Source organism: Clostridium merdae, from assembly GCF_900176635.1.
Lineage (GTDB): Bacteria > Bacillota > Clostridia > Oscillospirales > Acutalibacteraceae > Faecalispora > Faecalispora merdae.
Window position 1 is genome coordinate 288,358 of sequence record NZ_FXLN01000003.1, and the last position, 57,671, is coordinate 346,028.

The 57,671-nt window shown below is 45.1% G+C and carries 51 protein-coding genes and 1 tRNA gene (2 of these 52 only partly in view); 20 read left to right on the plus strand and 32 right to left on the minus strand.

Annotation, left to right across the window (positions count from 1 at the left end; genetic code table 11):
- The 3 genes from CAN90_RS03155 to CAN90_RS03165 all read right to left on the minus strand — a co-directional run.
- Window positions 1–634: the 5' portion of an EFR1 family ferrodoxin gene (locus CAN90_RS03155; RefSeq protein ID WP_085832383.1), read on the minus strand. Its footprint begins 182 nt before the window's first position; the window shows 634 of its 816 coding nt (coding positions 1–634); its start codon is at window positions 632–634; its stop codon lies beyond the left edge, outside the window.
- 161 nt (window positions 635–795) lie between these two features.
- Window positions 796–1,497 (minus strand): YjjG family noncanonical pyrimidine nucleotidase, encoded by a 702-nt coding sequence (locus CAN90_RS03160; RefSeq protein ID WP_085832384.1) that lies wholly within the window; start codon window positions 1,495–1,497, stop codon window positions 796–798.
- Between the two features lie 344 nt (window positions 1,498–1,841).
- Window positions 1,842–2,837, minus strand: a complete 996-nt coding sequence (locus tag CAN90_RS03165; protein WP_085832385.1) for a YhdH/YhfP family quinone oxidoreductase — start codon at window positions 2,835–2,837, stop codon at window positions 1,842–1,844.
- A gap of 136 nt (window positions 2,838–2,973) precedes the next feature.
- Here CAN90_RS03165 and CAN90_RS03170 point away from each other — a divergent pair, with 136 nt between their 5' ends.
- Window positions 2,974–3,390 carry a MarR family winged helix-turn-helix transcriptional regulator gene (locus CAN90_RS03170; protein WP_085832386.1) on the plus strand — a complete coding sequence of 139 codons (417 nt, stop codon included), beginning with the start codon at window positions 2,974–2,976 and terminating at the stop codon, window positions 3,388–3,390.
- Window positions 3,391–3,445: 55 nt separating this feature from the next.
- On the opposite strand, the gene CAN90_RS03175 is transcribed toward CAN90_RS03170, so the two are convergent.
- The 3 genes from CAN90_RS03175 to CAN90_RS03185 all read right to left on the minus strand — a co-directional run bounded on the left by CAN90_RS03175 (window position 3,446) and on the right by CAN90_RS03185 (window position 7,944).
- Window positions 3,446–4,048, minus strand: coding sequence for a class I SAM-dependent methyltransferase (locus CAN90_RS03175; RefSeq protein WP_085832387.1), 603 nt, complete (start codon window positions 4,046–4,048; stop codon window positions 3,446–3,448).
- 28 nt (window positions 4,049–4,076) lie between these two features.
- Window positions 4,077–5,441, minus strand: coding sequence for a 23S rRNA (uracil(1939)-C(5))-methyltransferase RlmD (rlmD, locus tag CAN90_RS03180; protein WP_085832388.1), 1,365 nt, complete (start codon window positions 5,439–5,441; stop codon window positions 4,077–4,079).
- A 697-nt stretch (window positions 5,442–6,138) separates the two neighbouring features.
- Window positions 6,139–7,944, minus strand: a complete 1,806-nt coding sequence (locus CAN90_RS03185) for an ATP-binding protein (protein WP_085832389.1) — start codon at window positions 7,942–7,944, stop codon at window positions 6,139–6,141.
- A gap of 164 nt (window positions 7,945–8,108) precedes the next feature.
- Between CAN90_RS03185 and CAN90_RS03190 the strand changes: the two genes are divergently transcribed.
- The gene (locus tag CAN90_RS03190) at window positions 8,109–8,642 is read left to right on the plus strand and encodes a transcription repressor NadR (protein ID WP_085832390.1); all 534 of its coding nucleotides are present in this window, start codon (window positions 8,109–8,111) and stop codon (window positions 8,640–8,642) included.
- A gap of 131 nt (window positions 8,643–8,773) precedes the next feature.
- On the plus strand, window positions 8,774–9,364 hold the full coding sequence (locus CAN90_RS03195; protein WP_085832391.1) for a hypothetical protein: 591 nt from the start codon (window positions 8,774–8,776) through the stop codon (window positions 9,362–9,364).
- Between the two features lie 235 nt (window positions 9,365–9,599).
- Here the strand turns inward: CAN90_RS03195 and CAN90_RS03200 are convergent, their stop codons facing one another.
- The 9 genes from CAN90_RS03200 to CAN90_RS03240 form a co-directional block, all read right to left on the minus strand.
- On the minus strand, window positions 9,600–10,298 hold the full coding sequence (locus CAN90_RS03200) for a response regulator transcription factor (protein WP_085832392.1): 699 nt from the start codon (window positions 10,296–10,298) through the stop codon (window positions 9,600–9,602).
- A 100-nt stretch (window positions 10,299–10,398) separates the two neighbouring features.
- Window positions 10,399–11,061 (minus strand): phosphate signaling complex protein PhoU, encoded by a 663-nt coding sequence (phoU, locus tag CAN90_RS03205; RefSeq protein WP_085832393.1) that lies wholly within the window; start codon window positions 11,059–11,061, stop codon window positions 10,399–10,401.
- A 70-nt stretch (window positions 11,062–11,131) separates the two neighbouring features.
- A complete protein-coding gene (gene pstB / locus CAN90_RS03210) occupies window positions 11,132–11,887 on the minus strand; it encodes a phosphate ABC transporter ATP-binding protein PstB (protein ID WP_278335036.1) in 756 nt (251 codons plus the stop codon).
- 2 nt (window positions 11,888–11,889) lie between these two features.
- Window positions 11,890–12,822 carry a phosphate ABC transporter permease PstA gene (gene pstA / locus CAN90_RS03215; RefSeq protein ID WP_085832395.1) on the minus strand — a complete coding sequence of 311 codons (933 nt, stop codon included), beginning with the start codon at window positions 12,820–12,822 and terminating at the stop codon, window positions 11,890–11,892.
- Window positions 12,812–14,167, minus strand: a complete 1,356-nt coding sequence (pstC, locus tag CAN90_RS03220; protein WP_085832396.1) for a phosphate ABC transporter permease subunit PstC — start codon at window positions 14,165–14,167, stop codon at window positions 12,812–12,814. Before pstC ends, pstA begins: the two co-directional genes overlap by 11 nt.
- A 75-nt stretch (window positions 14,168–14,242) precedes the next feature.
- Window positions 14,243–15,115 (minus strand): phosphate ABC transporter substrate-binding protein, encoded by an 873-nt coding sequence (locus CAN90_RS03225; protein WP_085832397.1) that lies wholly within the window; start codon window positions 15,113–15,115, stop codon window positions 14,243–14,245.
- Window positions 15,116–15,433: 318 nt separating this feature from the next.
- Window positions 15,434–15,739 carry a DUF2087 domain-containing protein gene (locus CAN90_RS03230; protein WP_085832398.1) on the minus strand — a complete coding sequence of 102 codons (306 nt, stop codon included), beginning with the start codon at window positions 15,737–15,739 and terminating at the stop codon, window positions 15,434–15,436.
- Window positions 15,726–16,079, minus strand: a complete 354-nt coding sequence (locus tag CAN90_RS03235; RefSeq protein ID WP_085832399.1) for a GIY-YIG nuclease family protein — start codon at window positions 16,077–16,079, stop codon at window positions 15,726–15,728. The genes CAN90_RS03230 and CAN90_RS03235 overlap by 14 nt, the downstream gene beginning before the upstream one ends.
- Before the next feature lie 200 nt (window positions 16,080–16,279).
- A complete protein-coding gene (locus tag CAN90_RS03240; protein ID WP_085832400.1) occupies window positions 16,280–16,867 on the minus strand; it encodes a nitroreductase family protein in 588 nt (195 codons plus the stop codon).
- 229 nt (window positions 16,868–17,096) lie between these two features.
- Here CAN90_RS03240 and CAN90_RS03245 point away from each other — a divergent pair, with 229 nt between their 5' ends.
- Window positions 17,097–18,683, plus strand: coding sequence for a peptide chain release factor 3 (locus CAN90_RS03245; protein WP_085832401.1), 1,587 nt, complete (start codon window positions 17,097–17,099; stop codon window positions 18,681–18,683).
- A gap of 102 nt (window positions 18,684–18,785) precedes the next feature.
- Here CAN90_RS03245 and CAN90_RS03250 read toward each other — a convergent pair whose 3' ends face one another.
- The 3 genes from CAN90_RS03250 to CAN90_RS03260 form a co-directional block, all read right to left on the minus strand.
- Window positions 18,786–20,147, minus strand: coding sequence for an MATE family efflux transporter (locus CAN90_RS03250; protein ID WP_085832402.1), 1,362 nt, complete (start codon window positions 20,145–20,147; stop codon window positions 18,786–18,788).
- Window positions 20,148–20,172: 25 nt separating this feature from the next.
- Entirely contained in the window at window positions 20,173–22,119 is a 1,947-nt protein-coding gene (locus tag CAN90_RS03255; RefSeq protein ID WP_085832403.1) for a 2-dehydropantoate 2-reductase, read from the minus strand.
- 290 nt (window positions 22,120–22,409) lie between these two features.
- Window positions 22,410–23,678, minus strand: a complete 1,269-nt coding sequence (locus CAN90_RS03260; protein WP_085832404.1) for a methyl-accepting chemotaxis protein — start codon at window positions 23,676–23,678, stop codon at window positions 22,410–22,412.
- Window positions 23,679–24,031: 353 nt separating this feature from the next.
- Here CAN90_RS03260 and CAN90_RS03265 point away from each other — a divergent pair.
- Window positions 24,032–24,107 (plus strand) — tRNA-Pro (locus tag CAN90_RS03265).
- Window positions 24,108–24,486: 379 nt separating this feature from the next.
- Here the strand turns inward: CAN90_RS03265 and CAN90_RS03270 are convergent.
- The gene (locus tag CAN90_RS03270; RefSeq protein ID WP_085832405.1) at window positions 24,487–26,271 is read right to left on the minus strand and encodes a sigma-54-dependent transcriptional regulator; all 1,785 of its coding nucleotides are present in this window, start codon (window positions 26,269–26,271) and stop codon (window positions 24,487–24,489) included.
- 250 nt (window positions 26,272–26,521) lie between these two features.
- Between CAN90_RS03270 and CAN90_RS03275 the strand changes: the two genes are divergently transcribed.
- The 7 genes from CAN90_RS03275 (at window position 26,522) to CAN90_RS03305 (ending at window position 34,171) form a co-directional block, all read left to right on the plus strand.
- On the plus strand, window positions 26,522–27,781 hold the full coding sequence (locus tag CAN90_RS03275; RefSeq protein ID WP_085832406.1) for a four-carbon acid sugar kinase family protein: 1,260 nt from the start codon (window positions 26,522–26,524) through the stop codon (window positions 27,779–27,781).
- 13 nt (window positions 27,782–27,794) lie between these two features.
- Window positions 27,795–28,958, plus strand: a complete 1,164-nt coding sequence (locus CAN90_RS03280; protein WP_085832407.1) for a sialidase family protein — start codon at window positions 27,795–27,797, stop codon at window positions 28,956–28,958.
- A 51-nt stretch (window positions 28,959–29,009) separates the two neighbouring features.
- Entirely contained in the window at window positions 29,010–30,173 is a 1,164-nt protein-coding gene (locus CAN90_RS03285) for an iron-containing alcohol dehydrogenase (protein ID WP_085832408.1), read from the plus strand.
- A gap of 22 nt (window positions 30,174–30,195) precedes the next feature.
- Window positions 30,196–31,104, plus strand: a complete 909-nt coding sequence (dapA, locus tag CAN90_RS03290) for a 4-hydroxy-tetrahydrodipicolinate synthase (RefSeq protein WP_085832409.1) — start codon at window positions 30,196–30,198, stop codon at window positions 31,102–31,104.
- A 15-nt stretch (window positions 31,105–31,119) separates the two neighbouring features.
- Window positions 31,120–32,211 (plus strand): 4-hydroxythreonine-4-phosphate dehydrogenase PdxA, encoded by a 1,092-nt coding sequence (gene pdxA / locus CAN90_RS03295; RefSeq protein WP_085832410.1) that lies wholly within the window; start codon window positions 31,120–31,122, stop codon window positions 32,209–32,211.
- Between the two features lie 158 nt (window positions 32,212–32,369).
- Window positions 32,370–33,650, plus strand: coding sequence for an SLC13 family permease (locus CAN90_RS03300; RefSeq protein WP_085832411.1), 1,281 nt, complete (start codon window positions 32,370–32,372; stop codon window positions 33,648–33,650).
- Between the two features lie 173 nt (window positions 33,651–33,823).
- Window positions 33,824–34,171: a VOC family protein gene (locus CAN90_RS03305; RefSeq protein ID WP_085832412.1), complete on the plus strand. Its 348-nt coding sequence runs from the start codon at window positions 33,824–33,826 to the stop codon at window positions 34,169–34,171.
- A gap of 181 nt (window positions 34,172–34,352) precedes the next feature.
- Here the strand turns inward: CAN90_RS03305 and CAN90_RS03310 are convergent, their stop codons facing one another.
- The 7 genes from CAN90_RS03310 to CAN90_RS03340 form a co-directional block, all read right to left on the minus strand.
- The gene (locus CAN90_RS03310; protein WP_143750789.1) at window positions 34,353–34,871 is read right to left on the minus strand and encodes a hypothetical protein; all 519 of its coding nucleotides are present in this window, start codon (window positions 34,869–34,871) and stop codon (window positions 34,353–34,355) included.
- 460 nt (window positions 34,872–35,331) lie between these two features.
- Window positions 35,332–37,107: an oleate hydratase gene (locus CAN90_RS03315; RefSeq protein WP_085832413.1), complete on the minus strand. Its 1,776-nt coding sequence runs from the start codon at window positions 37,105–37,107 to the stop codon at window positions 35,332–35,334.
- 153 nt (window positions 37,108–37,260) lie between these two features.
- Entirely contained in the window at window positions 37,261–37,815 is a 555-nt protein-coding gene (locus CAN90_RS03320) for a TetR/AcrR family transcriptional regulator (protein ID WP_085832414.1), read from the minus strand.
- A 368-nt stretch (window positions 37,816–38,183) separates the two neighbouring features.
- Window positions 38,184–40,871, minus strand: coding sequence for an aconitate hydratase AcnA (acnA, locus tag CAN90_RS03325; RefSeq protein ID WP_085832415.1), 2,688 nt, complete (start codon window positions 40,869–40,871; stop codon window positions 38,184–38,186).
- Between the two features lie 101 nt (window positions 40,872–40,972).
- Window positions 40,973–41,734, minus strand: coding sequence for an amidohydrolase family protein (locus tag CAN90_RS03330; RefSeq protein ID WP_085832416.1), 762 nt, complete (start codon window positions 41,732–41,734; stop codon window positions 40,973–40,975).
- Window positions 41,735–41,744: 10 nt separating this feature from the next.
- Entirely contained in the window at window positions 41,745–43,046 is a 1,302-nt protein-coding gene (locus tag CAN90_RS03335) for an SLC13 family permease (RefSeq protein WP_085832417.1), read from the minus strand.
- Window positions 43,047–43,358: 312 nt separating this feature from the next.
- On the minus strand, window positions 43,359–44,078 hold the full coding sequence (locus tag CAN90_RS03340; protein WP_143750790.1) for a GntR family transcriptional regulator: 720 nt from the start codon (window positions 44,076–44,078) through the stop codon (window positions 43,359–43,361).
- A gap of 235 nt (window positions 44,079–44,313) precedes the next feature.
- Between CAN90_RS03340 and CAN90_RS03345 the strand changes: the two genes are divergently transcribed.
- The 8 genes from CAN90_RS03345 to CAN90_RS03380 all read left to right on the plus strand — a co-directional run bounded on the left by CAN90_RS03345 (window position 44,314) and on the right by CAN90_RS03380 (window position 52,584).
- Complete coding sequence (locus tag CAN90_RS03345; protein ID WP_085832419.1) at window positions 44,314–45,297, plus strand: DUF2971 domain-containing protein; 984 nt, start codon at window positions 44,314–44,316, stop codon at window positions 45,295–45,297.
- A 65-nt stretch (window positions 45,298–45,362) separates the two neighbouring features.
- Window positions 45,363–45,887, plus strand: coding sequence for a methylated-DNA--[protein]-cysteine S-methyltransferase (locus CAN90_RS03350; protein ID WP_085832420.1), 525 nt, complete (start codon window positions 45,363–45,365; stop codon window positions 45,885–45,887).
- Window positions 45,888–46,325: 438 nt separating this feature from the next.
- Window positions 46,326–47,081 carry a nucleotide-binding protein gene (locus CAN90_RS03355; protein ID WP_085832421.1) on the plus strand — a complete coding sequence of 252 codons (756 nt, stop codon included), beginning with the start codon at window positions 46,326–46,328 and terminating at the stop codon, window positions 47,079–47,081.
- Window positions 47,074–48,336: a nitrogenase component 1 gene (locus CAN90_RS03360; RefSeq protein ID WP_085832422.1), complete on the plus strand. Its 1,263-nt coding sequence runs from the start codon at window positions 47,074–47,076 to the stop codon at window positions 48,334–48,336. The genes CAN90_RS03355 and CAN90_RS03360 overlap by 8 nt, the downstream gene beginning before the upstream one ends.
- A 5-nt stretch (window positions 48,337–48,341) precedes the next feature.
- Window positions 48,342–49,493 carry a nitrogenase component 1 gene (locus CAN90_RS03365; protein ID WP_085832423.1) on the plus strand — a complete coding sequence of 384 codons (1,152 nt, stop codon included), beginning with the start codon at window positions 48,342–48,344 and terminating at the stop codon, window positions 49,491–49,493.
- A 123-nt stretch (window positions 49,494–49,616) separates the two neighbouring features.
- A complete protein-coding gene (locus CAN90_RS03370; protein ID WP_085832424.1) occupies window positions 49,617–50,777 on the plus strand; it encodes an ABC transporter substrate-binding protein in 1,161 nt (386 codons plus the stop codon).
- A gap of 17 nt (window positions 50,778–50,794) precedes the next feature.
- Window positions 50,795–51,784, plus strand: a complete 990-nt coding sequence (locus tag CAN90_RS03375) for a FecCD family ABC transporter permease (protein WP_242953562.1) — start codon at window positions 50,795–50,797, stop codon at window positions 51,782–51,784.
- Window positions 51,781–52,584: an ABC transporter ATP-binding protein gene (locus tag CAN90_RS03380; RefSeq protein WP_085832426.1), complete on the plus strand. Its 804-nt coding sequence runs from the start codon at window positions 51,781–51,783 to the stop codon at window positions 52,582–52,584. The genes CAN90_RS03375 and CAN90_RS03380 overlap by 4 nt, the downstream gene beginning before the upstream one ends.
- 111 nt (window positions 52,585–52,695) lie before the next feature.
- On the opposite strand, the gene CAN90_RS03385 is transcribed toward CAN90_RS03380, so the two are convergent.
- The 6 genes from CAN90_RS03385 to CAN90_RS03410 form a co-directional block, all read right to left on the minus strand.
- Complete coding sequence (locus CAN90_RS03385; protein WP_187138290.1) at window positions 52,696–54,018, minus strand: pyrimidine-nucleoside phosphorylase; 1,323 nt, start codon at window positions 54,016–54,018, stop codon at window positions 52,696–52,698.
- A gap of 102 nt (window positions 54,019–54,120) precedes the next feature.
- Window positions 54,121–54,714, minus strand: coding sequence for a cytidine deaminase (locus CAN90_RS03390; RefSeq protein WP_159450356.1), 594 nt, complete (start codon window positions 54,712–54,714; stop codon window positions 54,121–54,123).
- Entirely contained in the window at window positions 54,620–55,288 is a 669-nt protein-coding gene (gene deoC / locus CAN90_RS03395; RefSeq protein ID WP_085832428.1) for a deoxyribose-phosphate aldolase, read from the minus strand. Before deoC ends, CAN90_RS03390 begins: the two co-directional genes overlap by 95 nt.
- A gap of 15 nt (window positions 55,289–55,303) precedes the next feature.
- The gene (locus tag CAN90_RS03400; protein WP_085832429.1) at window positions 55,304–56,230 is read right to left on the minus strand and encodes an ABC transporter permease; all 927 of its coding nucleotides are present in this window, start codon (window positions 56,228–56,230) and stop codon (window positions 55,304–55,306) included.
- Entirely contained in the window at window positions 56,220–57,347 is a 1,128-nt protein-coding gene (locus CAN90_RS03405; RefSeq protein ID WP_085832430.1) for an ABC transporter permease, read from the minus strand. The genes CAN90_RS03400 and CAN90_RS03405 overlap by 11 nt, the downstream gene beginning before the upstream one ends.
- Window positions 57,331–57,671, minus strand: the 3' end of a protein-coding gene (locus CAN90_RS03410; RefSeq protein ID WP_085832431.1) for an ABC transporter ATP-binding protein. Its footprint extends 1,201 nt past the window's final position; the window shows 341 of its 1,542 coding nt (coding positions 1,202–1,542); the start codon falls outside the window, past its right edge — the gene reads right to left on this strand; its stop codon occupies window positions 57,331–57,333. Before CAN90_RS03410 ends, CAN90_RS03405 begins: the two co-directional genes overlap by 17 nt.

Genomic DNA, 57,671 nt, shown 5'->3' on the forward strand with positions numbered 1-57,671 from the left:
ACCTATTACATGTTTTTGCCTGTACGCTCAACAACTGATAATTATTTTGAATCACCTTTTGAGTCTTTTTCCGTATTAAGATTCCGGGTAACAAGTATGGCCCAATCCCTTTGATATGTTTTTTCGAGGACAGTAATCGGTTTATCATTATTTTCAGCTCATCTTCAGCACGCGCTTTTCTGATTCTCAATTTTTTGCTGCTCACTAATTGTGATTTATGCCTATATGTAGATATATTATTGCATACTCTGATATTCACATAAGCCATAAGTTTAAAGCAGTCTTTATCAAATAGCTTCTTTGCTTCGAAAGGCCCATATGCATTTACATATCCAAATGTATTGATGAAATAAAACGGTTTTGAATAAACTTTCTCGGTTTTTAAACTATCTGTCAGAAATCGAATGAAAGCTTTCATTATGGAAGGAATATCAGCTCCATATATGGGATTAGCAAAACCGATGCAGGTGGATTCTTTAACGATTTTAATTAAATTTTCGCTTTTGCATCTTTTAAAATCATCAATCGAATAAAGTTCGGCCTGATGACCGCTTTGAATGACTGTACTTTTAAATTGCTCAACCACCCATTTTGTATTTCCTGTTCCACTAAAATAAAAAGTAGTAAATAGCATGATTATGCCTCCTGACAGGAAATTGACCATTATACATCATTAGTACCGCAGTACTATTAAAGTCATAGCAAGCAGACCGTTTGTTTCTTTTATATATTCACAAATATAAGTACACTTTCCAAAAGAACTAAAATTGGAGAGTTGGGGTGTGAAACTGTACTTCAATTTTCGGGATTTAAGGGTATGCAAATGTCATATAATTCTGCTAAATTTGTGATTGTGTATGTACTCTGAATTTCTGCAGATTCTTTCTGTGACTTTATGTTAACCCAACAGGTATCAATTCCTGAAAGAATTCCACCTTTTATATCGGTATTTAATGAATCCCCGATAATAAGTGCCTCGTTTATATTGAAATCTTTAATATTATTTATTACATAATTGAAAAATTCTTTTGATGGCTTTTGAAATCCGACGCTTTGAGAATCAAAAACATCTTCAAAAAATTCATATAAGCCTGACTGCTTCAATCGCTTTATCTGAGTGTTTGTTATTCCATTCGTTACAACATACAGTCTATGGGTTGCAGACAAGCTCTGGCACAATTCTAAAGCCCCTTCTATAAGCTGACTTCCATCACCCAAGAGTTCTCTATACTGATTTTCCCATGCAATTCCATCCACAACTTTTCCAAGTCTTAACATAGTTTCTGAAAATCTTGAATTCAGCACATCATCTAATACAATATCTCCTTTCTCATAATCAGCCCATAGTTGTTTATTGACGGAATTATATACTCCAAACAACTCATCCGAAAAAGTATATCCGTTTTTTTCAAACAATTTGTTTAACGAATCTGCTTCATTCGCTCCGAAATCTAACAAAGTATCATCTAAATCAAATAGAAGTATTTTATAACCCATTTTTCCTCCGAAATTAAATATATCTTTTGCTCTTTGTCTTATATTTTAGCATAAAAAAGGCGTGTAGAACAATTTTTCTACACGCTTTCATCTTTTATTTTAATCTTAATACTTTATTTCTAATCGAGCAGGAAAACACTACTGCATGCCTTGAACAGTCAAAAATGATGTCGCGATGGCCCATTGGTACCTTGTTGGAGAGTTATTTTCTCAAAACGGATTACTAATACCCTATTGTATTGAATCTTGAACACTACGCTTAGAAAATCAAAAGAAAAGGAAAGAGTTTTGAAATTGTTCATTCACACAACTATACTGCAGAATCAAATTCATTAAAGGTTTTATTATCCCATTTTCAAAATATGTCGTCCTGTGTGAGAACCAGCCTTAATGTTTTCAAAAACTTCGCTTAGTTCTTCCATAACAACATCTTTAACAAGGGCTTGGCTCATAATGTGCCATTCACCAGCAAAACGCGACCAAATTGCATCACGCTTTTCAATTGGGAAGTTTACAGAGTCAACACCGAGAATGCTAACACCTCTAAGGATAAACGGCATGACAGTACTGTTAAACTTAATTCCGCCTGCGTTGCCGCACATGCTCATGCTTCCACCATAATAAATCTGTGGTAGTAAACCTGAGGCTACTTCCCCGCCTACAACATCAAGAACGTAATGGAATTTTTGTTTGTCGAGTACCTTTTGTTTTTCCGGTAACACATCACGAGCCAGTAGTACATCCGTGGCACCAATGGAAAGAAGCTTCTCTATTTCACTTTCTTCTCTAGCGAGCGCATAAATATTCTTATAGCCACTTTCCTTAAGGAGCTGTATTGCAACACTTCCCACACCACCTGAAGCACCTGTAACAAGGATATGCTGATCTCTATTCGGTGACATACCCTTTGATTCAAGTGTCATAATTGAAAGAGCTGCCGTAAAACCAGCAGTGCCAATTACCATCGCATCATGTAGTGATAGTCCTTCCGGTAGTGCAACGACCCATTCCGCAGGAACCCTAGCATACTCTGCATAGCCGCCTGTATGCGTCATACCTGTCTGAAAACCAGTTACAAGAACATTCTGCCCTTTTTTGAATTTACTGTTGTCCGATGAAACCACTGTACCACTTAAATCAATACCGGGAATCATTGGATAGTTGTTAATGACGCCGCCTTTTGTTTGTACAGCCAGCATATCCTTATAATTAACCGATGAATATGCTACTTTAATGAGCACATCTCCTTCAGAAAGCATTTCAGTATTAATTTGTTCAATGGAATGTGAAACTTGTCCATTTTCCTCTCGAACTACGAGAGCCTTAAAATTACCTTCCATATTTTACACCTTCCTTAGTTTATTAATTTTTGTTTAAATATAGTTTTTAACAAAAACATTTCGTTATAGGAACTTTTTTCATCTTGAATCATATCAAATTTGTGATATACTGTCAATATAAAAAAGAGGTGAAAATATGGAAGTTAGAAATTGCATTAATTTTTTGTTGAGCTCTTCGCAGAATACTGTTTTTAAATATTTTTCGAAAAAACTTTCAGAATATGGTATAACGCCAGCACAATATAGTGTTTTGAACTGTCTATGGCAATATGGTGATATAAGTCCATCAAGAATAAGGGAACTTTTGAGTCTTGAAGCATCTTCAGTGTCTGGTATTCTTGATAGGATGCAAAAGAATAACCTTATTGAAAGACATATAGATCAAAATAATCAGAGAGCTATCATTGTTTCTTTAACAGAGAAATCTATGGCGATTAAAGACGGTGTTGAAACTGTTGTTAACGAGATGAATCATAAGTTTTTAGAATCTTTATCAGATAAAGAAAAAGACATATTGAAGAACGCACTTTTTAAAATTATTGATATGGAATAAATAATAAAATGCCTAGCTCCTAAAATTCAGGAGCTAGGCATTTTATTATTAAACTCTATTTCTGAGAATCAAGAATAAACAAGGATGCATCATGTCCCATAAATATATTGCTTCCAGTATAAAAAGTTTTAGACTGAATATCCTTGTATCCTATTTTTTTCATAATTTCAGTTAACTCTGATTGATTAAATCCGTTATGAACCATATCTGAAACTATTTTTTCATTTTTATCAAAATCTACAATTAGTAAATGTCCAGTTTTTTTTAGAACATTAAATAATCTTGATAAAACTAATTCAATATCATTAATATGGAGTAAAACTTGAGCCATAAAAATATAGTCAGCTTGTATATCTGAAAGATTATCTTTTTCAAAGTCAAAGCATAATGTAGTTGCTTTCTGTAAATTAAAACCGGAAATTTTCTGTTTAATTTGATCAATCATATTTTGTGATGTATCTAGAAAAAGCATAGAATTAAAATCGCTTAGCAGGTTTATTCCAACAAGACCTGTTCCACACCCAAAATCAATAGCATTCTTACTTTTAGCATCCACTAGATATTCACGAATAGCATCTGATGATACCCTTGCAATTTGCACTCTTTCAGGAGTGTCATATATATTAGCTATCATTTCAAACTTATCCGTATTTCCCATTATTACCTCTTTCATTTACAATAAATCATCAACCTTCCGCTCTTTCAAGCTTCACTACACACTCCACGTGCTTTGTTCTTGGGAATAAATCTACCGGAGTAATTAGACCAGTGGTGTAACCAAGCTCTCGGAAGAGTTTTACATCACGTGCCAGTGTGGCGGGGTCGCAAGAAACATATACAATACGGGAGGGAGACATTCCAGCTACCGTATGAATCAGCTCGGGGGTACAACCTTTTCTGGGTGGGTCAAGCACTACAACATCAGGTTTTTCGCCGCGCTGCGTTAACTGCTGAGCTGCCTCGTTTGCATCCATACATAAAAACTCTGTGTTCTCAATGCGATTTAACTTCGCATTTTCACGAGCATTTTCAACTGCTTGCTCAACTACCTCTACTCCAATAACACGACCAGCGCGACTTGCCATGGAAAGGCCAATGGTACCTGTGCCGCAGTACAAATCGAGCACCGTTTCTTTTCCTGTAAGACCAGCATAATCGTTGGCCAGAGCATAAAGCTTCTCTGCCTGGTCATGGTTCACTTGGTAAAAGGACATGGGAGAAATGCGAAATTGCAGCCCATACATCTTATCTGTTATAAAATCCTGCCCCCAAACAGTGCGAAAGCGCCTGCCCAGAACCACATTTGTATCTTCCCTATTATTATTAATCAACACACATTTCAGGCCATCGACCCTCTCGCGCAGAAGCGTAACAAGGGACTCTTCCCCTTTGAGTCCGTTTCCATTTACGACCACACAAATCATAACCTCTCCGGTTCCCTGTGCAGCACGCAAATACAGGTGGCGAATCTTCCCTTTGTGAGTCGTCTCGTCGTAAACGCTCTCTCCACTTTGGTTTGCCCATTCCAAAAAAGCCAAAAGTGCCTGCTCAAACGGTTTGGGCTGCAAGGCACAGTGAGTACATGGTACAATACGATGGCTGTGGTTTGCAAAAAATCCGGCAATGAGGTTCCCTTGCTTGTCCTTACCAAGCGGAATTTGCGCCTTGTTGCGGTATCCATTCACATTTTGTGAGCCAACAATCGGCTGAATCTCCGGATTCTGCATGCCGCCAATTCGCATCAACGCGTCGCGAACTCGCGTCTCCTTTGCGTGCAGCTCTTCGGAATACGTGATATGGCGATAGGCACACCCTCCGCATTGAAGCGACACGGGACAGTCCGATTCCATTCGATGAGTGGATGGCACTAATATTTCTTGAATTTTACCAACAGCATAGGTTTTTGCTGTTTTTACAATATGAATGCGCAGCCGGTCACCGGCGGCCGCACCCGGCACAAATACTGCAATACCATCTACGCGCCCAACACCGTTACCCTCTGCGGTCATCCCGGTAATCTCTATTTCATGTAGCTCGTTCTTTTTTAACATTTAAACTCTCCGTTCGTGCAGCGCACTCTATAAAATTCTATTCTTCAAATATCTTAATTAAGATAAAAATAAGTGAATGAATTACTAAAAGTGTAGCATTTTCCGGCTGTAAACACAAGATAAGAAAAAAATGCTAAAAATTTTTCCTATTTTGAATAATGGCTGAATTTGTGTCAATCATAATAAATATTAAATGGCTTAGCCATGCAATTTATGAAAAAAGCAGATTCATTATTAAGCTTTTGTTAAATTCTTGACTTTACTGTATATAGTGGTTTATACTAGGGTAAAAGAAATATAATATTTCGATATACCCATTTTACTTGTTAATAAGACCGCGGCGGATGCCGTACCTTTTTCAATACAACTCCTCCCCAAAAAGGCTGAAACCGGTAAGTTTTTACCGGTTTCAGCCTTTTTATCGTACCCGATTCTTTTGCTGATATGTGCCTGTTTTTGTATAAATGCAACAAACTGTATCTTGTATTTCTATGGAACCTTTTGCAACGATTTCATTGGTCATTTTTTTGCATGATGATACGCCTACGTCCTGCAAAAATACACAAAGTTAAGAGTGAACACTCTATTTCATTCCACATTGCACAATCGAATCTGCAAGATGCTGTGAATTTAATGCAAGTGAACGAAAAAAACATAACACATTCCGAAAAAATGCACGATACATAATAACCAAATTTTACTCCATGGAGAGCGGCAGCCGAACGGTAAACGTGCTCCCTTTGCCAATTTCGCTTTCCACACTCACTTCTCCGTGGTACAAAGCGGCTAAATGCTTTACGATAGAAAGCCCTAGCCCTGTGCCGCCAATTTCTCGTGAGCGGCTGGTATCTACCCGGTAAAAGCGTTCAAATAAGCGGTCGAGGTGCTCCTGCTCTATGCCGATTCCCGTGTCACGCACGCGTACAATCGCCATGTGTCTCTGCTTTAGGGCAGTTACGGTCACGGTACCGTTGGGTACATTGTACTTGATGGCGTTTTCAATCAAGTTCCCAAATAACTGCCCAATACGCGTAGGCGAGCAATCGCAAAATAACGTGGAGTCTGCATCCAGCTGAAGGGTAACCGATGCTTTTTCGGCAATCGGACGCAACCGCTCCAGGGTATCTTCCAACTCCTCTTTTAGATTACAACGCCGTGCCGACGGGTCATCTTTTGCGTTCTCAATCTGAGAAAGCACAAGCATATCGTCTATTAAGTGGTGGAGGCGTTCGGCTTCAATATCTAATACATCGTAAAAATAACGCCGGGTTTCTTCGTTACGGTCACCACTTCGTAACAGCTCAATGCTACCGCGAATGGAGGTAAGCGGTGTTTTTAGCTCGTGAGTTACATTGGCCACAAACTCACTGCGTAGCTGCTCCAGCTGGCGCATGCGGGTAACATCGGCAATTACGGCGAGAATCTCTCCATCCTCTCTCTTACCGGGGATTGGTGCAATGTACACGTTAAACTGCTTTTCCTTCGGGCCGCCGGTGGTGAGTGTTGCGCGGTGCACTGCGTCCTGCTCGCTCTGTTCCCCCGCACTGTGCATACGCTCGGCAAGCTGGCGGATGAGCAGGCTGCCGTCAAGCACGCCACCCTCCTTTAAATCCTTTGCATGAAGAAGCTCTCTTGCGCGCTGGTTTAAGAAAACCACCCGATTGTTTTTGTCCACACACAGCACGCCATCATCCATTCCCTGAAGAACCCCTAGAAGCTGCTCTTGCTTCTTCTGTGTTTGCAGAACTGCCTGCTCGGTACTCTCCGCCATCACATTGAATGAATTTGTCAATTCTCCAATTTCGCCGGTAAACTCCCCTTTCATACGACCCGAAAGATCGCCATTTGATATTCGACGAGCTACCTTGCTCAAATTACGGATGGGGAGGGTAAAACGGTCCGCCATAAACCAAGTAACCGTACAAATTAAAATCAGGCCTAACAGCAGGCTAACAAGAGAACCCGCCCAAAACTTTTGGGTAACGCGGTCTAAGTCTGCCATAGAAAGTGCCGCACGCAAGTACCCTTGGTTAGAAAGCCGCACTGCCGCATAATAAAAACGCTCGCCGCGGTTTGCTGAAAGGCGTATATCGTAGCCACGGCCTGTTTTGCTTGCCTGTACAATCTCTGGCCGAGTGAGGTGATTTCCCCTTACGGTATCGTCATCCACATCTCCCGGCTGTTCACTGTCGCCTACCACATTGCCCTTGGAATCGAGTACGGTAATCCGCATTAGCTGTCCCACGGATTCCAGTCGTTCGCTTTCCTCGCGGGTATATTTTTGAGGATTCGCCCATATCTCGTTGTTTTGTGTTTCCATAATGGCGAGGGATGCGTCAAGCCTCTTTGTGAATTCTTCCTGGTATTGCTTTTGCACCAAAACCGCCACAAGCGCAAAGGCGAGACAAAACCCGGCACATAGAATTAACGAGCTAAGCAGCATTAGACGCTGCTTTACCGAACCGTTTCCAAACCACCTTAAAACATGATTTTTCTTTTCCACCTGCAATCCCTCCATGTCAATTGAAAAGCATACCACTTTTCCTGAAAATATGCTATGATGATAAAAAACCTCATAATATTTTGTGTGTAAAGCATTGATACAACAACCGTATTCTGGAGTGCGTACCCGGGTAAATATGAAACAGGAAAGGAAGCCGATTACCGATGACCTCTGCCGAACGACGTGAAAAAATACTAGCACTATTGCAGCAAAGCCGCCAGCCGGTAAGCGCCGGTGCCATAGCCCGGCAGTTTCAGGTAAGCCGGCAAATTATAGTGGGGGATGTTGCCCTGCTGCGCGCCGCGAATGAGAAAATTGCAGCCACCCCGCGCGGCTATGTATTGGAGTATGATTTACCGGAGGGTGAATACCGCGTTATTATCGCCTGCCGCCATAACGGAAGCCAAATGGAAGACGAGCTAACTACCATTGTAGACAACGGCGGCAAAATATTGGATGTAACCGTAGAGCATGCCGTGTACGGGCAGCTAAGCGGCCAGCTCCGTATTGGCTCGCGATACGACGTTACGGATTTTCTGGAGCGTTTGAATAGTAGCCACTCTGCCCCTCTTTCCGATTTAACAGGAGGGATACATCTGCATACCGTTGCATTTACCAGCCGAGAGGACCAAGAGCGAACACTCGCTGCACTAACCCAAAAGGGCTATTTGCTTGAGCAACGTGAAACGGATATTTAATTTACCAAAAATATTTGTGTGGAGGTGTCTTGACACCTCCGCTTTTTTGTTTTACAATACTGTCAAGACACATGTAATGTCATTTGAAAAACAAAAATAAATTTATTTAAGATACTTTTTGAGGTGACGAGATGAAACAAACGAATCAAAAAATAGTAACCATGGTAATTGCCGCTCTGCTTTGCGCAGTTGGCATTGTTATTCCCATGTTTGCGCCAAAAATTGTACTTGAACCCATGAGCTTTACTCTTGCAAGCCATGTTGCCATTTTTATTGCCATGTTTATTTCGCCTCCGGTTGCTTTTGCCGTTACATTAGGCACCAGTATTGGTTTCTTTTTTGCGGGACTTCCGCCAGTGGTTGCCTTGCGTGCGCTCAGCCACCTCGGCTTTGTGGCCGCCGGATGCTTGATTTTAAAGAAGTACCCGAATGTACTTTTAAAGCCGGCTTCCAGCGTATTGTTCAGCTTTGTTCTGGCACTGGTTCATGCGATTTGCGAGGCACTTGTGGTAACCATGTTCTATTTTGGCGGAATGCTAAACAGCGGATTTTACAATAAGGGCTTTGCATTCTCAGTACTGCTCATGGTCGGCGTTGGTACCATCGTACACAGCATGATCGATTTTGGCATCGCTCTAGCTGTGTGGAAGCCCGTAAGCCGTGTAATTCAAATTCCGGTGAGTGCTCCTATTAAAGCATCTCAAAAAAGTGTCGTATTATAAGTTTACCAGTATTCATAAATAGCTTGCCCGGTAAATCGAAATGAAAAAGATTTACCGGGCAAGCCATTTTTTCGTTAGAAGAAGCCTCTTGCAGGTAGGCCTTGTTTGTAAATTAAAAATCTACGGATTTTCAAGACAGAATGGTGAATGGCAAGGTTAAAATCGCAGGAATTCTTTCCGTATTCCAAATAATTTTGACGCATCCAGACGCAATTTTTACCGAAACAAACAAGAGCTAATCCTGTTCGGTAAATTTATAGCCCACACCGCGTACGGTTTGTACCAACCGGGGAGCTTCGGGGTCTTCCTCTATTTTCTGGCGCAGGTAACGCACATGAACATCTACGGTACGGGTATCCCCATAATACTCCACGCCCCACACCTTATCGAGCAGAGCATCGCGCGTCATCACGCGGCCACGGTGCTTCATCAGCATCACGAGCAAGTCGAACTCCTTTGCGGTCAGCTCTCGCAGCTCCCCGTTTTTACTTACCGTATGCCGTGAAATATCTACGCTCAACCCACCACCCCTTAGCACCTCGTCCTCCTGCTCTTGTGCACCGCGCTCACTGCGGCGCAAGACCGCACGTACACGCGCAGTCAGCTCTTTTACGCTAAAAGGCTTTACAATATAATCATCTGCTCCAATTTCCAAACCCAAAACACGGTCAAATTCTTCGCTACGAGCAGTCAGCATTAAAATGGGCAGATTTTTCCCCTCTGGGCTTTCCCGTAGGGTTCGGCATACCGCAAGCCCATCTGGAGGCGGCATCATCCAGTCTAATATCACGGCGTCGGGCCTTTTTTGCCGCACTGCTGCCAACAGAGTGGTTCCGTCTGCAAATTCTGCACTCTCGTAACCGGCGTCCTTTAGGCCGAACGCCACCAGCTTGCGGATATTCGGTTCATCGTCGGCAATATAAACCAAAGCCATTCTTTGTTTCTCCTCTCGGCAACTGCACCCTACCTATTTCACTACGTTTGGCTACATCCATACATACAGGCGTTTTGCTGCCATGTGATTTATCATTGCTTTAAATCTTTTCGTTGAGCTCGGGGTGTACGCCGTTTTCCATATAAATGACCCATTCGGCTATATTGGTGGCATGGTCTGCCGTACGCTCAATGTATTTGGTGATGAAGATAAGGTCTACCTCGCACATCACATTGCGGGGGTTTTGGGTAATGATGTCGCACATCTCTAAAATGATTTTGGAGAACATCATATCTACCACATCATCATACTGGCAGATTGCCTTTGCCTCTTCCACATCGTGCGAAATAAATACATCAATCGAGCGTCGGAACATTCCACGCGCTTCCTCTAGCATGTGTACCACATGCGAAAGAGCCAAGCTGTTACCGTTAAAATCGCCGCCCGCAACTATCTCACAAATATCGGCACACTGGTCTGCTACGCGTTCCATATCCGTTAAAATTTTCAGGCAAGCTGCAATCATGCGTAAATCGCCTGCAATAGGCTGCTGTAACGCAATTAAGTTCAGGCACATTTTTTCAATTTGGTGCTCTTGGCGGTCAATCTGCTCATCGCTTTCCGCCACCTCCCGAGCCTTATCTAAGTCCAGTGTTCGTAAGGCTTCGATTGTTTCAAGCAGGCGGCCGTCTACGTCGTTGCCCATTGAAACCATTTCCTGCGCAAGCTCCTCTAGCTCACGCTCAAACATTTTTCTAGCCATAGTTTCCTCTCTTCCCGCCGCAAGCCGCCGGCGTTCTCTGTTTTGATCATATCAGACAAGCCTGGGAAAATCAACCAAAGCGACCAGTAATGTAGCGCTCTGTGCGCTCGTCCTTGGGTTGTTCAAACATCACCTTGGTTTCTGTGAATTCCACAACCTCACCTAGTAGAAAAAATGCTGTTTTGTCGGAAATACGAGCGGCCTGCTGCATGTTATGGGTAACGATAATTACTGTGTACTGGCCGCGCAGTTCATCCAGCAAATCTTCAATTTTTTGCGTAGAGATTGGGTCAAGTGCGCTGGTTGGCTCATCCATCAGCAAAATATCTGGCTCAACTGCAAGTGCGCGAGCAATGCAAAGGCGCTGCTGCTGTCCACCAGAAATACCAAGAGCCGATTTTTTCAGGCGGTCTTTTACTTCATCCCACAAGGCGGCGCTGCGAAGTGATTTTTCTACAATTTCATCGAGCTGACCCTTGCTTTTTATTCCATGAACACGCGGGCCATAGGCAATGTTATCGTATATACTCATCGGAAACGGGTTCGGCTTTTGGAATACCATGCCCGCACGGCGGCGCAGCAAATTTACATCTGTTTTAGGGTCGTAGATATCTTCACCATCAATGGTGATTTTGCCCTCAATTCGGCAGCCGGACACCATATCGTTCATGCGGTTGAGTGTTTTCAAGCAGGTGGATTTTCCACAGCCGGACGGCCCAATAAAAGCCGTTACCTGGCTTTCGGGAATATTGAGAGAAATGTTATGAAGTGCCTGAAAATCCTTATAAAATAAATTCAAATTTTGAATAGATATTTTCGTTTCCATCATTAATCGGTTCCTTTCCGCAGGGATTTTGAAAGTGCGCCTGCCAAACGATTGAGCAGAAATACCAGTATGAGAAGAACCGATGCGGTAGCAAAGGCAATGTTCATTGCATCGGGCGTGGTGGCTTCACGGGCTGTTTGGTATAAGTGAAGCGTCAGAGTGCGCCCACTGCTGAATATCTGCTGAAAAAAGCCTTTGGGCATTTGGTAGGCAAGGCCAGAGGTAAACAGCAAAGCAGCAGATTCCCCCACAATGCGCCCCATGGCAAGAATAACAGCCGTAAGCACACCGGGCATTGCACATGGCAGAACAATACCAAGGACCACACGCAGCTTGCCAGCACCCAAAGCAAATGCACCTTCTTTGTAAGATGCCGGAACCGAAAGCAACGATTCCTCCGTGGTGCGCACTATGGTTGGCAAAATGCAGAGCGTCATGGTAAGGCAGCCCGCCAAAATCGAGATTTGAAGGCGGAATAGAATGCAAAATACGGTATAACCAAACAACCCAAATAGAATGGAGGGGATTCCCGAGAGTATTTCAGTGGTAAAGCGTATCGCCTTTACCAATTTTCCCTGTTTAGCGTATTGCGTGAGGTAAATCGCAGAGCAAATACCGATGGGTGCAGCGATTAATAACGTAATTACGACAATGTACATGGTGTTAATAATCATGGGCAGTATTCCTTTCAGCTCCGCTTTCGTTTCGGAATACGGAGTAGAAAGAAACTGCCAGCTAACATAACCAATGCCATTTACTAGAATATACCCCAAAATACCAACCAATACAACAACACATAAAAAAGCCGCACCGTTAATCAATAGCTTTAAAAACACGTCCTTCGGCTTTGCTCTGCGGTTGTAAAGGGATTTCCCTTGCACCGAAAGTTTTGAATTGGAAGCGCTTGGTTCTAACACTCCGGATTTATTCGGCATGAATCTGCACTCCCTTCTTTGAGATATAATTAAACATCAGATTTACAATCATGATAAAAACAAACAGTACCAGCCCAATCGCAAATAAGGCTTCACGGTGCAGACCAGAGGCGTACGACATCTCCATCGCAATGCCGGTTGTTAGCAGGCGAACCGTACCGAGCAGCGACGGCATATTTGCCACGTTACCCGCCACCATAATCACCGCCATGGTTTCACCAATGGCACGTCCTACACCAAGAATCACTCCCGCCAAAATTCCGGATTTTGCAGCGGGCAAGGTTACCTTGAAAATAGTTTCGGTTTGTGTGGCACCCAGTGCTAGTGAGGCCTCACGGAATGTGCTTGGTACCGCCCGCAGAGATGTTTCCGTAACGCTCACAATGGTAGGCAGAATCATTACTGACAATATTAAAATAACCGCAAGGAGGCTGTCGCCAATGGTGTGCTCCGGGAAAATCCCACGAATGGCAGGAACAATCACGAGCATTCCAAAAAAGCCATAAATAACCGACGGAATACCGGCAAGCAGCTCCACAGCGGGGCGCACCAGCATAGCAAGACGCGGGCTCGCTGTTTCAGACAAAAACACAGCGGTTAAAATCCCGACTGGAACGCCGATGATAATGGCGCCTATCGTACCGGCAATGGAAGAGAGAATCATGGGAAGAATCCCGAATACATCCGCTCCCGGCTTCCAGCTCTCCCCAAACAGGAAGGAAACCAGCCCAATTTGCGAAATAGCAGGCAAACCAGCTGAAATAATGTAAATGGTGAGCAGAATTACAGAACCGATGGAGACACAAGCAAACACCTGAAATACCGATTCCGCGAGTCGCTCCACCCCCTGTGTGCGCAATGCCAATACAGAGGCAACCAAGCCGCCAAGCAATGTGGATACGAACGGCCATAAGAACCGTATTTCCACTTGACTGATATTGAGCTGAGTCACAGCAGTTTGTATGGCACCGGAGGCGGCCATCACAAGCAGCGGCGATATGCCCGAAAGCAAGAATAGCAGCCCGGCTGTTACCGGCTTTTTTCTTAGCACCATGAGTAAAAATCCACCGGCAGCACAAAGCAGCCCCAGTAAAATACTGGCGCGCACTGCAAGGGGAACGGTAACAAGGCCGCTTTGCTGCGGGCCAACCACCCAAAACCCTTTAATAAACGCAAGCTGAACACCGCTCACGGTGTAATTTAATCCACGAAAAACAAATGTAATATAAGGGAGTAAAAAAGACAGTATGCTTGCCAGCCCCAGTGCAGCCGCTACCAAACGGTATACCGCATTCCTCTGTTTCTCTCGTTCTCGGCCCTTTTGGCCGTCCATCGTGTGTTCCATTTATGCCCTCCTTCGCCCAATGCCAAAGCGCCCCGGTGTATCATTTTGATACACCGGGTAAGCTTTTTTATCGGCTCAGCCTTTTGTTACTAGTCCGGCTTCTTTAATAATTTTCTTTCCATCATCCGATTTCATAAACTCAAACCAAGCTTTAATCAGCTCATTATCGCTGCCCTTTTTATAAATTTCGATAAATGGTCTTTGTACTTTATACGTACCATTTGCAACCGTCGCCTCACTAGCCTCAACTCCGTCAATCTTTAACGCTTTCACGGAGGAGTTCACGGAATCGAGCGATACATAGCCAATCGCCGCGGGGTCACTGCTTACCTTTGACACCACTTCTCCCGTGGAAGAAAGCTCAGCGGAGAGCTTAGTTTTCTCTTTCACTTTGAAGATGGATTCAAAGCCGTCTCGTGTGCCGGAGGTGGCCTCGCGGCCGATTACGGTGATTTTTTTGTCGTCACCGCCCAACTGCTTCCAGTTGGTATATTCCCCGGTATAAATTTTTGCCACCTGCTCATTGGTCAGGCCGTCAATCTTATTTTTGGGGCTTACCGCAATGGCAATCCCATCAATTGCAATCTCGTTGATTTCAAAATCCGCCGGTCTTTCCTCATCCTTTAAATTACGGGACAAATCGCCAATCAATGCGGTTCCATTATTAACTGCTTTTACGGCATCACCAGAGCCCGTACCACCCTTTTCTACCGTGACCTGCGGGTATTTTCCCATAAATCCTTCGCCAAGTGCCTGGCAAACCTTTGCCATGGAGGTAGAACCATTTAACGTTAATTTACCACTCAACGCCGCGGTGGATGCGACGGATTGGGAAGGCAATGCTGCGGAGGGTGTATCGCTTTTGCCCTCAACTGTGGAAGAGCAACCAGTTGCCGCAGTTGCCCCCACCAAAAGCATTGCAACCAATGCCATCATCTGTTTTTTCATATTCTCATTTCCTCCTGAAATTCTCAATTTCTCATTTGCATGCTTTTATCTTAATCCCGCAATGTTAAATTTAAGTTAAACGAATTTTAGAAGTGGTTAAAAGAAAATATGAAAATGGGAAATTTGAAATAAAATTGTGCAATCAATACTCACGAGAACCACTGTGGTTATATTACACCAATCTCGCCATGGAATTCAGCGGCGCTAGTTTAAAAGTATAAGTTCCATAAAAGATAGTAATAAAAAAGAACCTCTCTTAGCCCTAAAAAACAGTGTCGAAACCGTTATGTTGGCAAAGAGAGGTTTTCATATCATTTTTCATGTGAGATTTACCGTGGAGTCTGGCTCGACTTCTTTTATTATTACTTTCCAATAAACAGAGCCATCTGGCTTACGGCTTAAAAAGTGTTGGTCTATCAGCTCACGTCGAAGCAAAAAGTAATCGCCAAAGGTGTGCCACTCTTCGCACAAGGCGTTCACCTCTTGCTCGGTGTAAAAGCGGTTCTCCTCAAACTGCTGTGCTAAATAGCTTAGCAGCGCCAACCGAACACTCTGCTTCTGCGGCAATTGCGTAATTTTACCCTCCGTATTTAGAAAGCGTGCTATTTTTTTATTCTGCTCCATTGTCATCTCCCTCACCCTGCTTTTCATTCCACATTTCCAGCAGTGCCGCAACATCCTCTAAAAACTCGCGGGATGTCTGTGTTTCCTTTTTCTCAATCTCTTCTAATATTTCAAAGCCAAATGCACCTGCACCGTATTGTTTCCATGCTGGTGCCATTGCAGGCTCTGGACTTAGCTTTGTGGCGCACTGAAATTCAAACCGATTTTTAGCACCCTTTAAATCCGGGCTGGAACGAACCCAGCATTCACCGGATGGAACACAGCAAATACGGTACACACCGCCTACCTGCTTGCTATTCTTATATTGGTTCTTCAAAGCCTTTTTCGCTGCATCGTTCATCTTTATCTCTCCTCTCGCCTCGCAATTTGCATTTACAGCAGGTTCATACATCAGCTGCTAGGCACAAGATTATTGTACCCTGCCACAGCCAACAGTACAATCAACGCTCCGTAGAGTTATCATTTTCGATAAAGATAAAAATGGAAAAAACGGCTTCTTTTCTACTTAAAAAGAAGCCGTTTTTTATATTTCATTTAGAATTAAATAAGCACATCTTCCAGTTTACGCTTGGGAACGTAATGCACTCCGTTTTCATCACGGTAGTAAACAACGCTTTCACCGCGCTCCACTTCGGTAAGCACAATGGTTTCATCCGGCTTGCCAACGGCAACCATCGCCATGGGAATCAGGTGCTCCTCCAACTCAAGCGCTTTCTGCACTGCCTCGGCAGAAAAAGCTCCTAGAATACACCCGCCTAGCCCCATTACGTTTGCGGTAAGCATGATGGTTTGGCATACGATGCCCACATCTCGCGCAAAACCGGGGCCTGCCGCGGCAATATCGGTATCGTGGCAAATCACGATAAATGCCTGCGGGCAATGCCCTTCCTTTGGCAAGTGCATTCCCTTGAGTGCACCCGCCCACTTGGTGAGCGGCTGTAGCTTTTGCAGCTCCTCCGGTTCATGTACCAAACGGTAGCGCAAGGGCTGCATGTTCATGGTAGAGGGTGTAAAACGTGCACAATCCACCAGCTGCTCCAGCTCCTCGCGGTGAACCTTACGGCCTTCGTCGTACCCGCGTGTACTACGGCTGCTTTTTAATAGGTTTTTCCAATCGTTCAGCTCCATGATAAATCCTCTCCTTTATCGTTTCTTTTTACACGTAAAACGGGCTTACAATCCCGAAATACGGGCAAAATAGCTTTGTGCCGTTCTATACGGCAGTGCAGTGTAACCGCTTTGCTTATATCTTACCATATTTTTTCCTTTTCTGTATCGGATAAATTGAAATTTAGCACGGCTCGTGGTATACTGTCAAAGTGTTTTCGATACTACTGGATAGACGGAGGAACCTAACTTGAGTGACTATCGATCTTTGATTCAAAAGCGCAGAACCTTTGCGATTATTTCGCACCCTGACGCAGGTAAAACAACGCTGACCGAAAAATTTCTGCTATACGGTGGAGCCATTGCTCTGGCTGGCTCGGTTAAGGGAAAAAAGAACTCCCGCCATGCGGTTTCTGACTGGATGGAAATCGAGAAGCAGAGAGGAATTTCCGTTACCTCCTCCGTTCTGCAATTTCAATATGAGGGCTACTGCATTAATATTTTGGACACTCCCGGGCACCAAGACTTCTCAGAGGATACGTACCGCACGCTGATGGCGGCGGATTCCGCTGTAATGGTAATTGATGCTTCAAAGGGTGTGGAAGCGCAAACCAGAAAGCTATTTAAAGTTTGCCTGCTGCGCGACATCCCTATTTTTACCTTTATTAATAAGATGGACCGTGAAGCACGCAATCCTTTTGACCTGCTGGAAGAAATTGAGCTGGAGCTCGGTATTAAGACCTACCCGATGAACTGGCCAATTGGCTGTGGCAAAGACTTTAAGGGCGTTTATGACCGCAACAGCAGCCAGATTATTTCCTTTAAAGGGGATAGTGGTAAGCACGAAGCCGAAGCCACCGTTTCAGGTCTGGATGACCCCAACCTGAAAACCTTGATTGGCCCGTACCTGCACGAACAGCTCTGCGACGACATTGAGCTGCTTGATGGTGCAGGCTATGAATTTGATATGGATGCCGTACGCCATGGGCGCCTCTCTCCTGTATTCTTTGGTTCTGCTCTCACAAACTTTGGTGTTGAGCCGTTCTTGGAGGAATTCTTGCGCATGACAAGCTCCCCTCTGCCCCGCAAAACCATTGAGGGCGAAGTTGACCCCTTTGATTCCGATTTCTCTGCCTTTGTGTTTAAAATACAGGCCAACATGAACAAAGCTCACCGTGACCGTATCGCATTTATGCGTATTTGCTCCGGAAAGTTTGAAAAGAACATGGAGGTTTTACACCAGCAGGAGGGCAAAAAAATCAAGCTGTCTCAGCCGCAGCAGATTATGGCGCAGGAGCGCGAAATTATTGAGGAAGCCTATGCCGGAGACATCATTGGTGTGTTTGACCCGGGTATTTTCTCGATTGGCGATACCCTGTGTGCGCCCGGTAAAAAAATACTATTTGAAGGAATCCCCACCTTTGCACCAGAGCATTTTGCCCGTGTTCGCCAAATGGATACCATGAAGCGTAAGCAGTTTGTAAAAGGTATGTCGCAAATTGCACAGGAAGGTGCAATTCAGATTTTCCAAGAGCTGGAATCCGGCATGGAGGAAGTCATCGTTGGTGTTGTGGGTGTTCTGCAATTTGAAGTGCTCGAATACCGCTTAAAGCACGAATATAATGTAGATATTCGGTTGGAACCTTTACCATACCAGTACATCCGCTGGATTTCAAACGATGAAATCGACCCCAAAAAGATTACCGTTACCTCCGACACAAAGAAGATTCAGGACCTCAAGGGTCACCACCTGCTGCTGTTCACCAGCGAGTGGAACATCCGCTGGGCGCTCGAACGCAACGAGGGCTTGGAGCTAACTGACTTTAGTCGTGGCTAAATCCATTTTATTTTTATAACTATTGCTTTTGAAAAGAAGCCGCATATATTAAAAGCCCCGCTTTACTTTCCTCATTAAATGGGAAACCTAAGCAGGGCTTTTTTATTTATCTGTTTTTTCCAACGCCATATCCAGTGCTGTTTTACGGCTGCGCTTTGTAATGGTAAGAAAAAGAACCAACAGCCCAGTGGTTACCAGGTCTGCCACGGCCTGGGTATACAGTATTCCCCTAACTGCAAATAAACGGTCAAATACAAGCAGAAGCGGAAGGTACGCAAGCCCCTGCCGTAGAATGCTAAACACGAACCCCGCTTTACTATAACGAATGCAAAGCAAATAAACGGTTGCCATCGATTGGTAGCCATACGTGAAAAACAGCAAGCTTCCCGCGATTAATGCCTGAATACCAATTGAAATTACCTCTGCATCGTCTGAAAAAGCTGCGACGATTCCTCCCGCAAACCCAATTTGTATGGCAGAGATTCCCAAGCCTCCAAGCATACCCCACAGGTATGCTGTTTTGGTGGCCAAACGGATACGCTCTGGCTGGCCTGCACCATAGCAATAAGAGATAAAGGTTTGGTAGCCCCTTGAAAAGCCGGTTACCGCAAGCGTTGTCATTCCAATCACGCGGTTGGCAATACCAAGCCCTGCTACGACCGCATCCCCATGCGGGGCAGCTGCAATATTGGCTGCCGTCATAGATATGCTCTGGAATAAGCTAATGCACAACAACGGCACTCCAATTTTTAAAACTGGCTCGAGTATCCACCACTGAAAACGAACCTTGCGAAAATCGAGCTTTAAATAGCTTTTGCCACGCAGGTAATACTGTGCCAAAATACAGAATGCCACAAACTGCGCTACTGCGGCTGATGCCGCCGCCCCGCGAATCCCCCAATGAAAATAGAACAAAAACAGCGGCGTAAGCGCCACATTGAGCACTGCACCGGTGGATTGCGAAATCATACTAAGGGAGGCATTCCCCTCAGCCCGCACTAAGTTATTCATGCAAACCGATGGAATATGAAATAAAAAAGAAATGACCAGTATTTGACCATACTGCACAGCAAGTGGAAGAACGGATGCCGAGGCACCCATAAATACCAGTAAACTGGGCATAACCGGTAGCAATAACTGTGTAAGCACACTGAACAGAACGCAATAAAAAGCGGTGGAGGCAAGCACCGTTTCTGCCCGCTCCTTTTCCCCTGCGCCGAGAAGCTCTGCCATATAGGCGGCTCCCCCGTTCCCGAACAGCAAACCAATCCCTGGCATAATCAGTATTAACGGGTACACAATGGAGATTGCTCCCATGGCCTGCGTGCCCATTTTCGCTACAAAAAAGCTGACAGCTAACTGATAAAAACCTGTTACGGAAAGCCCAATAATGGTCGGCAAGCCCAAGTATGCCAGAGCCTTACTGACCGGCGCGTTTTCCATAATATCAAGTCTTCGGTTCATTTCTTATCCTTTCCAAGCGGGTAACTTAACCACCCATTCCATGGAACATGCAGCGAATTCCTCTGGTACGCGGCAGAGTAAAGCATTGGTTGCAGCCCGTACATCTTGCCCGTTCACCGGAAAGTAAACGGGAAATCAAATCCCCTTGGCAAATCAGCGGTCGGCTAAGTGCTACCATACGAATTCCAGAATCCAATACTTTGGCGATGTCTCGCAGGGAACGTACCCCACCAACCAAAATCAGCGGCATTTCCGTTTCTTTCTGCATTCGAGCCGCTCTTTCCAGATAGTATGTCCGTTGGCTTGCTGTTTTCTTCGTAAAATCACAGCCAGAAAGTTCCACCGCGGCAACGCCCAGCAATTCCATTTGCTTTAGGTAATACCGCAAGTCTTCTTCATACTGGTGGTCATTTGCTAGCACATTACTGTTTATCTTCACAAGGATTGGGAAAGATTCCGAGGTAGCACGCCGTACTGCCTCAATAATCTCGCCGCAAAAGCGGAACCGATTTTCTGCCGTACCACCGTATTCATCGGCTCGCAAATTCATCATTGGCGTTAAGAATTGGCTGAGAAGGTAATCGTGCGCCATGTGAATCTGCACACCGTCAAACCCTGCTTGATAGGCTCGGGAAGCGCCCTCTGCAAAGCACTCACAAATTTCATTCATTTCTTCGTGTGTTAACTCGCGAGCAAGGCGACCCTTAGAGTACACCCGCTCTGATGGAGCAACCGGTTCTTCCACATCTGCATTGCCGCCGGCATGGTTAATTTGTGCAATAATACAGCCCCCTTCTGCGTGCACCGCATCCACCATACGGCGCATACCGGGTAGAAAACGACCGTCGTAAATTCCATTTTGGGAGGCAGAGGCTTGTCCCTGCGGGTGAACATAAAAATGACCGCTGATAATCATGCCTACCTCGTGAGAAGCAAGCGTGTGCATAATTTCAAGCTGACGCTCACTCACGGTGCCGTCTTCGTTTTCCACCCCGTCACGCGTTGCGGAACGCACCAAACGGTTCCTCAGTTGCAGGTTCCCCAGCCACATGGGCTCAAATGCTTCGGAATACCCCTTACTGCGTGCGATCATCTCATAGGTTGGCAATTCAATCTGATAGCGTTTCCCCAAACGAACCACTTCAAACAGAAGCTCATTCATTTCAGACGGGCCGCCTTTTAGTAAATCCCTTTGCATGGAGGTTGTACTGTCCGGTGCGGTATTGTCGAGTATATCCAGATTTTCCTGCACTACATCCGTTGAAAAGGGAATCCCCATTGCCTGCGCCAACTGCCCAATTTCTCCAACAAGGCTGGCAAACACTTCTCTTTTTCTAGGATTACTGCGAATCTCCCCCATCGTATTTTGGAAGAATACACCTGCCGCTGCCATTGGTGAAACGCAGGAGAATTTCTGAAACGCATCTCGTATGATATTGGTTGAAACTATTACATCAATTCCGCTCTCACGCAGGTCTTTTTCAATCTCATAAAAAATGGGCGGGCAGCTCGTATCCCGATTGCCGTATACCACTCGAAACAGAGGGCCTTTCTGCGTAATTTCACCTGACGCAGATTGATACGAGATAATATAAACACAGCCGTCTGCCACCGTTAGACCGGGCATTCGAACTGCCATTTTACCGCCTGTGCCATACACATTTAGTATTGGAATAATCATGGTATCGTCCCGTGCAACGCGGCGCAGGAACGGATACACATCTTCCATGGAATACCCTTTAACACAAACAAAAATAACATCTGGGCTACCATCGTAGCTCTCCATATCAAACGCCTGTGCATGTTCAATATGCAATCTGCCGCGCAGCTCTGATTCAATGACCAAGCCATTTTCACGAATTGCCTGCAAATGGCTGCCTCTTGCAATAAAAGAGACATCCTTTCCACTTGCGGCAAGGAAGCCACCAATGGCTCCGCCTGTTCCCCCTGTTCCAACAATTAAGTACTTCATGGAAATCCCCCCGGTGATAAAATGACGCCGGCTCTCCGACAAGCCGGATGCTACGGCAATTTTTTCCTTATAATAACACCTTTTTCGACACAATGCAAAGAGTGCGCTCAGTAACCCAAAGGCATTATAATCGTAAAATATTTAACTTTTCGAAAACACAGCTTACCGGCGTTATTTTACATTTCATAGATAAATGTAAGATTGTAGAATAAAAGGTAGTAAAAACACTCAAAAGAAAGCGGGGCGAGAAACCCCCGCTCCGCTCCAATGTACTATTATTCTAGGCAGATTTATGGTCTGGTATTCCTACTGGAGGTGGAAGATTGCCGAAGCTGGAATTGGGACACCAGCGACTTCATCATTTGTGCCTGACCAGAAAGCTCCTCGCTTGCCGCCGCACTTTCTTCCGCCGTAGCCGAGTTTGTCTGTACTACTGCAGAGATTTGATCCATTACCGTTGTAAGGTGGTCAACCGCGGTAGACTGCTCTTCGGTTACCTCTGCAATTTCACGGTGCTCACGCTGTGTTTCTGCCATGCTCTTTGTTACCGCCTGCAGTGCATCGAGCGCAGCGTCTACCATGCGGGAACCCTCAGAGACTGCGCTGAGAGAATCGGTAATCAATGAAGAGGTACTCTTTGCCGATTCCGCGCTTTTAGAGGCAAGGTTACGAACTTCATCTGCCACAACGGCAAATCCCTTGCCGGCTTCCCCTGCACGAGAGGCCTCAACAGCTGCATTTAAAGCCAAAATATTGGTTTGGAACGCAATGTCTTCAATTGCTTTTACAATATTGCTAATTTGCGAAGAGGTTTGGTCGATGCGCTTCATGGCCTTAACCATGCCCTGCATTTTATCATTACACTGGCCAACTTCATCCATAGTTTGTGAAGCCCATTCACCTGCCTGAACTGCGTTAAGGGCATTCTCTTTTACCTTGTCGGACAAATGGTGAATTGCTGCCGCCAACTCTTCAATGGAGGCGGTTTGCTCGGAGGCTCCCTGTGCCAGATTCTGCGCACCATACGACACCTGTTCCGATTCGTTGGATACCATTGTGGCAGATTGGCTAATCTGGCCGAAGGTATCATTCAAAGAAGATACAATTTTCTCAAAATGGTCGCACAGCGGTTGAAAATCACCGCGGTACGCATCCCTTGATTGCGACTTTACATTAAAATTCGATTGCGAAAGAGCAGCCAGAAGAGTATTTAAATCTAAAATAATAGCTCGTAGATTTGTAACAATTACTTCTGTTGCATCTGCCAAGCGGCCTGTTTCATCTCTTGAGCTAATTTTTGGCACAGGTGAATTGAGGTCACCCTCCGAAAGCGCATACAAACGGTCAGCACAAGTGGAAATCGGCTTCGCGATTTTACCGCCAATCCAAAAAGACACCACAACACCAATGAGACAGTACACCAACGTTAGAATAACGATCCAAAAAACCTCATCTGCCCCAGATTTGATTACAAAAGAACTGACAACGCCAAAAGAAACACTTAACAGGACTATTACAGTTAATAAAATTGAGGCGATTCTGAAACGGATACTTTTCATTTTCAACCAGCTCCCTTAACCTTATGTTTGGGGTAAAAACTCCATATGTTAATCTGTTTTTCGTATCCTATTTTATTGGCTTTACATAATAAGTCGACAAAAGGATATAAGAAAATAAGACCTCATTTAGTAATTTCGTCTTTTCTTTAAAAAAATTTAGCGCTTTACCAAAGAAATCGAAAAAATACTTTATAAAAACACTTATTATTTTAATTTTTCAATTATTATACTATTTTTTCAATACGTTTTGTCCAATCACTTGACGAACTCATATTTTTCCGCTATAATTTTTGAGCGAGTGTTTTTACTGCTTTATGTCAAAGCGAATATAAAAACATACATATAGAGTATACCGGGGTGTGGCGCAGTTGGTAGCGCGGGTGGTTTGGGACCATCAGGCCGCAGGTTCGAACCCTGTCACTCCGACCATTGAAAAGACCCTTTTGGGGTCTTTTCTTTTTTGGTTTATGTGGCAAAGCTCACGGTAAATTAAGAAATAGGATAAAAGCCTCTCATTCACCGTTTGCAAACCAATGTTATTGCATAATTCATGTTTCACAAGACCCATTCCACAAATATGAAATCAATATATTATTAATAAAAGAACAGCCTTAAAAACAATAACATGTTTTTAAGGCTGTTCTTCTTAATTGATAACGTTTGCTTGCACCTACCATTGAGAATTAGTGTAGAAAAAACGAACATTATTTAAAACATTTTATTCTATTTTAAAAAGGCTCTCAATTTATTGAATAGGCGAAGCTTAGTTAAAAATCAGGGGCTTTTTACTTCTGAAGATTTTGTATGCTCATTTTTGCAACAGCCGCCATAGAGTTGTACGGCTGATGCCAAGGCGTTTGGCGGCGGCGGTATGGTTTCCGCCCGTTTCTTCTACTACCCGCAGGGCGATGTCTTGGCTGATTTCAGTCAGTGTGCGGTTTAAATCCAGCGGAGCGGCAGCATTCTCCTTTTGGTGAGAGAATGCACCAACATGCCTTTCTTTCCGTAATACACGGCGCACATTGTCGGCAGTAATAATTTGGTTGGTGCTTGTTAGGGAAAGCTCCTCAATCACCCGGCGAAATTGGGTGTAGTTATGCGGCCAAGGGTAATGTTGCAGCAATGACAACGCCTCCGAGTCTGCTCCTAGAATTTGCCGAGGCATATTTACGTTCATGTGGCTCAAACACAAATTTACCAGTGTAGGAATGCGTTCCGAAATTTGCCGTAAAGGCGGAAGATACAGCGAGATGCAAGAAAGCTTATCTTGAAACAAAGCACCCACTTTCGAAATATGCTCATCGCTTTGGCAAACGCAGGAGAACATTACCCGATTGCGACGGCACACCTCCAATTCTGTCAATACAGCAATTAGCTGGTACTGCCTTTCCCGAGACAAAACATCTACATTTGCAAAGTACAAAGTATTGCCTTCGTCTGCCAAGGGGGAGTTGTGGTGCTCCATAAGAAAAGCCCAACTGCGGTCATTCAGCAAACTGCAATTGATGGAGACAAACGGGTTATTTCGCAGTGGCCCTCGAATGTAAAACATACGAACAATGGATTCCTTGCCAGTGCCATCCTCCCCAGTAAAGATGATGGGTGCCGTGCCCTGGTTCATTTGCTCTGTCTCTTGCTGAGAGCCGTAAAGATTCCCGGCAAAGCTGAAAATACTATTGTAGTATTCGGTCTCCGCTTCTGCCCGGCTAGAAAAGCGGATTCCCACTTGATTGGGTGATACCGGTAATTTTCTGGCATCGAAAAAGAATGCAGTATAACGCAAAGTGCCACTACCAATTTGCCGCACGCGTATAGAATAGAGCATCCCGCCGAGGGTTCGGCTAATGCGCCGTTCTTCCTCTTGAGCAGGCTGTGTTAACTCTTGGCGCAGCAGCTCTATAATTTCCGGCTTCGGGTCATCCAAGGTGGATAAGAACAAATTACCTTGGATGTCGAACACAATGGTCTGCCCAATCTGCCCTCGAATTAGCTCGCGAAAGAACAAATTTTCATCCCGCAGGTATTGCTGGTTGTCGCACAAAAGTAAGGCGTGGTGAAACGCATTGCGGATGCTATCAATGCCAGAGGTAATGAGAAAAGAGTTTATTCCCAGCCGCTGGGCAGTGGTGTTAACAATCACATCGCAGAGGATTGCGTGGTATTGTTTTTCTTGTAGACTACGCAATGTTGGCTCTACGGCCTCCACAGAATTTACTGTGTATATGTCCATATCGCATTCCAACAAATCACATAAGGGCTGCACTTGATTTCGAATATTAGCAAAGAAAATCATTGCTGTTTTTTCTTTCAGCCCATTTGCAAGCTTAATCGCACATAGAATGTCGTACATAGAAATATCGATTTCAATTACTGGAATCGTTAGGTGCTGACGCAGCATTTGTGCCGTAGCGCCACGAGATATGACCGCATCGTAATCACCATGAAAGTTGTTTTGTATGATGATAAGGCCTTGTTCCATATCCCCTACATAAACCGTTAAATCAATTTGTGGGTATTCCTCTACCAGCTTTAGCATCTGATTTTTCATTCCCTCATAAGGTGCGATTCCCAAAACACGAATAAACTTTTTCATGTGCGTCTCCCTTTATGCGTTTCAATTATAAACACATTATACCAAACAACCAAATAGCGCACAACTATTTTTCGATACGTTTCAAATATAAACAGATATAAGAACTAAAATGATTGCACAAAACAACGCAGATATGTAAAATAAACATAAAAGTAGATGAAGATAGGATGAATCATTCTAAAAATTATATTAGGAAGCAAAATTCGCTCCTACAACTTGTTTCAAAATGAAACATCCAGGAGGTACATAAATGGCAAGGCTACTAATCATTGCGGATGACTTTACGGGAGCGTTTGACACTGGAGTGCAATTTGCAGCTCGAGGGGCAGCAACAACCGTTGTAACAGATCCGAACTATGATTTCCGGTCAATTGAAAAAAACGTGGAAGTATTGGTAATGGTGGCAGAGACGCGTCACCTATCACCAAAGGATGCTTATGCAATCGTTTACAACACTGTGATAAGGGCACAAAATGCCGGTATCACTTACATTTATAAAAAGACAGATTCCGCTTTGCGAGGTAATGTAGGCAGCGAACTTACGGCGCTAATGGACGCGACCGGAATTACGACGATCCCGTTCCTGCCGGCGCTTCCCAAGCTAAACCGAATCACCAAAGAGGGAATCCACTATATTAACGGCGTTCCGGTCGCACAAAGTGTATTTGGGCAAGACCCCTTTGAACCTGTTTTAGATTCCTCAGTTGCAGAGATTCTTGGCAAGCAAACAACTGTACCGGTCGTCATGCACCCACGGCAAGAGATTACTGAAATCTCAGGCCCCGGTATTCATTTATTTGATGCGGAAACCGATGCAGACCTACGACAGATTGGCAAAGAGTTAGGCATAGAGCACTTGCAATTTTGCGCAGGCTGTGCCGGGTTTGCCGCCGTACTGGCAGACCTTTTGAATCTAAAGGGAGAGCTACCAAGGCTTCCCGTACTACAAAAAACTCTTTTTGTAGTGTGCGGCAGTGTTAACCCAGTTACCATCTCGCAAATGAAAGCGGCACAAGAGCAAGGCTTTCCCCATGTAAATCTAACTGCGGTTCAAAAGTTGGAACAAAGCTGGGCTAACAGTAAATTCGCCGAAGAATGTATCCACCAATGGCTTGCTATTGCAAGGCAAGAAAAGCGCTTCATCTTAGATGCCAACGACCCAGAGGGATGTAAAGATACCGACAGTTATGCTCAGGAACACGGTCTTACACTAGAACAGCTTCGGGTACGAATTTCAACTAATCTGGCGGTTTTAATGAAGAGAATGCTGGATTACGGCTTACAGGCAACTCTTTTATGCACGGGCGGCGACACTCTGCTGGCGTTAATGCGGGCAGTTCATGTATCGGAGCTTACTCCCATTTGCGAACTAGCAACCGGTGTTGTTCTAACCAAGTTTGTTTACATTCAAAAAACCTACCATATCATTTCAAAATCTGGTGGTTTTGGAGAGCGAGATCTTCTTTTGAATTTGGCGGAACAGATTTCTCAACAATCTATATCAAATTAACGGAGGTACTGTTATGAACTACCCTACTCTCCCGGGTCTGACTTTGGACGGACAAATCTTCCGCAATGAGGAAATGGGCACTGCGGAAGGATTGGTGCCTCCAGGACCATTTGCCACCTGCCATTCCCCCGCCATGATAGAGCTACCCAATGGTGACATGCTGTGCTGCTGGTTTGCAGGTACATATGAAGGGGACGCCGATGTACATATTGTTTGCGCACGTCTCCCAAAGGGCGCAGACCGCTGGACGGAGCCGGTCTCCGTTTCTGGCGACCCTAGGCGCAGTGAACAGAACCCGTCATTATTTAACGGCCCGGACGGTGCCGTTTGGTGCATGTACACCGCCCAGCTTGACCGTGTCGCGGGTAAAGATAACATGCAGTTCACCTCACAAATTCGCTGCCAAAAAAGCCTTGACGGTGGTATTACCTGGAGCGATTACGAGACCGTTTTCTCCAGAGAGGGCAGCTTCTGCCGCCAGCCCATTCAGGTATTAAAAAACGGGCGGTGGATTTTTGGAAACTGGCTATGCACCGATTCTGAGGATGGTCTCTCTGGCGACCCCAGTGTGTTCCAAATTTCAGACGACCAAGGCAAAACTTGGCGCATGGTAGAAATGCCCAACAGTAGAGGTCGTGTTCACCCTACCGTTGTGGAACTGGAAGATGGCCACTTAACAGCTTTCATGCGCAGCCGGGAAGCCGACAACATTTACCGTAGTGAATCTCTGGATTGGGGAGAAACTTGGTCAGAGCCAAAGCCCACCCCACTGCCCAATAACAACTCTTCCATCAGTGCGATTCGCACCCAAAGCGGGCGAATCGCTGTTGCCTATAATCCTACCTGCACACCCACGCCCGTTTCTGGTAAAGCTGCATGGCCTGGCCTGCGCTGCCCGGTCGCCGTAGCACTTTCGGAAGACGGTGGCCTAACCTTCCCGCTAATTCGTTGGATGGAGCGCGGCGAGGGTTACGTTGGTGAAGAGAATAAAACCAACAACAAGCAATATGAGTACCCTTACCTAATGCAAAGTGCTGACGGAATGCTGCACCTAACGTATGCCGCTTATACACGCAAGTGCATTAAGTACGTTTGCTTGAAAGAAGAGGACGTTGCTGGTGCAAAGCGCGAACGAGTTGGCGTATACAACCCCACCTCTGGCGAAGGCGCAAAATGATAATATGTGCGAGCAAATGCTACTAATCCAACGCAATAGGAGTGATTTGAAATGCTGACGGAATACAATTTAAAAATGCCCCATGCTGTGTACGGCGGGAATAACGCTATCGATAAAATTACACAAATCCTTAAAATTGAAAATGTACACCGTGTTGCCATGTTTACCGACAAAGGAATTCAAACCAGTGGCTTGTTTACATTGCCGGAATCAGCAGTAAAGGCCGCAGGGGTAGATTACTATGTACTAGATGAGATTCCCGCCGAGCCTACCTACACTGCAGTACAAAATCTTGTGGATGAGTTTAAAGCAAGCGGTGCCGATATGATTGTTGCCTGCGGTGGCGGCAGTGTGATGGATGCCGCTAAGCTTGCCAGTGTGCTGGTCACCAACGAATACGGTGTAAAAGAACTATTGGATGACCCTAGCCGTGCCAGAAAGTGTGTTCCGATTCTTTTAATCCCCACTACTGCCGGCACCGGCGCAGAGGTAACACCCAATGCCATTGTTGCTGTTCCGGAAAAGGAACTAAAAGTTGGCATCGTGAATGAGAATATGATTGCTGATTATGTCATACTGGACGCCAGAATGATTAAGAACTTGCCCAGACCCATTGCTGCCGCTACCGGTGTGGATGCTTTGGCACACTGCATTGAATGCTTTACCAGCAATAAAGCAAATCCCTTCAGCGATTTATACGCATTGGAAGGGCTTGACCTTATCCTAAATAACATTGAAAAAGCCTGCGACGATCCCGAAGCAATGGATGCAAAAAATAAAATGCAAATTGCAGCTTACTATGGCGGGTTGGCCATTACAGCCTCTGGTACCACTGCCGTTCATGCCTTAAGCTACCCTCTGGGTGGCAAATACCACATTGCCCACGGGGTTTCAAATGCCATTCTGTTGGCACCAGTAATGCGGTTTAATGCTCCGGTTTGCGAGGAGCGTTTGGCACAAGCTTACGACCGCTGTTGCCACGAGGAATTAAAAACCTGCCACACCCCACAAGAAAAGGCGAATTGGGTGATCACTCGGCTCGAGAACATTGTTCGCCATCTCGATATTCCCACCAGCCTAAAGGAGTTTGGCGTTCCACGTGAGGATTTGGATGGCCTAGTCGAAGCCGGTATGCAGGTGCAACGGTTGCTGGTAAACAACATGCGCACAGTCACCGCTGAGGATGCAAGAAATTTGTACCTACAAATTATGTAAATAAAGTGAGGAGAGCGTTACTATGAAGCATGTAGAACTAAAAGGTATTATTACGCCTATACTAACTCCCATGAATTCAGACGAATCGGTAAATACCGATGAGCTACGGAATCAAATTGAGCGACTGCTAAAGGGTGGGGTACACGGCATTTTTCCCTTTGGCACCAACGGTGAGGGCTACATACTCAACGAGGGCGAAAAGGTTGAGGTTCTTGAAGCTACCATTGATCAAGTTAAGGGTCGCGTTCCTGTGTATGCGGGCAGCGGTTGTATTTCTACCGCCGACACCATCCGCATGAGCAAAAAAGCACAAGAGCTCGGAGCTGACGTACTCTCTATCATCACCCCCAGCTTTGCTTTGGCCTCTCAAAAAGAGCTGTACGACCATTATGTAGCAATTGCAAAGCATGTGGATATTCCCATTGTACTATACAACATTCCCGCACGTACCGGCAATAAGCTGTTACCCGAAACCGTGGCTAAGCTGGCAAAGGATGTAGACGTTATTATGGGAGCTAAAGACTCTAGCGGAGACTGGGAGAACCTGCTCGCCTACATCACTTTAACCAAAGAGCTTGATAAAGATTTCCGTGTCTTGTCTGGTAACGATGCCTTAATTTTGCCTTGCCTGAAAGAGGGTGGCGCAGGCGGTATCGCAGGGTGCTCAAACGTATATCCCCAAACCTTAGCATCTATTTACGAGTTATTCAAAGCAGGTAAGCTGGAAGAGGCCGAGTCCGCACAAGATTCAATTGCCTCTTTCCGCAGTGTATTCAAATATGGCAACCCCAACACGGTTGTGAAAAAAGCCGTTTCTCTGCTAGGCTACCCCGTAGGTGACTGCCGCCGCCCCTTCCATTACCTGTGTGAGGAAGGCATTGACGCTCTAAAAGAAGTATTAAAGGAAAATGCTGACAAAGGCATGTGCTAAAAAGGAGAATTCACTATGACGCAGTTAAGACCGATTCTTGGTATTTCAATGGGAGACCCCTATGGCAATGGGCCGGAAATCACCGTTCGCGCTCTGGCAGATGCAGCAATTTACCAGCGCTGTAAACCACTGGTCGTAGGCGACGAAACCTCCATGCGCTACGCCTTAAAAGTGGCCCGAAAGCTGCACGGCATCCATTTGGAGCTGAATGTAATTTCTTCCCCTTCGGAAGGCAAGTACACCTACGGCACGATTGACCTAATGGATTTGGGCTTAGTTCCCGCAGATAAAATTCCCGACAGCTCTGAGTTAGAAGAACCAAAGCCCTTTGGGATAGGCGCCTGTGCATTAGGTGGCAAAGCATCATTTCAGTATGTAGTCAAGGTAATTGAGCTGGCGATGAACGGGCAAATTGACGCAACCGTTACCAACGCTCTGAGCAAGGAAGCCATTAACATGGCTGGTCACCATTACTCCGGCCACACCGAAATTTATGCCGATTACACCAAGACCCCCAAGTACAGCATGATGCTGGCTCACGATGAGCTAAGGGTGGTTCATGTCTCTACACATGTATCTCTGCGAGATGCCTGCAACCTGGTGAAAAAAGACCGTGTGCTAGAGTGCATTCGCATTGCAAACGAGGGCTGCAAGTCACTAGGTATCAAAGAGCCCAAGATTGCAGTTGCCGGTTTGAACCCTCATTGCGGCGAAAACGGCTTGTTCGGATATGAAGAGGTTGAGGAGATTCAGCCGGCGATTAACATTGCTATGGAAGAAGGTATCTTGATTCCAGACAAGAAACCAGTTCCCGCTGATACGGTGTTCTCAAAAGCACTGGGCGGTTGGTACGATATTATTGTGGTGATGTACCACGACCAAGGTCACATTCCTCTAAAAGTAAAAGGCTTTGTGTACAATCGCGATGAAAAGCATTGGGAGGCCGTTGCCGGTATTAATGTAACACTCGGGTTGCCCATTATTCGTGCTAGCGTTGACCACGGCACCGCCTTTGGCCATGCAGGAAGCGGCCACGCAAATGAGTTGAGCCTGATTAACGCAATGGATTATGCTATTCGTATTGCCAATGCCAAAAAGGAAGCCTAAAACAAAGTCTTCTTTTTCACCACAGTGGGTTGCAAGTATAAGCAGCCAACGCATTACCCTAGGGCAGCAATTCGGTATCTGCTAAAAACAATCCCGATTTTGAATAACTCGTTCCCTCCGCAAAACAGATTCAACTTAGTAGAGAGGAGCTAAAACAAATGACTACCCCTATGATTATTGCCCTTGCGATTACCGTGTTCATGATTATTTTAATCATGACAGAAAAACTTCCCTTTGGTGCACCGCCTATCCTTGCGTGCCTGTTATTGGTTCTATTTGGCGTCGCCGATATTAAAACCGCTTTTGCAGGCTTTTCGAACGCCACTATTGTCATGCTCGCCTCATTCATGGCGATTATAGCCGCCCTGCAAAAAACCAGTTTTATTGCCACCTTCAAAAACACCATGTACAACATGGCAAGCAAAGGCGGCTATAAATCCTATGCACTGCTGGTTATGGTGGTTATGCTGGGAACCAGCCTGTTTGGCACTGGCTCCACCGCATATTACGTGCTCACTCTTGGTTTGCTCTCCGCTATTCCTTATAACCCCAAGCTGCCAACCTCAAAGATTATTATGTCTGCTGGCTTTGCAGCGAACCATCCATTAATCCCGTTAAACGTGGCCTTGCAGTATGGCATTGTGGTCGCAGTTTTGCAAAGCGCTGGTGCCGCAGTAGGCGAGGTAAATATCGTCAACTTTACGATTGTAAACTTCATTCTTTCTATGGCTTTTCTGGCATGGTGCTTGGTCGCGTACAAATCTTTGCCCGACCATCCCATCGCTGATACATCGGAAGATGCCGCAGCGCAGGGTGAGGGTATTGCCGCAATGCCTAAATGGAAAGAATACACTACCTATTTTGCTTTCTTTGCCGCTGTTGTTGGCATGATTCTTCAAAGCAAAGTTGGCGATGCAGGCTATGTTGTTCCCGGTCTTGCCGTTGCTCTGCTGCTCGCCATCGGCGTTATGGATTTTAAAGAAATCCGTGATGCAATTTGCTCTCCTATTATTTTAATGTCTGCTGGTGTAATTGGTGTTGCTGATGCACTTGGCAATACTGGCTTAACCGCTCTGGTTGGCGAAAGCGTAGCAAACATGCTAGGTACCAGTATTAATCCCTTCCTTTTGGTTTTTGCTTTCTGTGTTCTCACCAGTGTTTTGGCAACCCTTACTGGTTCTACTCTGGGTACCGTTTATGTATTTGCCCCTCTTGCTATTTCCACCTGCCTAAGCTTGGGATTAAACCCCACCGCAGCTGCCGTCGCCATTGTCATTTCTGGTTGGAACGGTCACTTCCTCCCCATTGACGGCATGCCCGCAATGATTATGGGCATTGGTAAATATAAGCTAACCGAGTTCTGGAGGTTCACTGTTCCCATGTACTTTATTCGCTTGTTGGCTTTGAGTGGTGGTGCCCTGTTAATGTTCCCCATGTAAGTTACTCAAAACCAATTCCGTCCTTTTCATTATTCCATCCTGTTTAAATCCCCCCAATAGCCAGAGCGTATCACCAACTGTACCGGGGGTAAAAGCGCTTTGGAACGCACTTAAAATTTCTAAGCCATACATAAACGTATTATCTTCCAACATTCGATGAAAGAGGCATGATTATGAAAAATACATTTGAACTGGAGCATATTGGCATTAACACCCCCAATGCAGAAGAAGCAGAAAAGCTTGCTGGTCTTTTAAGCATGATGTTTAACTTAGAGCCTCGCCACGGGCAAAAGTCTGAATTTGGCGGCCCTTACTTCGAGTGTATGAAGGCTCCTTTCTTGGGTGCAAATGGACATATCGCCATGCGTACTCCCAATTTAACGGCGGCCGTAGAAGAATTAAAGGAAAAAGGCTTCTCATTTAACATGGAAACCGCCGCCTATACCGAAGATGGAAAACTCAAGAACGTTTATTTAAGTGGAGAGTTTGGCGGGTTTGCCATCCATATCATGCAAAAATAATTACAAACTCCTAATCAACAAATATAGCAAAAGCAGCCCTTTCCCGGGGCTGCTTTTTGCATAAAACTTTTTCAAACATGTTAGATAAAGACCGCCGATAAATACGGCGGTCTTTTTAATCTATGCCTCTTACACTCGAGATTTAATAGCCGCATAGCAAAAGCAGACTTTATCCATCTCCTTACTCGTGATGATGGTGGCTGTGGTTACAGTGACTGGAGGCAATCTGCTCCCCCTGTTCTGTTAGGGCAATACTGCCCAGCTCCAACACGGGAGTATTCCCCAAAAAGTTGGGCCTGGTAGCTCCTTCTGCCACTGTTTTGCAAAAATACTCGTAGAGTGAGCTTGTTTTATACTCCTCATAACCATATCCGCTCAGAGGAATGTCGTAGTCCAAGGTAATCAGCCCCAAGTCTTCCAGCTGTTGTAAAAAAGCGCCTGCACCTTTGACGGTATTCATGTCGTCCGTCGCCGAGCTCAGAAAAACTGGTGCCAGCGCAGTGGAAGCAAAATCTTCCTCCCTGCTATCCTTAACCGTGAACCGAGCCACCGGGAGAAAATGCCTGTGAGCAAGTTCATGGAGGAAGTCCTTTTGATTTTCCGTCACCTCAATCGGCTCGGTAGAGGTATTCGCTTCGCAGGAATGCGTATGGTTGTGGTCGTGGCCGCAACCGCAACCGCAATGTTCATCGTGTGACATTATGATACTCCTATCTACTTCTAATGATTTTATAAATTATAAGTTTAACTTACTTTCCAACTCCGTAAGAATTGTTAATGAACTCCCAAAGTAAGTTGATAGAAAAAAAGATGACTCTACCTAAAGTGTATCTATAATCTCCAATCTTGCAGGAACTAAGTCTATAATGTAGTTAGCTTCCGCTATCTCAACACTAACAAATATCCAATAGTAACTGGAGTATAAGTATTTTACCATACACGGCAGGTCCTTTCAAGCAATGTCGGTTTTGCTACTGTAAGGAATAATTTGATTCGGCATTAAACAGAAACTGATAAAAAGTATTTGCAGCATTTTTATTGGAACAACACATTCTCTTAACTGAGCGATTCTAGATTGATACTAGAAATAAAACCCTCCCGAAACGAAAGCTTTCGTCTCGGGAGGGTTTCCACTTTAATACGATTGGGTAGTCTAAGAACTAAATTAACTGATATTCTTTGAGCAGTTTTTCTATATCGGAGCCTGCAACTTTTTTGAGTACCTCACCGAGCACCATTTTGATTTTAGGCTCCAGCTCCATCTCCGTAATCTTTTTCCCGTCGCCTAGCTTTGCGGTGGCGTTGAGCAAATCGCGAACATCATAGGTGCTTCCCCAAACCTCAGGCACACCACGGTCAATATCCAGAAGAGTGTAAACGCTCTCCATAGCAGTTCGAACGGAGTACTCAATGGTAAAGATGGTATCCCTTGTTGTTTCTGCAAATTGGCCAAGGAATGCAAAGTTTACACTGCCTGCCGGAATGACATCTGGGCGGTCGCCTGCCTCACGGGGCATAAAGAAAGCGGTAATATAGGGCATCATGCAAGGCACAGTATTGGCGCTTTTCTCTGCCATTTCTTCAATTTCATTCTCAGGAACGCCAATGTGGTACAGCCACTCCATACAAATTTCTTTGCCGGTACAATCACGCATTGGTTTTTTCACAAAGTTGCCGGGTTTATCCGTAAATAAGGCGTAAACCCAACCAACAAGCTGACCTTTGGGCTGGCTGCGGAAATGCGGCTGACGATTAAAGGTCCAGCTTAGTAGCCAATTCGAATCCTTGGCTGTTACGATTCCGCCAGTGACTACCTTGCCACTAAAGGGATCGCGCTTGCAGATTTTCTGAATGTACGGGGGAATGCGGTCATCAAGAGTAGTAACCGTGGCAGACATCCAATTGCTTTGCTCTGCATCATAGCAGAATTTATCCGGGTGACCAAAGGAGGGGTCTTGTGCCGCAATCTTGCGCCACATATCCCAGCCGCCGCCCTTTTTGATTTCCTTATTAAAGGAAGCGGGCGTATTTTGGTTGCCGATGGTAGAATTCTCAACACAACCGCCATTGGTGATGAATACCATATCATTTTCTGTGAGGTCAATGTGCTCCTCGCGACCGTCGTGAACAATATCAATACGGGTTGCCACTTTTTTATCTGACTTTGTATCGAATAGAATGTTTTCTACCTTTGTGCCAAAATGGAACTGAACATTGTTTGCTTCCAAATACTTTACTAGCGGCAAAATGAAAGATTCATATTGATTAAATTTTGTAAAACGAACCGCAGTAAAATCGGGCATGCCACCAATGTGGTGAATAAAGCGCTTGATATACAACTTCATCTCGAGTGCGCTGTGCCAATTTTCAAAAGCAAACATGGTGCGCCAATACAGCCAAAAATTCGAATTCAAGACTTCATCGCTGAATACTTCGGAGATACGCTTGTTATACAAAGCTTCATCCGGTGTAAAGAAGAGACGCATAATCTCTTGCATCCCTTCATTGGACAAGGTAAACTTGCCATCTGTGTGGGCATCCTCCCCACGGTTTACAGTTGCACGGGTTAATGAGCTGTTGGAGTCGTGCTTATTAAGCCAATAAAACTCATCCAAAACACTGGCGCCCTCCGTCTCCAAAGACGGGATGGAGTGAAATAAATCCCAAAGGCACTCGTAGCGGTTGTCAATCTCACGTCCACCGCGGATGACAAACCCGGTATTATCGTATTCGTACCCATCGCAAGCACCGCCCGCGATTGTGTCCTTCTCTAAAATGTGAACTCTCTTGCCATCCATCTGTCCATCACGAATTAAAAAAGCGGCAGCGGCAAGAGATGCCAGACCTGAACCAATTAAATAGGCAGATTTACGTTCCACACCCAGTGGTTTTTCCGGGCGTGCCAAAGACTCATAATTGCCCTTTGAATAGTACATAGCAATACCTCCATACTGGTTTATTTCTTACTACAATCACCAGTATAGAGTTTTTTATATGATTCTCAATCAGCAATTAAAGGGCAGTGATAAAAATCCCATCACGAATTCAAAACTGACTAATTTTTTATCATTTTTGATTTTTTGATAATTTTAATGTTGATATTTTTCCAAAGCTCGCGTTACATCGCCTTGAATGAGGATGCTTAGGCGGTCTATTATCACCTGTGGGTCTTCCCGCATATCTTTTTTAATCCATTGAATTAACAACCCAACAAAGGCATAGTTGTAGAAGCTGGCAATAAAATCTTTATCCTCTTGCGAAACATTCATGCCCGCTGCCTTTTCTTCAATTACACCAATGAGAAGATCGTACGTAATGGCATAAAAATAGTCTTCCATTTTTTCGCGACTAACGGAATGGTATACATTTGTAATGAAGGGTTTGTTCGCAAGAACCAGTTGGAAGGTTTGTAAAAATCCCTGCTGCCAAGTCTCATATGTTTTTTTACCATTGATGGCTCTTGCTGTTTCTTCGACACAAATCCACTCAATTAAATCATAAATATCTTTGAAATGATAATAAAAGGTCATTCGGTTGATGCCGCAATCCTTTGCGATGTCGGACACAGTGATTTTGCTCAGCGGTTTTTGCAGTAAAAGGTGCTTGAGCGAGTCCTCCAAAGCGCGCTTTGTTATTTGGGACATTTGGGTGCCTCCCTTCTTTACCTAAAATCAATTTTGAATTAAAGATATTAAAGCACAATTTCGTCTTGTTTTAAACCAGATTTCAAAAACTTTACGCTGTATTTAGGTACTGTATCTCTTTTAATCTCTTTAGCAATCAACTTCATATCTATGCATCTCTCGTACAGTATTTGAAGCTTTCTTTTATTTATGTGGCGAATCGCAGTACGCCAGCTCGGTTTTTTTCGAACTGGGTGCTTCCACTTTTACTCCATATGATTGCCGAAAAAAAGAAGCAAAAAGCCCCAAAACGGAGTAGCGTTTCGGGGCTTTTTGCTCTATTTGAGGTTAAACTTATGCTTTTTCTAAATTGAAAGCATTGAGGGGGATTAGCAAAGTGTTTGGGACTTTTCCTTTAAAATCATGGGCAGAATACCATCATTTTGATAATAACGAATATCCGCTTCAGAATCAAAGCGGGCAACCGCTTGGAACTCCAGCTTTGTGCCGTCCGCCCGTTTGGCGGTAACGGTAACTACTTCTTTCACCTTAGGCTGGGCAGGCATTGCCACACTGTATTCTTCCTCACCAGTAAGACCCAATGTTGCTGCGGTCTGATTCGGGAGGTATTCCAGCGGCAGAACACCCATCATTACCAGGTTGGAACGGTGAATTCTTTCGTAGGATTCCGCAATCACAACCCGAACGCCAAGAAGCTTTACGCCTTTCGCCGCCCAGTCTCTGGAGGAACCCATTCCGTAGTCTTTACCGGCTAAGATAACAAGACCGGTACCATTGTTACGGTAGAGGCAACTTGCATCGTAAATGCTCATGATTTCACCGTTTGGCAGGTAGCGGGTAAAGCCACCCTCCTTGCCATCGGCAAGTTCATTGTGCAGGCGAGTATTGGCTAAGGTGCCACGTACCATTACGTGGTGGTTTCCTCTGCGGGTTCCATAGGAGTTAAAATCCTTTGGTGCTACGCCATGTTCCTGCAAATAGGAACCAGCAGGCGAGTTTGCTCCAATAGTACCAGCGGGAGAGATATGGTCCGTTGTAACGGAATCCCCCAGCTTTGCAAGAACTCTCATCTGATTCAGCTCAACAGCAGTTGTTTTCCCTGCGGTCAAGTCATCAAAATAAGGCGGATTTGCAATGTATGTGGAAGCTTCGTCCCAATTATATGTGTGCGAGGTAGCAACTGAAATATCATTCCAGCGCTGGTTCCCGGTAGAAACCTCTGTATAAGCAGCACGATAGCTTTCAGAGGTAACGTACTTACGAACTTGCTCGTCGATTTCTTCTGTTGTTGGCCAAATATCTTTTAAGTAAACCTTTTCGCCATTGGCATTCACCCCAACCGGGTCAACCGCCAAGTTTTTACGAAGGCTGCCCGCCAAAGCGTAGGCAATGACCAAAAGTGGTGAGCCAAGATAATTTGCTTTAATCTGCGGGTGAATACGGCTTTCAAAATTGCGGTTACCGCTAAGAACCGCTCCTGTTACAAGGTTCGATTCTTTCAGTGCCGCTTCCATCTCTGGCTTTAAGGGGCCAGAGTTACCAATGCAGGTGGTACAGCCGTAAGCAACGATGTGGAAGCCAACCTTTTCTAAGTATGGAATTAGACCAGAGCTTTCCAAATAGCGGGTAACTGCTTGGGAACCCGGTGCAAAGGAGGTTTTCACTTTGGGAGATACCGTAAGCCCTTTTTCAACCGCTTTTTTGGCTACGAGTGCCGCACCAAATAAAACAGCGGGATTTGAGGTGTTGGTACAGCTGGTGATTGCGGCAATCAAAACATCGCCGGTTTTCAAAACCTCTTTTTTGCCATCCAGCTCGAATGCATGCTCCCTGTCTAGCTCCTCTTTCGGCAAGCCGAAGCCATGGTTGCCCATGGGGCTAACAATCGCATGTTCAAACGCCATCGAAAGCTGATCCATCGGTACCAAATCCTGCGGGCGTTTCGGGCCGGACAGATTGGTGGTAAGCTCCGATAAATCCAGTTCAATAACCTTCGTGTAAGTAACGGAATCGTTCTTCTGGTAGAAAAGATGATTTGCTTTTAAATAAGCGGCAGTCTTTTCAATATCAACTTTATTTCTTCCGGTCAACTCCAAATAATGCAGAGTCTCTTCATCTGGCGGGCAATAGCCGCAGGTTGAGCCGTATTCGGGAGCCATATTCGCAATCGTGGCACGATCTGCAAGAGAAAGGCTCTCGTAACCGTCTCCAAAATACTCTACAAATTTGCCAACCACATGGTTTTCACGCAGAACCTGCGTTACCTTGAGAGCCAAATCCGTAGCGACTACTCCGGCAGGCATTCGGTTGGTTAGGTGAACACCAATCACTTCAGGCATGGGGAATACGGAAGGCTCGCCTAGCATACAGGCTTCGGCTTCAATTCCGCCTACACCCCAGCCAAGCACACCCAAGCCGTTAATCATGGTGGTGTGGGAATCGGTTCCGAACACAGAATCGGGCTGAAGAAAAGGAGCTTCCCCTTTCTTTTCTGTCACCATGGGAGACAGGTATTCAATGTTTATCTGGTGAATGATACCCGTGTCCGGCGGAACAACTCGTAGATTCGAAAATTCTTTTTGAGACCATTTGAGCATTTGGTAACGCTCCATATTGCGCTCAAACTCCAGAGCCGTGTTGCGGGCCATCGCAGTGGATTCACCAGCCATATCGATTTGCACCGAATGGTCAATGACCAAGTCTACCGGGATTTCCGGGTTAATTTCGCTTTCTTTTAGTCCTAGCGTTACGGCAGCGTCACGCATAGAGGCTAAATCAACAACGCAAGGCACGCCTGTATAATCCTGCAAAAGAATTCTGGACGGATAGAACGCTACCTCTGCTCCAACATTCTTCTCCCAGTTTAAGACCTTCTCAACAATGGTCTTTAACTCTTCTTCCGATTTTGCATTTCTTACTACATTCTCTAATACTACCCGAACAGAATACGGTATCTTTTTTAAGTCGGCATGAAAATATTCCGCAACCTTCTTCAAGTCACAGTATTCGTATTCTTGTTCATTTACCTGTAGTTTTGAGATAAATAACTGACGCACTCTTATACCCTCTTTCCCGATACTTGTACTGCCCTAACTTCGGCAGGTTGTATCTTCTCCGCTGTTATGCGGAGAAGATACCTGTTCTTTCTAAAACTCGCTTATAAATACCATGCCATACCATTGCGGTACAACACATCCTGCGCTTTTTCTTCGCCGAGCGCATCCAAAACCAACTGAACATCCTGAGCGGCAAAACGGTATCTTGCTCTGGTAGACGGAAGGTCTGTACCAAACAGAATCCCCTGCGCGTTTTCTTGATACAGCTCGCATATTAGCTGCTGTACTTCTTCACGGCTGTAATCTACACGACCAAACCCGGTTACGCGAATGGGCACACCGCTGCTGATAAAACGCTTGAGTCTCTCAACTTCACACTTACGCATCCCCAAATGGTCAATAGAAACCTTGGGCAAACGGAACACAAGAGATAAGAAATCGTCATCCATTTGCGAAGCATCGAGGTACAGCTCGGTTTTCCAGCCGCACAAGCCATGCACACGGTTTGCGAGATTTTCAATCTCTTGTAACGTGGAGTTAAAGCCACGGAACAAATTAAAACGAATATTACGAATACCGAGCGAATCGAGACGTTTAATCTCTTCATCACTTGTGTGGGGGTCTAGCTGGGTTACACCTACAAAATTTTTACCTAGCTTTGCAAGTGCGCCCTCAAAATAGGACTGATCAAAGCCTTGAAAGGAACCGGAAACAACTGCGCCACCAACCAGTTCTAAATTCATGGGTTCCAGCTCTTTGCGGTATTCCTCCACGGTATAAAAATCCGGTAGAAAGCCTTGGTTCTCAACCAACGGGTACTCCGGGCTGATAATATGAAAGTGGCTGTCAAAAATCTTCTGCAATTGAATCACCTCATCTATAAATGAACATGAGAGCAGCGGTGGCAACCACTGCGAACAATAGGCACAGGGGGGTAGCCTTGTAGAGCAGTTCATTGTAGAATTTCTGCTGTTCTTTTTCTTCTAAGCCGCTGGAACCCAAAATCAGGCTGCCTCCGGTGGAGAACGGAGCAAGAGCGGTAGACTGAGCGCCAATGATGATGGCAACAACAATTAAAGACGGGCTTAGGCCAGTTGCAGCAACAATTCCAGGAATCATGGGGAACATAAGCGGTGCTACAACGCCCAGTGTACTACTGAAGATAGACATAATACCAGCAATTGCACATACCGAAATCGGTACAAGCGGAGCAGGAATCTTATTAATTAGGCTTGCGAGCAGGTCAATGGTGCCAGCTTCTACGGCAACATCAATTAGCATACCAACGCCGCATACCAGCCAAATGGTGTTCCACGGCACACGGTCAAGAACCTCTTTGGGCTTGTCCGTCAGCTTGAGGAAATAGGCAAGAATCGCAAATACAACAGAAAGGAAGCTGATGTCAATGCGTTTGCTCACGAAAGTAAGCCATTCAACGCCCTTGAACAGGTTTGCCAGTGCGGGAATAAACAGTACCATAACCATTAACAGAAGAATCAAAACCAAGTTTGTTTTCTGCTTGGGCGTAAACTTTTCTGGCTTTTCTACCTGAATCTCCTTTGAGCTTCCATTTTTTCTGGAAAGAAAAAGAAGAATTCCAATGACCAGAATAGGATACACGAAAGACACCACAAAAATATCTTTTGTCATAACCGCGGCTTGGTCAACAAGGCTTGTTTTGCTGATAATGGAATTGAACAATACGCCATGCGCACTTGCCATAAAGTTAGCACCGGAAAGAGCACCAAGTGAAACCGCAATAGAAGCGTGCATTTTGTTCATGCCAGAGGTTTTGCAAAGTGCCATTGCAATGGCTCCCATAATGGCAACGGAGGTAAAGAATGCTGCGCCAAGGCCAGAAACCAGAGCGGTAATGAAGTACAGAATCATGGGCAGGAAGAAGTTGAAGCTTCGAAACTTGTAAAGTAGAAGATTCGCCAACTTGTTGAGTGTTCCGTTTACAACCGCAAAGTTAAAGAAAAGCGAAATTGCGAAAATGACCAGGAACAGTTTGGTTGGCCAAGTTCCTAACAGATCATTAATTGACATGCCCAGAACAAAACAGCCAATTAAATACGCAAATGCCAGTGCAATTAATCCTGTGTTTATGTCAAATTTCTCTCCTAGATAAATTGACAGGATAATTGCTAAAATAATCAATAGAGAATTTAGCATAGATATTTCCCCTTAGATATGTATTTTCGCTATAGCGACTGTATTGTAGCATGGTCGATTTTAAGAAACAATAGCTTACTTCACCCTTTTCTGTTTCTAAAGTGCACATGGTGTTTTTAAACTGTTCATTTTGCAATATTTTTCTCAATAAGAACTAAAACTCCATTTGCAACATTTTTTGTTGGTAGTTTCTTATTTGCATGAAAAACATCCCATCTTATTTTTATGCATATTGCCATTATTAACTATACAAAAATCCCCTTGTAGATTTGTGGATTAAGACCACAAATACAAGAGGATTTATATCGTATTCTAAACAGTGAGGCTACTGCTATGCAGCCGGTGATTGTCTTCAAAACTGTCAATCGTTTGTTGTTCCGAGTTTGAAATATGCTGTTCTACTTCTTTTGCGAGCGCATCCCGATCTCTACAACGCAAACACTCTAAAATCTTACTGTGCTCCTGAATTGCTCGCAAACGCCGCTCCTTACTATAAAAGGAGTATTTTCGAAAATTCTTCAGGTATTCGGAAAGCTGCTCAAGCAAAAGTGTTAAACGGGGCATCCGCACTACTTGCATTACATAATCGTTGTATTCACTGAACCAGTGAAATACCTCTTCAATTTGCTCTGCTTCCTCCGCTTGCATCATTTTTTCACATGAATCACCCAAATGCTGCAAATCTTCTTCGGTCATTACCTCGTAAAACACATCGAAAAGAACCACTTCCAGTGATTTGCGAATACGGTAAATCTCTTTGATGCTTCGAAGCGAAATATTATTCACGATAACGCCATAGTTTGGAACCGATTCTACCAACCCCTCTTTGTTCAGGCGGTCAATGGCGCGGCGCACCGGTGTTCTCGAAATATTAAGCTGATCTGCCAAAGATTTTTCATTGATTCGTTCGCCTAACGGAAAGGTGCCGTCAATAATCGCATCCCGCAGAGCACTATAAATAATCTCAGAAAAGGGACGACGCTGCGTAAAATCAACGGAAGATATAATTCGTTGTTCATAATCATATTTCATATTTTCGCTTACCCCCTTTTCATTCTTTGAAAAAATTATAAAAGAAAGCTGAAAAAAAAGCAACTGCCTGTTGCAAACTAGTGGGTTAAAAACACTACCTCACTTGTTTTGAATCGCATTAGTAACGAAACACAATCTATTTTCAAGTGTAAGAGTGGGAGTATACAGAAATTCACACTCCTGTTATAATCAAATTAATCTACGTAATTGCCTTTTATGGAAGGAGGGATTTCTTTTGGAGGATACCATTTTACCCTCTAAAATATTTTGCTTTCACCCGTCGGCGGAAAAAGAAACGAAAAATCGGAATCGAACGGTTTATCACTATACTTCCCCAGAAGGTCTGCTCGCAATCCTATCCTCATCCAGCATCCGTTTTACCGACTGCCAGTTTCTCAATGACCGCTCCGAGTACAACCACATTCATATTCCTTTGGAAGCCGCATTTGAAGAGGTGCGTTCTAGCCTGTACCATACCGGTCTCAGCGAACTCATTCAGGGCTTTATCAACGATAAGTACGATTTTCAGGAACTGATTGTTGAGAATCCCTCCCTAGGGCATGATGGAACAAAGCTGCTTACCATGCGGCACTTTGTCTTTTGTGCATCAACAGACCCAGATTTGCTCAATATGTGGAACTACTATGTAAAAGGCAACAAATACCAAGGCTATAACCTTGGCATATCCGTGAACGATATCATCCGTTCACTATCCAGCATGACAGAACATAACAGCAAGCTGTTTTACGGCCCCGTTATTTACAGTAATAAAGAAAAAATAGATACTCTGAAAAAAGCCATTCAGGTTACGGATGAATCCCTGCACCTTGCTCTTAAAAACATTTCAAATTCGGACAATCAGGAACTGGTGATTCAAGAAAAATACGAAGAGCTTGTTTCTTATCTTGAGAACTTTCGATTATTTTTTAAGGATGCTTCCTTTTCCAGTGAAAAAGAATACCGTTTTGTTCTGCGAATGCCAGAAAGACAAACGGAAATGCCGGGCAGTCCAATTAAAATTGACTATACCGTTCGCCAAGGAGTAGTAACCCCGCATTGTGATGTACCCTTTCGCAAAAACGGAGTGATTAAAAAAATCACAGTCGCTCCAATGGTAGAAAATGCACTTGCAACGGCGGGGCTACAACGCTATTTACAGGACAATGGCTACGATAACTATATTGAGATTAATGAATCTAAAATCCCAATCCGCTACTAAAACAACGCTCTATCAATAAAAATGAAACAAGTATTAATCGAGTTAAAAAAGAAGGAGGAACCAAAATGTTTTATTCCACACAGTATTCTTCTCCCCTTGGCGTAATCACACTTGCAAGCGATGGCACGCACCTTGTAGGCTTATGGTTTGATGGTCAGAAATATTTTGGCGGCACGGTAACACAGCCAATGGAAGAAAAAAATGATTTGCCTGTTTTCCACACGGTAACCAATTGGTTAAACCGCTATTTTGCAGGTGAGAGTCCCTCCGCAGCATCGCTTCCTCTTGCACCGAACGGCACTGACTTTCGCAAGGAGGTTTGGCAAATCCTTTTAGAAATTCCTTATGGCGAAGTGATTACCTACGGGCAAATATCTGAAAAGATAGCTGCCCGCAGAAGTTTAGCGCATATGTCTTCTCAGGCTGTTGGCGGAGCCGTGGGACACAATCCCATTTCCATCATTATTCCTTGCCACCGCGTTGTTGGTTCGAATGGTAAGCTAACCGGCTATGCCGGTGGTACCGATAAAAAGCTTTGGCTTTTAAACCATGAACACGCAGAGCTTTCTCACAAGGCTGCGCGCTCCTAACCATTACTACACATCAGCAAATAAATTGATAAGGCTGTCAATGTTACCATTGGCGGCCTTATTTTTTAATAAGAGGGCATAAAGCACATCCTTATAATCGGCTTAAAAAAATCACCTTTTCCCCTAATCTATATAAAAAATGAAACGCCAATGTATATGCTATTTGCCATTATTTGTTTATTCAAACAAGCCAAAAGTTTCATTTCTCTCCTTTTGTAAATTAGACAAATCTTAGGGAAATAAGAACTTTTTTTGTTATATATTGACTTTGAAGAATTGCTTTGCTATGCTAAAGCTAAATGTTAGATTAAACTAACTGTTCGTCAGACAAAGCAAGTCATTCTCTTATTGGTAGAACTTACGCCGCTTTGAATTCCGACAATTAGTTAGTATTAGCTAACTGATTGTATGCGTCATGCAGGAATGGAAGTGAACCATTTGTATAAGATTGCCATTTACGGGAAGGGTGGAATCGGGAAATCCACAACCACTTCAAACCTTTCTGCCGCACTTGCTGTGCAAGGGTACCGCGTTATGCAGATTGGGTGCGACCCAAAGGCGGATTCCACGAAAAATTTGATGAACGGGCGCAAAATTCCAACCGTGCTAGATCAAATTCGGGAGAAGGGTGACGATTTAAAGCTCGAAGATATTACATACACCGGGTTTTCAAATGTAATCTGTGTGGAATCCGGCGGCCCAACACCGGGGATTGGATGTGCTGGGCGCGGTATTATTACCGCCTTCAACAAGCTGGAGGAGCTTCATGCCTATGAGGTTTTTCAGCCCGATATTGTCTTTTACGATGTTCTGGGAGATGTGGTATGCGGCGGCTTCGCCATGCCAATACGCGGCGGGTATGCTGACCGTGTTTTCATTGTTACCTCGGGCGAAATGATGTCTTTGTATGCCGCTAGTAATATTTCACAGGCGATTAAAAACTTTGGCAATCGTGGTTATGCAAAGTTTTCGGGTATTATCCTCAACTCCCGCAACATCGAAAATGAGCAGGAGCTGGTACAAAAAGCCGCAGAAGAGATTGGAACACACATTGTAAAAGTAGTACCTCGCAGCTCGTTTGTACAGAGTGCGGAAAATGAAGGAAAAACAGTAATTGAGGCATTCCCAGATTGTGAAATGGCGAAGGAATATTTAGACCTCGCTTCAAAGGTCATGGAGGTATGCAATGAATAGCTGCGGGTGTTTTGAATCCACACTTCACTACGCCACACCTGCTCACGGTGGCTGGGGCGTGGTTCGTATTGGTATGCTCGCACCAGAAAGCTACCAGCTTTTCATTTCACCCTTTGCCTGTGGCAGGCACGGTGCGCTCGGCATCCTAAAGCAGGGTCTGAAAGACCGTATCTCTTACTACTACATTGACCAAAGCGATATTATAAACGGCTACGACAATTTGATATTGGAAGCGGCAGATGAGCTGCTCAATGTATTAAAAAAGAGACCGCGCGCTATTTTCGTGTTTGTAAGCTGTCTGGATGACCTGATTGGAACCGACTGCGATGCGGTAGAAGCTGAGCTGGAGCTTCGCTACCCAGACATACAGTTTCGCATCGCTCACATGAACCCCATCACGCTTGGTTCGGACGAGCCCCCACCCGTTGGAATACAAAAACGCGTGTACAGCCTGCTTGCAAAGCAGCCGGAGCACGACGGTGGCATCAATAGCGTTGGGAATCTGGTTGCACTAGACCCAGAATGTGAACTACATAGACTACTTGAGAAAAATGGATTTCCCGCCCTACGCCATGTGAGCCAATACGAATGCTTTGACCAGTGGCAGGAGATGGCCAAAAGCTCTTTTAACCTTGTGCTTATGCCTCCCGGAGTTAAAGCGGCAAAAGAGATGGAGAAGCGCTGTAACATCCCCTACCGTTTTTTCCCGGTTAGCTACGATATGGATGACGTGGCAGAGCAATACCAACAAATACAAGATTTTTTAAAACCGAAGCAAGCACAGTATTTTGATTTTACAGAGGATAGACAAGCAGCGCAGGCCGCCATTGAGCGTGCGGTAAAAAAGCTTGGCAAGCTGCCAATTATACTCGATTCTTCTGCCGTGGTGCGCCCATTTAGCTTGGCCAAGGCGCTTTCGGGCTATGGCTTTGCTGTGCATACAATTGTTGCGCAGGAAGTGATTCCAAGTGACAAAGCTGCTTACAATTGGGTATTGCAGAATTTGCCCACAGTAGAAATCATACAGCCCCAGCACAACGACATTGTAAAGTTTGATAAGCGCTTCCCCAAAAGCCTTTCCATTGGTGTAAACGCCGCCTATATTTGCGGTTCAGAGCATGTGGTAGATTTGTTTGCTGATGAGGGACTATTTGGGTACTATGGCATACGCCGATTCATGGAGCTGCTGGAAGAAGCCACAGACACAGTGATCGACCTGCGGGCACTGATTGAGGATTATGGATTGGTGGTGTAATTGTTTTGGGTAAGCTTTGTGTAAAACTTCCTCCCTTTTCCCCCGATTATTCAGGGGTATGCTCGGCTATTTTTGAACTAAACTGTGTTGCGGTACTGCACGATGCGTCAGGCTGTACGGGTAACTATACCGGCTACGATGAACCACGTTGGTATGGTTCAAAATCTGCTATTTTCTGCTCTGGCCTGCGTGAGATTGACGCTATTTTGGGCGACGATGAAAAGCTGATTCAAAAGGTTTTGAAGGCAGCAGAAAGTTTAAATCCTGAGCTGATTGTTTTAATTGGTAGCCCTGTGCCAATGGTAATTGGAACCGACATGGTAGGAATAGCGGCAGACATTGAGTCACGAACCGGTATCCCCTGCCTCGGATTTGACACCACCGGAACCAAATATTATTCAGACGGGATTGCACAAACCTGTGTTGCACTGATGGAGCGCTTTACCAAAACGACAGACCATAAAATACAAAATGGAGTCAATCTTTTGGGTATTACTCCGCTCGATTTTCCCAGCATTGCAACGGGCGATTTAAAAGCACTGATGAAAGAGAATGGCTTTGAACTGGTGTGCAGCTTTTGCGATGGCTTTAGCATGCAGGCAATTGAAAATGCTGCTCAGGCTTCCTTGAACCTTGTTGTTTCACAGTCAGGCTTACCGCCCGCGCGTTACATGGAAAAGCACTTTGGCATCCCGTATCTGGTGCAGATTCCGATTGGGAAAGCGGCAAAAGAGGACTGGCTAAGCAGAATACGTGATTCCCTGCGCGAGCAAACAACCATAATTCCGACAGCAAAAGGCGGAGAAGCCGACACGCTTATATTAGGCGATGAGATTCTATGTCGCAGCATACAGCTTGCACTGGAAGCTGATTACGGCATAACCTCAGATTGCGGTTGTTTATTCGGCGTTGAAAATGAGCTAGAGGGCGAAAATATTTTAAACCTTTCTGACGAACAGAAAATAGAAGCCGCAATAAATTCTGGCAAATATAAAAGGATTATTGGCGACCCTATGTTCCGCATGCTATTGCAACCGGATACAAAGGTTGAATTTTTGGATTTACCATCCTATTGCATCTCGAGCAAAATGTCTGGCATGGCACCAATCAGCTGTATTGGCGAAAATTTTCAATCTTTCTTTGATTCACACACATAGAAAACAAACCTGTAAATCGAAATAATGACAGCGATTGCGCTGTTTATTAGGATAAAACATACTGGTTCTGCCGGATGCTCTGATTACTTTTTGGCAGAACAGATTAAGGAAAGTAGGTAGAACATGTTTAAACTTTCAAAAAGAGTTCTTTCTGCGGCTGTTAGCGTACTGATGCTAACCTCTGCCCTTGCTGGATGTGCTGGTACCGCAGGGCAGTCCTCTTCCGGGGAAACCTCTCCTTCCGATGCGTCTAAAACGGCAAGCGCTACGCACACCGTTGTTGACCACGCAGGGAATAGCATTGAACTCCCCACTCAAATCAATCGAATTGTCATTTCCTCTATTTTGCCTCTTCCCTCCGTCGTGGCTCTGTTTGACGGTGCGTCGGCAAAGGTAGTAGGTATGGACCCCTCATCCATGGCGGCGGCGAAAAACTCCATTCTACCCAAGGTTCACCCTGAAATTCTGAATGCAAGCACTGATTTTCTAAAGGACGGGAACCTCAACATTGAAGAGGTAATCAAGCTAAAGCCAGACGTCGTGTTCTACTCTGCGGACAAAAAGGCGGATTATGAAGCGCTCACTAAAGCGGGAATTCCCGCCGTGGGCTTTAGTACCAGCAAATTCGAATTTAACTCCGTGAAAACCTTTGACAATTGGGTCACGTTACTCGGTGAGGTTCTCGGACAGGCCGAGACTGCGAAAAAAATTGCAGACTATGGCTACGAGGTTGAAAATGAGGTAACCGCAACTATCAAAGCGGCTGGCGATACAATTAAAAAGCCTCGGGTGCTCGTACTTTTTCGATACGAAAATGGAGCCATTAAAACCTCTGGCAGTAACTTCTTTGGTCAGTTTTGGCTCGACACAACCGGAGCAGAAAACGTTGCCAAAGATTTAAAGGGTATTGCAGATATTAACATGGAGCAAATTTACCAGTGGAACCCAGACATGATTTTCATTACCAACTTTACTCCCTACCAACCGGAGGATTTATACGGCAACACCATTCAGGGCTTTGACTGGAGCAAGGTAAAAGCCGTGCAGGACAAAAAGGTTTACAAGTTCCCGCTTGGCATGTACCGTTGGTTTCCACCTGCATCCGACACTCCCCTTTCCTTAAAATGGCTTGCGTCGAAAACCCAACCAGAGTTATTTAAAGATATGGATATGCAAAAGGAAGTAAAGGAATATTACAAGCGATTTTATAATTACGAACTCAAAGATGACGAACTTGAGCAGATTTTTAACCCCTCCAGTGATGGTTCTGGTTTGAAAAAATGAGCAGGGCATCACTGAGTATGAAAAGCAGGGTCGTCTTACTGCTTCTACCCTTTGCTGCTGCAATTGTGTGCCTTGGCATTGGTCGCTACTTTATTAGTGTTCCAGATACAATACGTGTACTGCTGTCCCCCTTTACAGGTGCCAGTGTTGATTCCACCCAGCTTTCTGTATTGTTTGGAGTTCGTTTGCCGCGTATTGTTCTTGCAATGTTCATTGGAGCCGGATTGGCAGTTTCCGGTGCGGCTTTTCAAGGGCTATTCACCAATCCGCTCGCTACGCCCGACACCCTCGGTGTAGCAAGCGGAGCCTCCTTTGGTGCGGCGGTAGCACTTATGTTTTCTAAGAACTTAATCGCAGTTCAGCTTTTTGCCCTAGTCTTTGGTATGTGTGCCATTGTAATGACTACCATTATCAGCCGCCAGAAAGGCAAAAGTACCATTATTATGGTTGTTTTAAGTGGCATGGTGGTTTCTTCCCTATTTCAAGCAATGGTATCACTCGTGAAGTTCGTGGCAGACCCGCAGGATGTACTCCCTAGCATTACCTATTGGCTTATGGGTAGCCTTACCGGAGTGAGCTATGCCAGCCTGATGCTGGGCTTGCCTTTTATCATCGCGGGCATCCTCACTATTTTTTTCCTACGTTGGCGCCTGAACGTTATGGCACTCAGCGACGACGAAGCCCGTTCCCTTGGTGTGAATGTAAAGCGAATTCGTCTAATGATTATGTTTGCAGCTACCTTTGTTACAGCCTCCTGCGTTTCTATGTGCGGGCAAGTAGGCTGGGTAGGGTTATTGGTACCGCACATAGCGAGAATGCTATATGGCAGCAACAATAAAAATGTAATACCGGTCAGCATCAGCTTTGGTGCCATCTTTTTGCTAATGATAGACACACTGGCACGCAGTGCCACTGCCGCAGAAATACCTATCTCGATTTTAACCGCCGTAATCGGCGCACCGTTCTTTATTGGTCTTTTACGTAAAACGGGAGGAACTCAGTTATGACATTTGAAGTAAAAAATGGCTGTTACCGTTACCCCGGAACCGAGCGGCAGATTTTAAAGGACGTGTGCCTACGTGTGGAAAGTGGCAAGGTGCTCAGTGTGCTTGGTTCAAACGGTGTAGGCAAAACCACATTATTGCGCTGCATGATGGGAATGCTGAAATGGAACAGCGGACAAAGCTTGCTTGACGGCACACCTCTTTCCTATATACCTGAACGCGAGCTATGGCAAAAAATTGCCTATGTACCGCAAGCAAAATCCTCTGTGTTTTCATACACGGCAAAAGAAATGGTCACGCTGGGGCGTTCTGCTCACCTGAAAATGTTTGAACTGCCTAGTGCAGAGGATGAAGAGCTGGCACTCGCCTGCATGGAATCCATTGGAATTCTGGGTTTAAAGGATAAGCAGTGCAACGAAATGAGCGGCGGAGAGCTGCAAATGGTGCTCATTGCACGTGCTATTACCTCGAATCCATCTATGTTGGTATTGGATGAACCAGAATCGAACCTTGATTTTAAAAATCAGCTCACTGTTTTGAACTGCATTCAGGAGCTGTCACGCAAACGTGGAATCTCTGCCATTATCAACACCCATTACCCAGACCACGCATTGCAGATTGCCGACGATGCGCTCATTCTCAACCGCGATGGTACCTGTATGTATGGCAAAAGCACGGAGGTAATCAGCGAAGAGAATCTAAACCGTGCTTTTTCGGTTCGGGTGTGTATTCGCAGTGTAGAAGTGGAGAATGAATCTTTTCATTGTGTCATTCCCGTAGCTTCAAAGCAAACCGTACATTAACATTAATCCCCTTTTTTAGCGAAACGATAATTTGTTGAAAGCTCAAGCTAAATAAAGAAAAGGCAGAGAAACGAAATATCGTTTCTCTGCCTTTTTGTAATACAAGCTTGCTTAATAGCGTTCTACTCCATCACCGGTAACTCGCGCATACACAAGCGGAATTTCTTTTGGCGCTTCATCGCTTATGGTAACCGAGCTTTGGAACAAACGCTCTGCTGGTTCACAAAGTGATTCTTTCGAAGTGTAGAACACGGCAAGCGGTTCACCCTTTTTCACCCGGTCGCCAACCTTCTTTTTCAGGATAATTCCAGCGCTGTAATCAATGGAATCTTCCTTCTTCTCACGTCCAGCTCCAAGCTCTACAGATGCCATTCCGCACTTTGCGGTATCCATTGCATAGAACCAACCGTCCTGCTGGGCACAAACCTCTTTTTGTACCTTTGCCTGCTCAAATTTGCTGTTATCGTCCAGAACAGACACATCGCCACCCTGTGCGGCAACCATTTGTTTCAGGCGCTCAAATGCTTCCCCATTGTGTAGCTGCTTCTCTGCCATGGGCTTGCACTCCTCAATACTGCCCTTGCCAGCAAGGTACAGCATATTGGCAGCAAGCTCAATGCAAATCGCCGTTAAATCGGCAGGACCGTTGCCCTTGAGGGTATCGCACACCTCGCAAATCTCGAGCGAGTTGCCAATGGCATTGCCCAGAGGGCGGCTCATATCTGTTATTAAAGCCACCGTTCTGCGGCCTACGTGCTCACCAATGGAGACCATCGCATCCGCAAGGCGAATGGAGTCGTCCAGCGTTTTCATAAATGCACCGCTGCCCTCTTTCACATCCAGAAGAATACAGTCGGAGCCCGCCGCAATTTTTTTACTCATAATGCTGGAGGCAATCAGTGGGATGCTGTTAACCGTTGCGGTAACATCGCGCAGGGCATACAGCTTTTTATCAGCAGGCACCAGGTTACCGGACTGCCCAATGACACTTACGCCAACTTTACGCACAATCTCAAAGAAGCGCTCGCGGTCAAGAAAGGTTTCCATCCCCGGAATGGCTTCCATTTTATCAATGGTACCGCCGGTGTGCCCAAGGCCACGACCGCTCATTTTTGCTACCGGTACACCAAGGGACGCAACAATGGGAGAAATAATCAAAGTGGTTTTATCGCCAACACCGCCGGTACTGTGCTTGTCTACCTTAATACCCGGAATGGAGGAAAGGTCTACCGTATCCCCTGATGTTGCCATACTCATGGTAAGAGTAGCCGTTTCTTCCTCAGTCATCCCTTTATAATAGATTGCCATTAACAGCGCAGAAGCCTGGTAATCCGGAATATCCCCTGCTACATAGCCGTGAATGAAATACTCAATTTCTTCTTTCGTCAGTTCCCCGCCATCTCTTTTTTTCTCAATAATATCAAACATTCTCATGAGGGTCACCCTTTTCTAAATACTTTTATATCCTATACGCATTTTAATATCATAAAAGCAACGGCTTTATTTAGGCCTGCTTTGCTTGCCAATTCGGATGTATTATTGCTCTAAATCCTTGCCACTAAAGCCCAACGGCAGCAGCTCTTTTAATGTGTATGTTTGCCATTTCTCCGGGCTTTTTGCCAGAAGAATACGAAAGCTCTCGGGGTCACCAAATTCCATCATTACTTGGCGGCAAACACCACAGGGAGCGCAATACTCATGAATCGGCTCTCCTTTTTTACCGCCTACAATAGCAATGGCAGTAAAATTACGCTCACCAACGCTTACAGCTTTAAAAAATGCGGTACGCTCCGCGCAATTGCTTGGCGTATAGGCAGCATTTTCAATGTTGCAGCCTTGGTACAGCTTACCTTCGGCAGTAAGAAGTGCCGCGCCAACAGCGAACCCGGAATAGGGAGTATAGGCCATTTCGCGCGCTTCAATTGCTGCGTTTACCAGTTCTTTATCGGTCATATTTCGCTCCTTCTTTCTATTTTTTGATGGCAAAGGGCGGATCAAGAATCCGCCCTCCCCTGTTGAAACGAAACGAGTAGTATTAATACTTCTCTGTAATCGCTTCGTTTTTAATAATCTGAATGATACGGCTGGTACCAAGTCTGGATGCTCCAAGCGAAATAAACCGCTCTGCATCGTCCATACTGGCAATTCCACCCGCCGCCTTAATTTTAACGTTCGGGCCTATGTGCTTTGCAAACAACGCTACATCGTCAAAGGTTGCACCGTTAGTCGAAAAACCAGTGGAGGTTTTAATATAGTCGGCACCCGAGCTTGTAACAACCTCGCACATGCGAATCTTTTCTTCTTCGGTAAGAAGGCAAGTTTCAATAATGACCTTTAGGATACGGCCCTCGCAGGCTTGCTTTATCTTTTTAATTTCATCCTCAACCTGCTCATAAAGGCCATCCTTTACCCAACCAATATTGATTACCATGTCGATTTCATCGGCACCGTTTTGTACTGCGTCTTGAGTCTCAAACACCTTTACCGCTGTGGTAGAGTAGCCGTTCGGGAAGCCAATCACCGTACACACCCGCATTGCATCTTTTACATATTCTTTGGCCTGCTTTACATAGCTGGCGGGAATACACACAGACGCGGTGTGGTATTGCATTGCGTCATCACAAATCACTTTTATCTGCTCCCAAGTGGAAACCTGTTTGAGTAAGGTGTGGTCTACCGTACCGACAATTTTAGATTGTTCCATAAGTTTCTCCTTCTATTAGCGTTCTCCTTTTTCATAAGGCACACCGTCTGCTTTCGGGGCAACGGAGCGACCAACAAAGAGAACCAACACAATAATGGTTAATACATATGGCAGCATAGCCAGAATCTGGCTGGGTAGAACAATACTGCTGTCACTGCCGCCAAGCACAACGGTAAGAGCCTGCGCCAAACCAAACAGCAAGCATGCACCGTAAGCGCCAAACGGAGTCCATTTACCGAAGATGACCGCTGCCAGCGCAATAAAGCCCTGACCGCTAATGGCCGTCTGGTTAAACTGAGAAATAATCGCCAGAGTCATGGAAGCACCGCCAAAGCCTGCCATCACACCAGAAAGCAGAACGCAAATGTAGCGTGTACGGGTTACATTGATACCAAGGGTATCTGCAGCGGCAGGGTACTCACCCACCGAGCGAATACGAAGTCCCCACTTGGTTTTATAAAGCACAAACCAAATCACAACCGTAGCAACCAGTCCCAAAAGAACCGTTACATCTACATTCAGGTTCTCAAAAGCAGTGCCGTGGAAACCATTCTCGCCAAACAGCTTCGGCAAGGTAGTCACCGGGGGAGTCATCGCCGCATTATCAAACAGCAGACGGCAGAAAAACAATGCAAAGCCAGGACCTAACAGGTTAATTGCGATACCAGAAATCGTTTGGTCCGCATTAAAGGTAATGGATGCAATCGCATGCAAGAGCGCAATTGCCGCACCTGATGCACCTGCCGCCAAGAAGCCAAGCCACGGGTTGCCGGTAAAGTAGCTGACGGAGGCTGCGGTTAACGCCCCCATAGTCATCATACCCTCAATACCAATGTTTACAACACCGGCTCGTTCCGAAATAACACCGCCCAGTGCACCAAAGACCAAAGGGGTGGAGTACATCATTGTAATGCCGATTAAAAGCAAAATATCATTTAACATGTTCAGTACCCCTCTTTCCCAGTCTGTCTGCCAAAATCGGGATAATCCGAGTTAAGGCAACAAAGAACACAATGGTACCAATCATGATATTAATGATTTCAGTCGGTGCACCTACCACCTGCTGAACACTCTGGCCGCCATACAACAGGCCGCCGAACAACAGACCAGCAAACACACAGCCAACCGGAGATGAACCAGCAATCAGCGCTACGGAAAGGCCGTTAAAGCCGTTGTTCTCGAATGCGGCCAGCGTAGAGATACTATGCGGAGCCACGCCAGTAATCGTCAGTGCACCAGCAAGGCCAGACAGCGCACCCGCAATCAGCATTGCGTCAATAATATTGCGGTTCACATTGATGCCAGAGAATTCCGCTGCATCGCGGTTAAAACCAACTGCACGCAGCTCGTAACCTTTTTTGGAACGATACAGCAATACCCAAATAATTGCAACCATTATAATTGCGATTAAAATTCCAAAGTTCACATCGGTACGAACCAACATGTCATACAGCCATTTATGAGGCTTGAGTGCTTCCACTCCCTCAGGAGAAGCCTTCCAGTTGGGAAGAAGCATGGTAAAGCTCGATTCATTTACCGGCAGACTGGCAGTGGAATTGGGTCTGTGATACGCTTCTGAATTCACTACAAAGTTGCAGAAATACAAACCAATCCAGTTGAGCATGATGCTGGTAATAACCTCGTGAATGCCGAATTTTGCTTTTAGAAGACCAACCATACCACCAAACAGCGCACCGCCGAGCACACCCGCCAGCACAACAATCGGGATTTGCAGTACCGGTGCTAAATCAAGCTTTGCACCAACCAGTACCGCTAATACGGTACCCGCAATGTACTGGCCCTCTGCACCAATGTTAAACAGGCCGGTCTTATAGGCAAATGCAACCGAGAGACCCGTGAGGATAATGGGGGTTGCTTTTATAATTACGTTAGAGATGTACTTGGGCTTTGAGAAAATACCATTAAACAGCGCACCAAACGCCTCAATGGGGTTATACCCAGCCAGAACCAAGACAATCGCCGCTACCAGAAAGCCAAATAAAACAGCAATCAGCGTGGAGGTGATTGGTTTTTTTAGAATTTTAACCAGCGTTTTCATTCCGCTTTCCTCCCGCCATTAATAGTCCAACCGTGTTTTCATCGGCTTCTTCTTGTGTAAACGAGCCGGTAATGGCACCGTCGTAAATAACACTGACGGTATCGGCCACATTCAAAATTTCATCCAGCTCAAGCGAGATGAGCAAAATTGCCTTGCCCTTATCGCGCTCCTGAATCAGCATTTTGTGCACGTACTCAATGGCACCTACGTCGAGGCCACGGGTAGGCTGTACGGCAATCAGCAAATCGGGCTCATTCGAAATTTCTCTCGCAATGATTACCTTCTGCTGGTTACCACCAGAAAGCCCGCGCGCCGGGTGGGATT

Excerpts from the sequence above, each read along its gene's own strand:
- CAN90_RS03260 (WP_085832404.1), bottom strand. The coding sequence starts at position 23,678 with ATGAAAAGTATCCGTTTCAGAATCGCCTCAATTTTATTAACTGTAATA.
- CAN90_RS03235 (WP_085832399.1), bottom strand. The coding sequence starts at position 16,079 with ATGAACGATGCAGCGAAAAAGGCTTTGAAGAACCAATATAAGAATAGC.
- dapA (WP_085832409.1), top strand. The coding sequence starts at position 30,196 with ATGAAGCATGTAGAACTAAAAGGTATTATTACGCCTATACTAACTCCC.
- pstB (WP_278335036.1), bottom strand. The coding sequence starts at position 11,887 with ATGGAAACGAAAATATCTATTCAAAATTTGAATTTATTTTATAAGGAT.
- phoU (WP_085832393.1), bottom strand. The coding sequence starts at position 11,061 with ATGGCTAGAAAAATGTTTGAGCGTGAGCTAGAGGAGCTTGCGCAGGAA.
- CAN90_RS03165 (WP_085832385.1), bottom strand. The coding sequence starts at position 2,837 with ATGGAAGGTAATTTTAAGGCTCTCGTAGTTCGAGAGGAAAATGGACAA.
- deoC (WP_085832428.1), bottom strand. The coding sequence starts at position 55,288 with ATGGAACAATCTAAAATTGTCGGTACGGTAGACCACACCTTACTCAAA.
- CAN90_RS03255 (WP_085832403.1), bottom strand. The coding sequence starts at position 22,119 with ATGAAGTACTTAATTGTTGGAACAGGGGGAACAGGCGGAGCCATTGGT.
- CAN90_RS03320 (WP_085832414.1), bottom strand. The coding sequence starts at position 37,815 with ATGTCCCAAATAACAAAGCGCGCTTTGGAGGACTCGCTCAAGCACCTT.
- CAN90_RS03400 (WP_085832429.1), bottom strand. The coding sequence starts at position 56,230 with ATGTTAAATGATATTTTGCTTTTAATCGGCATTACAATGATGTACTCC.
- CAN90_RS03175 (WP_085832387.1), bottom strand. The coding sequence starts at position 4,048 with ATGGGAAATACGGATAAGTTTGAAATGATAGCTAATATATATGACACT.
- CAN90_RS03390 (WP_159450356.1), bottom strand. The coding sequence starts at position 54,714 with ATGCAGAGCGGTTTATTTCGCTTGGAGCATCCAGACTTGGTACCAGCC.
- CAN90_RS03195 (WP_085832391.1), top strand. The coding sequence starts at position 8,774 with ATGAAACAAACGAATCAAAAAATAGTAACCATGGTAATTGCCGCTCTG.
- CAN90_RS03190 (WP_085832390.1), top strand. The coding sequence starts at position 8,109 with ATGACCTCTGCCGAACGACGTGAAAAAATACTAGCACTATTGCAGCAA.
- pstC (WP_085832396.1), bottom strand. The coding sequence starts at position 14,167 with ATGGAACACACGATGGACGGCCAAAAGGGCCGAGAACGAGAGAAACAG.
- CAN90_RS03200 (WP_085832392.1), bottom strand. The coding sequence starts at position 10,298 with ATGGCTTTGGTTTATATTGCCGACGATGAACCGAATATCCGCAAGCTG.
- CAN90_RS03350 (WP_085832420.1), top strand. The coding sequence starts at position 45,363 with ATGTTTTATTCCACACAGTATTCTTCTCCCCTTGGCGTAATCACACTT.
- rlmD (WP_085832388.1), bottom strand. The coding sequence starts at position 5,441 with ATGTTAAAAAAGAACGAGCTACATGAAATAGAGATTACCGGGATGACC.
- CAN90_RS03340 (WP_143750790.1), bottom strand. The coding sequence starts at position 44,078 with ATGAAATATGATTATGAACAACGAATTATATCTTCCGTTGATTTTACG.
- CAN90_RS03310 (WP_143750789.1), bottom strand. The coding sequence starts at position 34,871 with ATGTCACACGATGAACATTGCGGTTGCGGTTGCGGCCACGACCACAAC.
- CAN90_RS03240 (WP_085832400.1), bottom strand. The coding sequence starts at position 16,867 with ATGGAGCTGAACGATTGGAAAAACCTATTAAAAAGCAGCCGTAGTACA.
- CAN90_RS03305 (WP_085832412.1), top strand. The coding sequence starts at position 33,824 with ATGAAAAATACATTTGAACTGGAGCATATTGGCATTAACACCCCCAAT.
- CAN90_RS03230 (WP_085832398.1), bottom strand. The coding sequence starts at position 15,739 with ATGGAGCAGAATAAAAAAATAGCACGCTTTCTAAATACGGAGGGTAAA.
- CAN90_RS03370 (WP_085832424.1), top strand. The coding sequence starts at position 49,617 with ATGTTTAAACTTTCAAAAAGAGTTCTTTCTGCGGCTGTTAGCGTACTG.
- CAN90_RS03315 (WP_085832413.1), bottom strand. The coding sequence starts at position 37,107 with ATGTACTATTCAAAGGGCAATTATGAGTCTTTGGCACGCCCGGAAAAA.
- CAN90_RS03250 (WP_085832402.1), bottom strand. The coding sequence starts at position 20,147 with ATGAACCGAAGACTTGATATTATGGAAAACGCGCCGGTCAGTAAGGCT.
- CAN90_RS03285 (WP_085832408.1), top strand. The coding sequence starts at position 29,010 with ATGCTGACGGAATACAATTTAAAAATGCCCCATGCTGTGTACGGCGGG.
- CAN90_RS03360 (WP_085832422.1), top strand. The coding sequence starts at position 47,074 with ATGAATAGCTGCGGGTGTTTTGAATCCACACTTCACTACGCCACACCT.
- CAN90_RS03225 (WP_085832397.1), bottom strand. The coding sequence starts at position 15,115 with ATGAAAAAACAGATGATGGCATTGGTTGCAATGCTTTTGGTGGGGGCA.
- CAN90_RS03380 (WP_085832426.1), top strand. The coding sequence starts at position 51,781 with ATGACATTTGAAGTAAAAAATGGCTGTTACCGTTACCCCGGAACCGAG.
- CAN90_RS03375 (WP_242953562.1), top strand. The coding sequence starts at position 50,795 with ATGAAAAGCAGGGTCGTCTTACTGCTTCTACCCTTTGCTGCTGCAATT.
- CAN90_RS03160 (WP_085832384.1), bottom strand. The coding sequence starts at position 1,497 with ATGGGTTATAAAATACTTCTATTTGATTTAGATGATACTTTGTTAGAT.
- CAN90_RS03275 (WP_085832406.1), top strand. The coding sequence starts at position 26,522 with ATGGCAAGGCTACTAATCATTGCGGATGACTTTACGGGAGCGTTTGAC.
- CAN90_RS03280 (WP_085832407.1), top strand. The coding sequence starts at position 27,795 with ATGAACTACCCTACTCTCCCGGGTCTGACTTTGGACGGACAAATCTTC.
- pdxA (WP_085832410.1), top strand. The coding sequence starts at position 31,120 with ATGACGCAGTTAAGACCGATTCTTGGTATTTCAATGGGAGACCCCTAT.
- CAN90_RS03385 (WP_187138290.1), bottom strand. The coding sequence starts at position 54,018 with ATGAGAATGTTTGATATTATTGAGAAAAAAAGAGATGGCGGGGAACTG.
- CAN90_RS03405 (WP_085832430.1), bottom strand. The coding sequence starts at position 57,347 with ATGAAAACGCTGGTTAAAATTCTAAAAAAACCAATCACCTCCACGCTG.
- CAN90_RS03335 (WP_085832417.1), bottom strand. The coding sequence starts at position 43,046 with ATGCTAAATTCTCTATTGATTATTTTAGCAATTATCCTGTCAATTTAT.
- CAN90_RS03270 (WP_085832405.1), bottom strand. The coding sequence starts at position 26,271 with ATGAAAAAGTTTATTCGTGTTTTGGGAATCGCACCTTATGAGGGAATG.
- CAN90_RS03170 (WP_085832386.1), top strand. The coding sequence starts at position 2,974 with ATGGAAGTTAGAAATTGCATTAATTTTTTGTTGAGCTCTTCGCAGAAT.
- pstA (WP_085832395.1), bottom strand. The coding sequence starts at position 12,822 with ATGCCGAATAAATCCGGAGTGTTAGAACCAAGCGCTTCCAATTCAAAA.
- CAN90_RS03300 (WP_085832411.1), top strand. The coding sequence starts at position 32,370 with ATGACTACCCCTATGATTATTGCCCTTGCGATTACCGTGTTCATGATT.